This window comes from Polaromonas sp. DSP2-3-2b2, assembly GCF_049895905.1.
Lineage (GTDB): Bacteria > Pseudomonadota > Gammaproteobacteria > Burkholderiales > Burkholderiaceae_C > Polaromonas.
Window position 1 is genome coordinate 1 of the sequence record NZ_JAFCTH010000022.1, and the last position, 57671, is coordinate 57671.

Genomic DNA, 57671 nt, shown 5'->3' on the forward strand with positions numbered 1-57671 from the left:
TGCGTGCCTTTGCCTGCGATGCCCTGCAGCTCGGCTCTTTCTTGCTCTGACAAGGTGACTTTGTAATGTTCCATCCCACATTGTCCACGTCACATAGCTCATGACGCGACACTAGCCGCGTTAACAGCCAGCACCCTTTCAGAACTTCAGAACCCGATTTTTAAACCGCTTCCACCCGGTCCCTGATCTGCTGCAGCGCGGCCGGGTCGTCCATCGTCGTCAAATCGCCCGCATCCCGGCCTTCGCACACCGCCTGAATCGCCCGGCGCAGCAGCTTGCCGCTGCGCGTCTTGGGCAGCACGGTCACGAAGCGCACGCGTGCCGGCCGGGCAACGGCGCCCAGGTCGTTGTCCACGCGCTTCATGATCTCGGCCTCCAGTTTGGCGCAGGCGGCAGTGTCGTTCAGCACGCTCGAATCCTTGAGCACGGCAAACGCCATCGCCACCTGGCCCTTGAGGTTGTCGGCGACGCCGACCACGGCCACTTCAGACACCTGCGAATGGCCGGAAATGCTTTCCTCGATCTCGCGCGTGCCCAGGCGATGCCCGGCGACGTTGATCACGTCGTCGGTGCGGCCCAGGATGAAGAAGTAGCCGTCGGCATCGCGAATGCCCCAGTCGAAGGTGCTGTACACCAGCTTGCCGGGAATGCTCTTCCAGTAGGTGTTGACGAATCGGGCGTCGTCCTGCCAGATGGTCTGCATGAAGCCCGGAGGCGTCGGGCCTTCGATGACGACCACGCCTTTTTCGCCGGGAACCGTCAGTTCCTCGCCGGTCGCTTCGTGCAGCAGCTTGACGTTGTAGCCATACATCGGAATGCCGGGGCTGCCGAACTTGCTGGGCTTTTTCTCGACGCCGTTGGCAATCGTCAAAATCGGCCAGCCGCTTTCGGTCTGCCAGTAGTTGTCGATGATGGGCACTCTCAAGCCTTCGCTGATCCAGCGGGCTGTCGGCTCATCCAGCGGCTCGCCGGCCAAGAACAGCGCGCGCAGGCTCGACAGGTCGTATTTGGTCAAGAGCGCCGGGTCCTGCTTTTTCAGCACGCGAACGGCGGTCGGCGCGCTGAACATGACCGTGACCTTGTATTTTTCAACCAGTTCCCACCAGATGCCGCCGTTGGGCTTCTTGTCCATGCCCTGCGTGGGCAGGCCTTCGTACATGATGGTCGCCATGCCGGCAATCAGCGGGCCATAGACGATGTAGCTGTGGCCGACAACCCAGCCAATGTCGCTGGTCGAGAAGAAGGTTTCGCCGACACGGCCGTCGAAGATGTGCTTCATGCTGGCGGCCAGGGCCACGGTGTAGCCGGCGGTGTCGCGCTGCACGCCCTTGGGCTTGCCGGTGGTGCCGCTGGTGTAGATGGTGTAGCTGATGGCGGTCGAGTCCAGCCATTCGCACGGCACTTGCGCATCGAAGTGCATTTGGCGCAACTCGTTCCAGAGGTGGTCGCGCCCGGCAACCAGCTCCATGGTGGCCAGGCCACGGTCGGCCAGCAGCACGGCGCCCGGCTTGTGACTCGACAGGCGGATGGCCTCGTCAAGCAGCGGTTTGTACGGCAGCGCCTTGCCGCCGCGCGATCCGCCATCGGAACTGACGATGACCTTGGGCGCGGCGTCCTCGATGCGCGACGCTAGAGAGCCGCTGGCAAAGCCGCCGAACACCACGCAATGCACCGCGCCAATGCGCGCGCAGGCCAGCATCGCAAAAGCAGCCTCGGCAATCATCGGCATGTAGATCAAGACGCGGTCGCCCTTTTCGACGCCCAGCGCCAGCAGGCTGGCCGCCATGCGCTGCACTTCGCCGTGCAGGTCCTGAAAGGTGTAGGTTTTCTCGCTGCCGGTTTCGCTGGAGACGGCGATCAAGGCGGCCTGGCCGGCGCGGTCCTTGAGGTGGCGGTCCACGGCGTTGTGACACAGATTGGTCTGTCCGCCTTCGTACCAGTTGACGAAAGGCGGGTTGTCGTAGTTGCAAACGCGGTCAAACGGCTTGTGCCACTCGATCAACCCGGCCTGTTCGGCCCAGAAGGCGTCGGGCTGGTCGATAGACTGGCGGTAGAAGTCTGCATAGCTTGTCATGAATGGTCTCCTGATTGTTGGGATAGCTGTCGAGTTGAAATTTTGACCGCCATGCGGCCGCTGGGTTTGCGCGTCATCAAGGCCTTCGGCTTTACCGAAGCGCAGGACAAGGGATTTCGTTCACATCAGGGTCGGGCTGGAAAAATCCGCATCCGGGATGTCTAAAAATTGAATTCTTAATTATGAACGGCGGTCTTTCTGCAAGCTGACGTCCAACGGCCGATGTACATGGAAGGGCTCTGAATGCTATTAAAAAAATAGCTGCTTATGCACGCCCGCATTGCGCATAAAGCACTTTTAATGCCTAAAACTGAATTTTTACAGTCTTCTGCTGCGGCCTTCGGCTATTTCGGATTAAATCGGCGGCTTACCCACTTATTGCAGAACTTCATGAGCGCACCAGAAGAACCCGGCTTCAATGCCCGCCTCTGGCGGCGCTTTGCAGCGATTGCACGGCCCTACTGGTTTTCAGAGGAACGCTGGCGCGCCCGGGGCCTGCTGCTGCTGCTGGTTTTTCTGCTGCTGGGGCAGACCGCCTTCAACGTGCTGTTCAACCAGGAAACCGGCGAGTTCACCTCTGCGCTGGCCGCGCGCGATGCCAGCCGGTTCTGGGCCTCGATCTGGCGCTACACGGCGATTCTTGTGGCGGCGGTGCCGATCTATGCCCTTTATTACTACGTGCGCGACACGCTCGGGCTGCGCTGGCGCCGCTGGCTGACGGATGCATTCCTGGCGCGCTATTTCGACCAGCGCGCCTATTACCGGCTGAATGCTGCCGCCGGCATCGACAACCCCGACCAGCGCATTGCCGAGGACATCAACACCTTCACCCAGCAGTCGCTGTATTTTTCAATGGTCGTGCTGGGCTCGGTGCTGCAGCTGGCCGCCTTTTCCGCCGTGCTGTGGTCGATCTCGCGGGGGCTGGTGTTGTTCCTGATCGGCTATGCGGTGCTTGCTACCGTGTTCACCGCTTCAGCGTTTGGCAAGCGGCTGATCGGCCTGAACTTTCGCCAGCTGCAGCGCGAGGCGAACTTTCGCTTCGGCCTGGTGCGGGTGCGCGAACACGCCGAGCCGATTGCCTTTCACGACGGCGAGGCGCGCGAAATGACGGCGCTGCAAGCCATCTTTGCCAGGATCTATGCCAACTACCAGCAGGTGCTGCGCTGGCAGTTCGGGCTCAATTTGTTCCAGTACGCGCATGCCTTCCTGACCATCGTGCTGCCGACGGTGATCATTGCCGGCGACGTGCTGTCGGGGCGGCTGGAGGTGGGCCGCGCCATCCAGGCCGCCGGTGCGTTTGCCGCCATCCTGAGCGCGCTGACGGTGATCGTCGAGCATTTTGAAAGCCTCAGCCGTTTTTCCGCCGGCGTCGATCGGCTGCATGCCTTTTCCGAGGCACTACCAGCCAATGCCGGCCGCCCGGACGACGCCGATGACCGCTTGCGGCATATCCAGACGCTGCACGGCTTCGAGCTGGCGCTCAGGCGGGTAACCGTTCTGACGCCCGGCCGCGAGCATCTGCTGCTGCGGGACCTCACGCTGGCCGTCAAGCCCGGCGAGGGGCTGCTGATTGCCGGCCCCAGCGGCACCGGCAAGAGTTCCCTGCTGCGGGTGATTGCCGGACTGTGGACAGAGGGCTCGGGCGAGATCACGCGCCCGGGCGGGTCGGACATGCTGTTCATGCCCCAGCAGCCTTACCTGCTGCTCGGCGACCTGCGCAGCCAGCTGACCTATCCGCACACGGACCGCGACATTTCAGACGCGGAACTGCTGCACTGGCTGGAACGCGTGAACCTGCCGACGCTGGCCGGGCGCTTCGGCGGCCTGGGCGCCGAACTGGACTGGGCCCGGGTGCTGTCAGTCGGCGAGCAGCAGCGGCTGGCCTTTGCCCGGGCGCTGCTGGCCAAGCCGCGCTACCTGCTGCTGGACGAAGCCACCAGCGCCCTGGATGCGGCCAACGAAGAGTTGCTCTACAGCCAACTGGCGGGCCTGTCGATCACGCCGGTCAGCATCAGCCACCACCCGGCGGTCGTGAAATACCATGCGTGGGTGCTGGAACTGCCAGGGGAAGGCCGGTGGACGCTGCAAGGGGCGAGCGGCTACCGTTGACTTCCAAGGCGAACCGGGATTACTTCACCAGCGCGAGCAATTCCCTGAACGCATCATGCTCGCAGGTGCGCGCCCATTCAAAGGCCACCATCTCGGTCGTCACCAGTTCGGCACCGGCCCCAGCCAGCCGGTCAAAGGCGGCGTCGCGGTTGCGCTCGCTGCGCGAGCTGCAGGCGTCGGTCACGACCCACACGTCGAACTCTTCTTCGAGCAATTCCAGCGCGGTCTGCATCAGGCAGACATGCGCTTCGCAGCCGGCCATCACGATCATGCTGCGGCCCTCTTCCTCGGGTTCGGCGGGCTTTTGCAGGTGCTTGGGCAGGCTGCGCGCATTGCCGCCGGTCGGCGCCTTGCGAACCGGCGGACGCAGCCATTCGATCAGGCCGTCGGCGGCGGCGCTGAAATGCATCTTGGCCATGGTCTTGCCGCCGGCCGAATCAATCGCCGCCTGCAACTCGGACAGGTTCTGGCCGAGCTTGTCGGGGTTTTGCGCGGTGCCCCAGACCGGCACCTCCATGATGCGAGCCATGCGGGCCAGGCGCAGGGCATTGGCCACGACGATTTCATTTTCAAAAATCACGGGCATCAGGCGAATCTGGTAATCGACCAGCACGAGTTGGGAGTCATCGGCATCTAGCAGCATGGTTATTCCTTAGGTTTGGCGGCCATTATCCCTGCCCTTGCCGGGGAGACAGCTGCCGCCGTGGCGCGCCAATCCTGCTGTGTTCACGACAGCCCACCGCCAAGCAACAGGCTAGCGCGCGACGTGCGCCCTGTCCACGATGCGGCTGGCCTGGGTCCGGGAAACTGACGAACCCATGGAGCCCATGGTGGAACCCCAGCCCGCCGCCTGGGCATTGAGCCGCGTGCCTATGAAGGCATCGACCACATCGGTGCTTGAGTGGCGCAGCAGTTCCACGCCCTGGACGGCCCGGGCCATGGCTTCGCAGGCCGGCCGGGCCAGGAATTCATCGTCCATGGCTGCCTGGATCAGGGCCGGCAACGCCTGCAGGTAGCCGTCGAAACGGCGGTCCATGCCTTTGACCGCATTCACTTCGGCCATGAAGGCATCGCGCGTCATGGGCTCCTTGAGCAGCGAGCGCCGTACATCCATGCACATCATGTTGGCCGTGCCTTCCCAGACGCTGTTCAGCGGCGCCTCACGGTAGATCCGGGCCATCGGGTTTTCCTCGATGAAGCCGTTGCCGCCATGGCATTGCAGGGCTTCATAGGCAATGGCGGGCGCGCGCGAGCAGTTGAAGAACTTGGCCATCGGGGTGGCCACCCGCGCGAACGCCTTTTCCTGCGCGCTGTCTGCGATGTGGTCGGTGGCCTTGGCAACGCGAAGCGCCAGCAGCGTCGCCGCCTCGACCTCGATGGCCATGTCGGCCAGCACATTGGCCATCATCGGCTGCTCGGCCAGCGTGCGCCCGAAGCCTCGGCGGGTGCCGGCATGGTTGAGCGCCAGCGTCAGCGACTGGCGCATCAGGCCGGCCGATCCGACGGCAAAGTCCAGCCGCGTCAGGTGCGCATGCGACAAAATCTCGCGCAGGCCGCCGCCTTCCGGTCCGACGCGGATCGCCAGCGTGCCGGCATATTCGATTTCGCTGGAGGCATTGGACTTGTTGCCGCACTTGTCCTTCAGGCGCTGGATGAAAAACCGGTTGAAACTGCCGTCAGGCAGGGTGCGCGGCAGGAAAAAGCAGGTCACGCCGCCGTCCACCTTGGCCAGGGTGAAAAAGCCATCGGACTGGGGCACCGAGCAAAACCACTTGTGGCCCGTCAGCTCGTACCAGTGGGCGATGGCGCCGTGGTAGTCGGCGCTGTGCGAAAACCGGGCCGTGGTTTGCGTCTCGCGCAGGTCTGAGCCGCCCTGCTTTTCGGTCATGGCATAGCCAATCACGACCGACGCCTTGTCGGCCACTTCGCGGCGGCTGAATTCATATTGCGTGCCGCGCACCTTGTCGGCCCACAGCTTCAGGCAGGGCTCGGTCTGAAAGCCGGCGAAGGACGCATAGGCCATACCGGTCGGGCAAGCCGTGCCATGTTCGACCTGGTTCCAGAGGTAAGACAGAACGGCCCGGGCATAGTGCGGCTGCGCCTCGCGGGCGGTCCAGGCCAGCGAATGCACCTCGTGCTTCCAGGCCAGCGCCATCAACTGGTGCCAACTGGGGTGGAATTCGACCCAGTCGATGCGGTTGCCGTAGCGGTCATGGGTCTTCAGCTCGGGCAGATGGCGGTTGGCCAGACGGGCCAGTTCCTGAATGTCCTCGTCGCCGACGAGCCGGCCCAGCGCGTGGCAGCGCCCTGTCGCCCACGGCGCTTCGCGCTGCACGGCGGCGGACAGCACGGCGTCATGTTCAAAAGCGTTGAAGCCGGTCAGCGGGCTCGCCTGATTCTTGACAAGATGCGTGGCAAGGAGGCTTGCGCCATCCGTCACGGGCAACAGCTTATGGGCGTCAATGGGTGCGTTCATGGGGTCCTCCGGCGCGGGTTTCAGGTGGCCTTGCCACGGGCCAGACGGCCGGGCAAGTCGTTAAGATAGCGGGCAAACAGGTCGGTCGCCTCTTGGCCAAACATGCGGATACGGCCGGTGTGCTGGAGCAGCAGCAGGCCGACGCCGTGGGCAAACAGCGCGGTGTTCTCGCGCAGTGCCTCGTCAGCCGTCAGGCCCATCGCCTGCAATGCCGCTTCGCAGGGACGCAGCGCGTCGTGCAGGCGGTCGTTGAGCTGAAAATTAAGTTCGGCGTTCAGCCCGCGCGGCTGCATGCCCTGCACCAGGTAAAAGCCCAGGTCCAGGTCGCGCGGATTGGCGGCATAAAAACCGAACCAGGCGCGGGCCTTGGCCTTCAGCATGTCAGCCGCCGAGCCATCAGGCGCATCGGCGGCACCCACCATGTCATTGAGCCGCTCCAGCGATTCAGCCAGCAACGCGCCGTAAATCGCCTCCTTGTTTTCAAAATAGGAATAGATGGCACCGGGCGTGTAGCCGGCCGCCTTGGCGATTTCGCGGATGCTCGCGCCTTCGATGCCGAGCCGCTGGAACACCGAACGAGCGGCGTCCAGCAGCAGCGCACGGCGCGAATCGTTCAGGGCTTGTTGACGTTGAAATTTGGCTTGCATGGCCTGAATATAAGCGCAAACAGGCAGCAGACTGACGTTAAATTAAACACTTGATAATTAAATTAAACAGTGTTTAAATTATTTGTAACCCACAATAGGAGACGTCCAATGAATGCCCCCGTTCCCACCGCTACGCTGATGTCCGGCGCCGACTTTCGCGAATCGCTGCGCCGCTACAAACCGCGCGTTTTCCTCGACGGCCGGCAGATCGACAGCGTGGCCGACGAGCGCGGCTTTGGCCCCGGCATCAATGCGATTGCGCTGACCTACGACTATGCACTGAAAGAAAAATACGCGCCCATCATGACGGCCGTGCAGCACACCAGCGGCAAGCGCGTCAACCGCTTGAGTCACATCAACACCAGCAGCGGCGATCTGCTCAACAAGCTGGAGGCGGTGCGGCTGGTCTGCCAGGAAACTGGCTGCGCCCAGCGCTACCTGACGCACGATGCGCTTAACGCCATTGGCCAGGTGTCGGCCCGCATTGATGACGCGCGCGGCAGCACCGAGCACACTGCCCGCTTCCTGAACTACCTGCACCGCGTGCAGGACCAGGACCTGACGCTGGGCATTGCGATGACCGACGCCAAGGGCGACCGCAGCAAGCGGCCGCACGAGCAGTCGAATGTGGACAGCTACCTGCACATTGTGGAGCGCAACGCCAAAGGCATCGTCATTTCGGGCACCAAGGCCATCGTGACCGGCGCGCCCTATGTGCATGAACTGCTGGTCATGCCCTGCCGCAACATGGGCCGCGAGGATGCGGACTTCGCCGTCTGCTGCGCCGTTCCGGTCGACGCGCCCGGCATCACCATCATTGCGCGCCCGGCCGGACGGCCTGGCGAGAAGGTCGAACATGGCGAGCCGCTGTTTAGCCGCAAGTATGGCCAGAGCACCGGCGTGGTGATGTTCGAGCAGGTGTTCGTGCCGTGGGACAGCGTGTTTTATGCCGGCGAATGGGAGCATTCAGGCCACCTGACCTACAGCTACGCCACACACCACCGCCACACCTGCATCGGCGCGCGCGCCGGGTTTGGGGACCTGTTGATTGGCGCCGGCGCGCTGATGTGCGAGGCTAACGGTTTCGATCCGGGAAAGGAAACGCATTTGCGCGAGCAGATGGTCGAACTCATCACCATCACCGAGAGCTTTTTCGCCTGCGGCGTAGCCGCCAGCGTGTACGGCAAGCTAGATGAACACAGCCAGACCTTCATGCCCGACCCGGTGTTTTCCAACATCGGCAAGCTGCTGCTGGCGACCAAGATCTACGACATGCACCGCATTGCCCACTATGTCAGCGGCGGCCTGATCGTCACCCTGCCCGGCCCGGATGAAGACCACAACCCGGAAACCGGCGCGAAGCTGTCCGAAGTGCTGCGCGCCAATCCTGATGTGCCCTACGAGCAGCGGATTGAAACCGCGCGCTTCATCGAAGACCTGACAGCCGGCTACCAAGGCGGCTGGTACAGCGTCATCAGCCTGCATGGCGGCGGTTCGCCGGCGGCGATGAAGCAGGAAATCTACCGCAACTATCCTGTCGGATCGAAAGTCGAACTGGTCGAGCGCATCCTGGAGCGCGGCATTGCCGCCGACGGCTCGCCGGCCGCCGCGCCGCATGATCCGCAGCGGGCGATCACTAAAAACCGCCAGCCCGGCAAATGCTGCGATACCGGCTGCACCGCACCCGGTCAGCCGGTGATGGTCGATTTGCCCGAAGTACAGGCTAGCTTGCCTTCAAGGCGTGCGGGAACTGCAGGTTGACACTATTTTAGTGATAGCACCAAACTCTTACGGATAAAGCGCAAAACGGCAATTTCTCATCTATTCGTCATGATTTGACGGGCGCTGGCAATTCTGCGAATTTCAGCAGATGCGTCGCCAGCAGGGTTTCGGTTAAAAAGCACACCAGAGCCGACAAGAAGCAGACCACGCCTGCCAGAAAACACACGGTGGCGATCTTGAAGATCGGCAACTCGCTGGTTTCGCCCAGGAACAGCAAGATGATGGTGGTGCCGATCAGAATGGCGCAAAACGTCAGCAAGGCCAGGCAGCCATTGACCAGCCAGCCCCGGTGCCTGAGCCGGCGCAACTCGTCATACATCTTGGCAGCCCGGGCTTGATCGGCAACGCCGTTTTCAAGCCGGCCTTCAAGAAACCGGGCCCGGTCGATGATGCGGGCCAGTCGCCCGGCGACGGCGCTGATCATGCCGGAAACGGCGGTCAGCAGAAACACCGGAGCGACTGCCAGTTGTATGCCGTGGGTCACGGTCGCAAGGTCGGTCGCAAAATTCATCCGGGCTCCGCTGCATGAGTTGATAGGTCGACTATTTTCTCATGCAAAAGCGCCAGGCTCGGGCAACCGTAACGCAGGGAACAACCCGCAGGAACAACGGCCAGTTACTTCCGGGTTTGCCGCAGAAAACAGGCAGCAGGCCGCTGGCTGGAATCTCAGGAATGCAGGGGCTGACCGTCCGGGACGTTGGCCGTCATAGGGAAAAAACTGCTGGCCAGGGGCGGAATGACAGACTGAAGGACTTCCAACGGTGACTTCGCCCCCGCTTGTTTTTCGCGCTCAAGAACGTGGGTCACGCTTTTGATCATGTCTACTTGTGTCTGCATCGCGCTTGCGGCGATTTGCTGCCAATATTTGCCGGCGCTTTGCATCATGAAGCGCAGGAGTTCGGACTGGATGGCCATGAGATCGGCGGGCTGGCAGGATGCAAAAAGCCTCTGTGCCGTTTCTTCATGAAAAACCGAAGCTTCATGCGCTGCATCCTGCTGGATTTTTCGCAAGGCTTCACTGCCGCGGCACAGGGCCGTGGTGCCATCAACCGCCAGGGCAAGCTGGTGCCGGCCCAGTTCGGAAAGAAAATTCGGCGGATCGCTTGCACCACGCCTGGACGTGATGTCTTTTGCTTTCGTGTTCATTGCAATTCCTTATTCAAGAAAAGTATGAAAAGCAGGTAACCAGAAGGTTGCCACGAATGCAAATTTTGAAGGCGTTTTTGCCGGGCACACATGGATGAGACTGTAAAAATCTTAACAAGAGTTGACCGGAGAATTTGCAGTGGCACACTGGCAGGCCTAATTCCTTCCGCTATTTCTACCTTTTAACCAAGGACCATCATGCTGCCCAACAAAGAAGGACAACACGTCCCTCAAGCCACCTTCAAGACCCGCCAGAACGACCATTGGGTTGACGTTTCCAGTGCCGATCTGTTCGATGGAAAAACAGTGGTGGCCTTTTCCTTGCCTGGCGCCTACACGCCGACCTGTTCGTCCACCCATCTGCCGCGCTACAACGAACTGGCCAACACGCTCAAGGCCCATGGCGTGGATGAGGTGGTGTGCATTTCGGTCAACGATGCCTTCGTGATGAACGAATGGGGCCAAGCGCAGGAAGCGGAAAACCTCACGCTGATTCCCGACGGCAATGGCGAATTCACCGAAGGCATGGGCATGCTGGTGGACAAGAGCAGCCTGGGCTTTGGCAAACGCTCATGGCGTTATTCGATGCTGGTCAAAAATGGCATCGTGAAAAAAATGTTCATCGAGCCCGAAAAGGAAGGCGACCCGTTTGAAGTGTCAGACGCTGACACCATGCTCAATTACATCGCCCCCGGCGCCAAGGCGCCCGAGCCGATCACGGTGTTTACCAAGCCCGGCTGCCCGTTTTGCGCCAACACCAAGTCCCTGCTGCAGGAAGCCGGCCTGCGTTTCGAGGAAATCTCGCTGGGCCACGGCATCACGTCGCGCAGCCTGTACGCCGTTTCTGGCGCTGGCACCGCGCCTCAAGTGTTTTGCGGTGGCCAGAAAATCGGCGGCTCTGAAGAACTGGAAGCCTGGCTGGCCAAGCGCGGCCAGTAATCCAGACGTTCAGGCAAATTTTCGCTGCGCATCGAGCGCCAGACCGGCGCCGATGCTGCCGAACAAATCCCCTTCAACGCACCGGGCCTGCGGCGTCAGCGCCAGCACCCGCTCGCGCAGCAAGGGAACGCCGCTGGAGCCGCCGGTGAAAAACACCGTGTCGATGCCTGCGGCGGTGATGCCCGCGTCAACCAGCAGCCGGGCAACCGTCTGTTCGACAGAACTCACGAGTCCGTCAATCGCCTGGTCCAGTTCTGCCCGGTGCAAGGTCACGGTGTCGCCGGCTGAAATTCGCCCGATGTCGATCCGCGCTGCATCGGCATTCGACAGGGCAATCTTGGCATCTTCGACCTGCAGCGCCAGCCAGTGGCCGGCGCGTTCACGGACCAGGTTTTGCAGCCGTTCCATTTTGGGCCGGTCCGCCGCATCGCGGTGCAGTTCGGTGATTTGCGCCAAGGCTTTTTTCGTGTAAGCCAGGTTGATGGTGTGCCAGGTGGCCAGGTTGAAATAATGGCTTGACGGCATTTCGCGCCCGCTTTTGAGTAGGCTGCCCAGCCCCAGCATCGGCATCATGCTGGCCAGGCTCAGGGCCTTGTCGAAATCGGTGCCACCAATGTGCACGCCGCTGGTCGCCAGGATGTCATCGCGCCGTTCGGCACGCTTCGCCCGCTCGGGACCGACGCGGATCAGGGTGAAGTCGGACGTGCCGCCGCCAATGTCCACCACCAGCACCAGTTCCTCACGCGAAATTTGCGACTCGTAGTCAAACGCGGCAGCGATCGGCTCGTACTGAAAAGCAATGTCACGCAGGCCGGCCTGGCGGGCAATGTCTTCCAGCGTGTCCTGGGCGCGCTGGTCGGCCGCCGCGTCATCATCGACAAAAAACACCGGCCGGCCCAGCACCGCACGGGTGAAATCCTGTCCCGCTGCCAGCTCGGCCCGGCGCTTGAGTTCGCCGATGAACTGGGCCAGCAGCGCCCGGAACGGCACGGCGCGGCCCGCCACCTCGGTGTGTTCGTCCATCATCGACGTGCCGAGCAGGCTTTTCAGCGATCGCATCATCCGGCCTTCATGGCCTTCGAGGTAATCGGCCAGCGCAGCGCGGCCATAGCTGACATGGGCGTCCTCGGCATGAAAAAAGATCACCGACGGCAGCGTCAGCTTGCCGTCTTCCAGCGCCAGCAAGGCGCGCTCGCCGGGGCGGCTCCAGCCGGCCGTCGAGTTGGAGGTGCCAAAGTCAATGCCGCAGGCGGCCACGGGCGCCTGCGGCTCAAGCATGGCGCTCATCGCCCGGCCGACTTGATGAAGCCGCCTTCCGCCCAGGCTACCCCACTGGCGCGGTTCAGCTTGAAGGACGGCGCCACGCGCACTTCAGCCAGCAGTTCGCCGGTTTCATCGTGGGCGCTCAAGACCGCGTGCGGATGGTCTTCATCCGGAACGATGTCGAGCGACACGGTGATGCGCCGGGCATTGGCCGTCACCGTGATGCGCTGGTGCAACGTAGCCTGCAGTTGCTGTTCATGGCGCCGCACAAACTCCGACGCGGTCTTGACCAGGGTGTTGAAGGCATTGACATCCAGCGGCTTGGGGTTCTTCTTGTCGCGCCCCATGGTCCAGGGGCCGACCAGCGCGGGTTCAGGCTCGCCGTCCTTGATCATGGCCACGGCCCAGCCGTCGTCGTCCTCGTTCTTGAGGACCCTGGCGGTCCAGCCGTCGCCGCTCCACAGGCGCGGCTCGTGGATCTTGGCAGGGTCGGTTGAAAAAAATTCGTCGTCGGAACCGGGCAGGTTTTGGTGGGGATCAGTCAAGGCGCAGTCACTCAGGTCAAAAATCATGCCGTAGAAGGCATTCACAAAAAGGCTTCGAGATGGGTTGCGGATTTTACTGTTGGCTTCAAATGACTTTACAGAATCCCGAAGGCTGTCTTGAAGCCATGCAATGGATGCAGCGGACAACCAGAGGACTGTCAACCCGTTCCAGCAAAAAAATCTACCCCATCGACGAACAGTTTCGCGGCCAGTCTGGCACTTGAAGAACAGCACGTGCGTGGCTGGCGCTCAAGGCGCTCAACGGATAGTAGCTACTGAATTCATAGCCGTCTGCGCATGCCTGGCGAGCGCCAAAGGCTTATTTGATGCTAAAAATATTGTCAGCCGCGTCAGGGGCCTATTTCGAACTGCGCATCGCCCATGTAGCGGTTCGGCCCCAGGGCGGCGGTCAAGGCGGCAGTTTCGGCCGCCTGCCACTGGCTGAAGATTTCCAGCTCTTCGGGCGACAGGGCATCTGGCGCCGGCTGTTCGCCGTAGGTCGCCACCATCCGGCGATACGCGGCATGCACCGGCGCCACCAGGCTGGCATCGCCCAGCGATGCGTCCAGGGCTTGCCGGAAACGCTGCTCGGCGGCCGCAAGCTGCTGCGGGCTGGCGTCTTCGAAGGCGTAGAGTTTGAGGGTGTAGCTCATTTTTTATATTCCTTCCGAGGTTATTTGGCGGCTGCATCTAGGCCCTGCGCAATGGCCATGCGCCGGCGCAGGCGAGCCGCCTCTTGCGCGTCGCCGCCCTGCTCTGCCCGCTGGAGTTGCACGCCCAGCCAGGCCAGCAGCGGCCGCCGCCAGCCCTGGGCGGAAGCCGTGTCGATCGCCAAGGCGATCACGGCAGGACTGGCGCGGCCGGTCTGCAGCAGCACGCCCGCTGCCAAAAGTTGCGACAGGGGATCGGCAATACCTTGGAGCGCGCCGGCATCACCTGCCGCCGCAGCGCGCTGGGCTGGCGGCAGCAAGGCCATGGTTTCAGCCTGCGCCCGGCCCCCTAGATAGTCGGCATAGGCGCGCTGGGCGGCTGTCGCATCGGCCCGGAGCGGCTCGAAACCCGTGCACGGCTCGAACACCAGGCTGGCCACGCGGCTGGCGCAATGCAGCAGTTCGGCGGTGGCCAGCAGGTCGGGCCGGCCGGTGCGCGACAACTCGCTGCGCGCACGCGCCAGTTCAGCGGCTTCCACGCGGCGGTTGCCTTCCAGGTAGGCGGCAACTGAACGCTCCATGGCGCTTTTCGCTTCCACCTGCCAGTCCGGTGGCCTCGGGCTGCTGCTGCAGGCAGCCAGTCCGCACAAGGCAGCCGCCAGAAAAGCGGGCTTCAGCGACAAAAATAGAAAATTGTTCACGGCAGTTTCATTTCTGCATCACGGGCGAACGGCCATTTGCGGTTGATCTCGTTGACCAGGCCTTCGACTTTGCGCAGGCTGGCTTCCACGTCGCTGCGCAATGCGCCCAGATCGTTGGTGGCGTCCCTGGCATTCGACGTGATGGCCTGGGCATTGACCAAAATGGCGTCGACCTTTTGCAAGCTGGTGCGCGCCTCGCCCAGCATGGCGTTCAGCTGCACAACGGTGGCGCGGGTTTCGGGCAGCACGCCTTTGTCGCCAAACACCTGGGTATCGGTCTTGGCGGCGATGCCGTCAAGTTTGGCCAGCAAGCTGTTGGTGCGGTCCAGCGTGGCGGAAAACTTTTTGGCCTCCGCCTCGCTGCCGAGCAGTACCGTCAGCGCGCCGCCCGGTCCGTTGAGCCGGCCGGTCAGGACCTGCAGGTTGGCCAGGCTGGCACCGACCGAGCCGCTGCTGCCCGTCAGGCTGTTGAGGTTGTCGATCAAATCCTTGGCGGCGGAAATGACCCTTGGGATTTCCGCGCTGGCATCGCCCTGCAAAACGGTTCGCACTGCATCTTCGGGCAGGGGCGGATCGTTCAGCAGGCCGGTGTAGGCGCGGATGTTGGGGCCGCCCACAATGCCCTTGACGAGTGTGAAAACGCTGCTGCTGCGCAGCCAGTGGGCGTCCTTTTGGGCCACATCGACCAGGATGCGCGCCTTGCCGTCTTCGGCCAGTTCGATGCGGCGCACCCGGCCGATCGGAAAGCCGGCAAAGGTCATGTCCATGCCGACCACGACGCCTTCGGAATCCTCGGCCATCAGCACCAGCCGCTGCGTGCTTTCAAACGCGCCGCGTGCGTAAAGCACATACAGCGCCGAGCCGCAGACCAGCAGCAGCATGAACAGCAGCAGCAGCCTAGCCTTGAACTCCAGGCTGGCCGTGTTGTCAGGCGCGCTGCTCTCCGGCAGATGTGCAGGCTGCGCCGTGCCATGGCCAACAGGCGGCAGCAGCGGCGCAGACGAATCGGGGGGTGAACTCATGGAAAGTGTGTCTCAGGGTCAGTAATAGTTGCCAACCAGCGAAGCCACTTCAACCAGCAGCAGCACGGCGAACATGCGAACCAGGCCGCGCATTTCGGCACTGGAGCGGATACTGGCGCCGCGCATGCCGTAGAGGGCAGAAGCCATCGGAATCAGCGACACGGCCAGGCAAAAAAATGCGGTTTTCAGCACAAAGATCAGCGTGACAGCCGGCGTGAACACCTGGCCGAACAGCCGGGTGTAGCCGGCCAGCCCTGACACGGCAAATCCGTACACCGCGACATAGGCCACGACCAGCGCCACCACGCAGCTCAGCGCGGCCAGCGTGATGCCGGCAAACATGCCCGCCACCACGCGCGGCAGCACTTCGCGGCGTATCGGCTCGACGCCCTGCCTGCGCATTGCGTCAAGTTCGCCACTGGCCTGCAGGGCGGTGAGTTCGGCGCCATCGGGAATCGTGCAGCGCAGCGCAACGAACAGCGCGGCGGTCAGGGGAATCAGCTCCAGCACCAGGACACGAATCACCAGTTGCAGCGCATATTGGGACAAGCCATAGCTCAGCGCAGTCACCATCACAATGCGCGTCAGCACCACCGTCACCAGCGCGACCAACAATGAAAATCCCAGCAGCACCGGCGCGGTGCTGGTGTAGACGTGGCGTCCCAGCACCAAACGGTTTTCACGGCTGTAGCTGGAGGGCGAAAGGGCCAGCACCAGGATCACGGCGCCCAGATGCACCAGTTGCCACCATTCAACAAACCACTGTCGGGCAGACCGACCCGTCTGGATCAGGCGGCTGTGCCAGGGCGTGGTTGAGGTCATGCCTGCATGATAACGGGGCGTTTGTACAGGGAGAACGCGAAACGCATCGTGGAGGCATCACCGGCGCGCTGCTGGCAAACGGCCGTGATGCCGCTCGTTCACTTGCTGCCCTGCAGCGGCAGCAGACGGATGAGCTTGCCATTGCTGCTGTCGGTCAGCACATACAGCAGCCCGTCCGGACCCTGCCGCACATCGCGAATGCGCTCGCCGACATCGCTGAGCAGCTTGTGCTCGCGAACCACCTTGCCGCCAAACGGTGCCGAAAGTTCAATCCGGTCCAGGTAAGAAAACTTGAGCGACCCGACAAACAGGTTGCCCTGCCAGGCCTTGCCATAACGCTCGCTGGTCAAAAAGGCCATGCCGGACGGTGCAATCGACGGAACCCAGTAATGCAGCGGCTGCTCCATTCCGGCCTTGCGGCTCAGTCCGTCGCCGATCTTGCCACCGCCGTAGTTCTCGCCATAGGTGATGTCCGGCCAGCCGTAGTTGGCGCCTGGCCGGGGCAGGTTGATTTCGTCGCCGCCCTGCGGCCCGTGCTCATGCATCCAGAATGTGCCATCGGGCGCGAGCAGGGCGCCCTGGGCATTGCGGTGGCCATAGCTCCAGATTTCAGGCAATGCGCCTGCCATGCCGGCAAAGGGATTGTCGGCAGGCACCGAGCCATCCTTGTTGATGCGCACGATCTTGCCGTGGTGGTTGTCGAGTTTTTGCGCATCCTCCTTGCGTGAAAAACGCTCCCCCAGCGTCAGGAACAGCTTGCCGTCAGGCCGGCCATTGGCGCCAGGCGCGCGGCTTTCAACAATGCGGCAACCAAAGTGGGCCGAACTGGCAACTTTCGGTTTCTGGCTGAAAAGCACCTTGAGATTTTCCAGCCTCTCCCCGTCAGCGCTGAGGCTGGCGCTGGCCAGGGCCGTGCTGTTGGCCCGGCCGGTGGCGGCAGGCTCCGAATAGCAGAAATACAGCGTGCGGTTGCGGGCAAAGTCACTGTCCGTCACCACGTCGAGCAGGCCGCCCTGCCCGCCTGCCGCAATCTCGGGAAGACCGGCCACGGTTGCTGACGCACTGCCATCGGCAGCCAGCAAACGCAAGCGCCCAGCACGCTCGGTGACCAAAAACCGCCCGTCAGGCAGAAAGGCAAGCGCCCATGGGTTTTGCAGCCCAGACGCCACGATGTCGGCGCGCACTTCCTGTGCCTGCGCCCAAGGCGCCAGCAGGCTTGAGGCAATGGTCAAAACCGCAGGAAACAACCGCCAGTTCAGGGCTGAAAGCATGTTTTGGTTCCTTGAATTGATTTGGGTGGCTTTGTGATATTGCCAGAAGGGAATAGTTCAAAGCACGGCAGGCTGAAACCTGGACCTACCCAAGGACGTAGTCGATGCTGCAGAATGCCTTTGCCATGCGGCTGTTTTCAAAAAACAACCCTTCACAAAAGCAGAAACGACTTTTTCAATCAAATACAAGAAAATTTAACTAATAGAAAAGAAAATAGGATAGCGTTTTTGTTGACGCAGGAGCAATCCGTCAAGTATGCTCGGCGCCATGCGAATGATTCCACCTGTACTTGTCCTGGCCATTGCTGCACTTTGCACCTTTAGCGTCCATGCATCACCCGACCGCTCCAGCGACGAGATCGACAGGTTGCTCGCAGACCGGGGCCTTCTGACAAAAATTGACCATGTTCGCCAAAACGTCAGCCAGAAAGCGTCCGAGCTGGTCGTCAATGCCATGGGCTTTCTGGGGGTTCCCTATAAATGGGGAGGCACCGATGCCAACACCGGATTTGACTGCAGTGGCTTTGTAGTTTCCGTCTACCAGCAAAGCATTGGACTGCTGTTGCCGCGCAAGGCCGAACAACAGGCGGCAGCCACCCAGAAGATAGACCAGACCGATCTGCAACCCGGCGACCTGGTGTTTTTCAACACCATGCGGCGCGCCTTCAGCCACGTCGGCATCTATGTCGGCAACGGCAAGTTCATTCACGCCCCCAGAGCAGGTGCCGAAGTCAGGGTGGAAAGCATGAGCGGCAGCTACTGGCAGAACCGCTTCAACGGCGCACGGCGCGTGATCAGCAATGCGGCCGAGTCGGTCAATCCGGTGCCGGTCGCCGCTTCATACGGCGACGCTGCCTCGATTCGCTGAATCGCATGGCCTGCGCCCATCGGCGGGCAATTCATTTTTGATAGCTGCCTGTGCATACGCCGTATGCGCAAGGCGGCTTTTTCGTTTGTATCCGACTGAAATTCCAGCAGTAAGCAAAGCCAAGCGCCCCGTGCCCGTTTGACGGAGCACCAGACGCTTGGCTTTTTTGCAAGGCATTCAAGCAGGCATGACGCCGGCAATGCCTATTTCCGCGCGGGCGGCAAGTCGGTGCAGCTGCCGTGCGCCACTTCCGCGGCCATGCCGATGCTCTCGCCCAGTGTGGGGTGCGGGTGAATCGTCTTGCCGATATCCACCGCATCGGCGCCCATTTCAATCGCCAGCGCAATCTCGCCAATCATGTCGCCGGCGTGCGTGCCGACCATGCCGCCGCCCAGAATCTTGCCGTGGCCGTGGGCTTCAGGTGAATCGTCAAACAGCAGCTTGGTGAAGCCTTCGTCGCGGCCGTTGGCAATCGCGCGGCCTGAAGCGCTCCACGGGAACAGGCCTTTTTTGACCTTGAGGCCCTGCGCCTTGGCCTGGTCTTCGGTCAGGCCGACCCATGCCACTTCGGGGTCGGTGTAGGCCACGCTTGGAATCACCCGGGCATTGAAGGCGGCGCTGGCCAGTTCCTTGTTGCCCTGCAGTTCGCCGGCAACTACCTCGGCAGCCACATGCGCTTCGTGCACCGCCTTGTGCGCCAGCATCGGCTGGCCGACGATGTCGCCGATAGCGAAAATGTGCCGCACGTTGGTGCGCATCTGGATGTCCACCGGAATGAAACCCCGGTCGGTCACGCTGACGCCGGCTTTGTCAGCAGCAATCTTTTTGCCGTTGGGGCTGCGGCCCACGGCCTGCAGCACCAGATCGTAGGTTTGCGGCGCAGGCGCGGTGCCGCCCGGCTCTGCGCTTTCGAACGTCACCTCAATGCCTTCGGGGGTAGCCTTGGCGCCCACGGTCTTGGTCTTGAGCATGATGTTGTCAAAGCGCGGCGCGTTCATCTTTTGCCAGACCTTGACCAGGTCGCGGTCGGCGCCCTGCATCAAGCCGTCGAGCATTTCCACCACGTCCAGGCGGGCGCCCAGCGTGCTGTAGACCGTTCCCATTTCCAGGCCGATGATGCCGCCGCCCAGGATCAGCATGCGCTTGGGGACTTCCTTCAGCCCCAGCCCGCCGGTGCTGTCCACCACGCGCGGGTCTTCGGGCATGAAGGGCAGGCGCATGGCCTGGGAGCCAGCGGCGATGATGCAGGTCTTGAAGCCGATGGTCTGCTTCTTGCCGGTCTTTTCCTGCGACGTGCCGCTGGTTTCCTCGACTTCGAGGTGGTTGGCGCCGACAAAAGCGCCGTAGCCGCGCACCACGGTGACCTTGCGCATCTTGGCCATCGCGGCCAGCCCGCCGGTCAGTTTGTTCACGACCTTTTCCTTGTGGCCGCGCAGCATGTCGATGTTGACGGTGGGCGCGCCGAAGTCAACGCCCAGCGCGGCCATGTGGCTGACTTCGTCCATTACGCTAGCGACATGCAGCAGCGCCTTGGACGGAATGCAGCCGACGTTCAGGCAGACGCCGCCCAGCGCGGCGTAGCGCTCGACCAGCACGACCTTGAGGCCCAGGTCGGCCGCGCGAAAAGCGGCGGAATAGCCGCCGGGGCCGGCGCCCAGCACCAGCAGGTCGCAGTCTAGGTCGGCCGTGCCACCGAAGCTGGCGGCGGCGGGTGTAGGCGCTGCAGAAGCAGGTGCTATCTTTTCAGGAGCTGCCGGCGCAGGCACAGATTGCGCAGGAGCCTGTTTTGGTGCTTCAACCGGAGCGGCGGCCGCGCCTGCGGCGCCGGCGACTTCCAGCGTCAGCACGACCGTGCCCTGCTTGACCATGTCGCCGAGCTTGACCAGGATGTCCTTGACCACGCCGCCCTGCGACGACGGGATTTCCATGGAAGCCTTGTCGCTTTCCACGGTGATCAGGCTTTGCTCGGGCTTGATGGTGTCGCCGGGCTTGACCAGCACTTCGATGACGGAGACTTCGTCAAAGTCGCCAATGTCGGGCACCTTGATGTCGATGAGGTTTGCAGAGGCACTCATGAGGAGGCTTTCAGTTTGAGGGTGAATACGTCAATCGGTCCGCCGGAATTCTTGTCGAACTCGCAACCGGCGTTCATTCCGGCCATGGCCACCTCGCGGGCGGTCCTGGCCTTGGCCCAGCTGGCGTGCATCGCGCCCAGCGCAAAGCTGCGGCCCGAGCCCACACCCCAGAATTCCTTGAATTCAAAGACTTCGCGGTAGCTGTAGAGGCCATAAATACCGGTAGCGTTGGCAATGAGCACGGTGAACTGGCTGGACTCGTAGGGGTCGTTGTCGTCTTCCTTGCTCTGCAGGAAAAACGATTCCTTGAGCAGGGAATGCAATTTTAGGAAGGTGTCGAACACCTCCTCGCGGCTGTTCAGCCGCAGTTCCTCGGGGGGCAGCGTGGACATGGCCTTGCGCAGCACGGGAAAGTGCGCCACAGTGCCGGCCATGCCGATGTAGCTGACGCCCTGCGGCGTCTCGACCATGAAAATTTTGCTGTTGGCTTCAAAGCGGTGGCTCAGGCGGGTATCGCCAAAGGTCACAAGCGTGTCGGCGGCCATCACCACCTGACCCGCTTTTTTGACCACCACCAGCGTTGTCACAGGAAGATTCGGCGGAAGTCCGCCAGAACCTGGCCGAAGTACGCATTGAAACGCGCCGCTGCTGCGCCGTCGATCACGCGGTGGTCCCAGCTGAGCGACAGCGGCTGCATCAGGCGCGGCTGGAAGGCCTTGCCGTCCCAGACGGGCTCAATCCGGCTCTTGCACACGCCCATGATCGCCACCTCGGGCGCATTGATGATGGGCGTGAAGTAGCGCCCGCCAATGCCGCCCAGCGACGAGATCGTGAAGCACGCGCCCTGCATGTCGGCCGGGCCGAGCTTGCCATCGCGCGCCTTCTTGGCCAGTTCGCCCATTTCCTGCGAAATCTGGATGATGCCTTTCTTGTCGGCATCCTTGATCACCGGAACCACCAGGCCGTTGGGCGTGTCGGCGGCAAAGGCAATATTGAAATATTGCTTGAGCACCAGCTGGTCGCCGTCGAGCGAGGCATTGAACTGCGGGAACTTCTTGAGCGCCGCCACCGAGGCCTTGACCAGGAAGGCCAGCATCGTGATCTTGACCCCGGATTTTTCGTTTTCCTTGTTCATCTGCACGCGGAAGGCTTCAAGCTCGGTGATGTCGGCATCGTCGTGGTTGCAGACGTGCGGAATCATCACCCAGTTGCGGTGCAGATTGGCGCCGCTGATCTTCTTGATGCGCGACAGCGGCTGGCGCTCGACCGGACCGAACTTGGTGAAATCGACCTTTGGCCACGGCATCAGGTCCAGCCCCGCGCCGGTTCCGCCACTGGCTACAGCGGCGGGCGCGGGCACCTTGGCCACCTGCGCCTGGGTGCGCGTGTCGCCGGCCATCACGGCCTTGGTGAAGCCCTGCACATCGTCCTGCGTGATGCGGCCTTTGGGGCCGGAGCCTTTGAGCTCGGCCAGCGGCACGCCCAGTTCGCGGGCGAACTTGCGGACCGATGGTGAGGCATGCGGCAGGCCGGTGGTCAGCGCTGCCGTTGGTTCATGCGCGGGCTGCGCCTGGGCGGCTGCAGCGCTGGGCGCGGGCGTGGCGGGCACCGACGCAGTGGCGGCAGCGGGTACGGACGCCGCCGGGGCTGCGGCTGGAACCAGTGCAGGCGCAATGGCCGCCGGAGCAGCCGAGCCTTCCAGAATCGCCAGCAGGTCGCCGATATTGACGGTGTCGCCCAGCTTGACCTTGAGTTCCTTGATCACGCCGGCAGCAGACGATGGAATCTCCATCGACGCCTTGTCGGATTCCACGGTGATGAGCGATTGCTCGACCTTCACGGTGTCGCCCGTCTTGACCAGCACCTCAATCACGACCACATCCTTGAAGTCGCCAATGTCCGGAACCCGCACTTCGACCGGTCCAGCCGCCGCCGGGGTGGCGGCTGGCGCTGGCGCGGCAGGTGCCGGTGCAGCGGGCGCTTCTGTTTTAATAGCTGCTTGCACAGGCGCCGCCTGCGCAGGAGCCTGTTTTGGCTCTGATTCCGCGGCGCCGGCCACTTCCAGCGTCAGCACGACCGAGCCCTGCTTGACCTTGTCGTCGAGCTTGACCTTGACCTCCTTGACCACGCCGGCGTGGCTGGACGGGATTTCCATCGAGGCCTTGTCGGACTCGACCGTGATCAGCGACTGCTCGGCCGTCACGGTGTCACCGGGCTTGACCAGCAGTTCGATGACGGTGACTTCGTCGAAGTCGCCGATGTCAGGGACTTGTATATCTACCAATGCCATGCTTTTGTCTCCGTTTGCTTGCGTCTTGGACTGAATTTTTTACGTCAAGCGTAAAGCGGATTGATCTTGTCGGCATTGATGCCGTACTTCTGGATGGCTTCAGCCACCTTGGCGACCGGCACCGTGCCTTCTTCGCTGAGCGCCTTCAGGGCCGCCACGACGATGTAGTGCCGGTTGATCTCGAAGTGCTCGCGCAGCTTGCTGCGGAAATCGCTGCGGCCAAAACCGTCGGTGCCCAGCACCTTGTAGGTGCGGCCCCTGGGAATGTAGGAGCGGATCTGCTCGGCATAGGCCTTCATGTAGTCGGTGGAAGCGACCACCGGACCGGCATGGGCTTCGAGTTGTTCGGACACAAAGGAAACACGCGGTGCCTCCAGCGGATGCAGCAGGTTCCAGCGCTCGGTGCTCTGGCCGTCGCGCGCCAGCTCGTTAAAACTTGGGCAGCTCCAGACGTTGGCCGAAACGCCCCACTCTTTTTCCAGCAGCTCCTGCGCCGCGATCGATTCGCGCAGGATGGTGCCCGAACCAAGCAACTGCACGGTTGGCGCCAGCTTCGGGCCTTCGCTGCACAAATACATGCCCTTGATGATCTGCTCTTCGGTGCCGGGCTTGAGGCCGGGCATCGCGTAGTTTTCGTTCAGCAGCGTGATGTAGAAGTACACGTTTTCCTGCCGTTCGACCATGCGCTTGAGGCCGTGGTGCAGGATGACGCCGACTTCATGCGCGTAGGTCGGGTCATAGCTGATGCAGTTCGGAATCGTGCCGGCCAAGATGTGGCTGTGGCCGTCTTCATGCTGCAGCCCTTCGCCGTTCAGCGTGGTGCGACCCGAAGTGCCGCCGAGCAGAAAGCCGCGTGCCTGCATGTCGCCCGCCGCCCAGGCCAGGTCGCCGATGCGCTGGAAACCGAACATCGAGTAGTACACATAGAACGGCACCATGATGCGGTTGTTGGTGCTGTAGGAGGTGGCCGCCGCAATCCAGCTGCTCATGCCGCCGGCTTCGTTGATGCCTTCCTGCAGGATCTGGCCCTTTTTGTCTTCCTTGTAATACATCACCTGGTCTTTGTCGACCGGGGTGTATTGCTGGCCTGCCGGGTTGTAGATGCCGATCTGGCGGAACAGCCCTTCCATGCCGAAGGTGCGGGCTTCGTCCACCAGGATGGGCACGACGCGCGGACCGAGCGCCTGGTCGCGCAGCAACTGCGTCAGGAAACGCACATAGGCCTGCGTGGTCGAGATTTCACGGCCCTCTGCGGTCGGCTCCATCACCGCCTTGAAGGTTTCGATGGCCGGCACGGTGAAGTTCTCGTCGGCCTTGGCGCGGCGGTGCGGCAGGTAGCCGCCCAACGCCTTGCGGCGCTCGTGCAAATACTGCATTTCGGGCGTGTCGTCGGCGGGCTTGTAAAACGGCAGCTCGGCCAGCTGGCTGTCGGGAATCGGAATATTGAAACGGTCGCGGAAGGTCTTGATGTCCTCGTCGCCCAGCTTTTTGGTCTGGTGGACATTGTTCTTGCCTTCGCCAATCTTGCCCATGCCAAAACCCTTGACGGTCTTGATCAAGAGCACGCTTGGCTGGCCGGTGTGGTTCACCGCTGAATGGAACGCGGCATAGACCTTTTGCGAATCGTGGCCGCCACGGGTGAGCTTCCAGATGTCGTCGTCGCTCATCTTGGCGACCATTTCCAGCGTGCGCGGGTCGCGGCCGAAGAAATGCTTGCGCACATAGGCGCCGTCGTTGGCCTTGAACGACTGGTAATCGCCGTCGTTGCATTCCATCATGATCTTGCGCAGCGCGCCTTCGGTGTCGCGGGCCAGCAGCGGGTCCCAGCCAGAGCCCCAGATCAGCTTGATGACGTTCCAGCCGGCGCCGCGGAATTCGCCTTCAAGTTCCTGGATGATCTTGCTGTTGCCGCGCACCGGGCCGTCGAGCCGCTGCAGGTTGCAGTTGATGACGAACACCAGGTTGTCGAGCTTTTCACGCGCGGCCAGGCCGATGGCGCCCAGTGATTCGACCTCGTCCATTTCGCCGTCGCCGCAAAACACCCAGACCTTGCGGTTTTCAGTGTTGGCAATGCCGCGTGCATGCAGGTATTTGAGGAAACGCGCCTGGTAAATCGCCATCAGCGGACCGAGGCCCATCGACACCGTGGGGAACTGCCAGAAATTGGGCATCAGCTTGGGATGCGGATAGCTCGACAAGCCTTTGCCATCGACTTCCTGGCGGAAATTGAGCAGTTGCTCTTCGCTCAGCCGGCCTTCCAGGAAGGCGCGGGCATACACGCCGGGCGACACGTGGCCCTGAATATAGAGGCAGTCGCCGCCGTGGTTTTCACTCTCGGCATGCCAGAAATGGTTGAAGCCGGCGCCAAACAGGCTGGCGAGCGAGGCAAACGAGCCGATGTGGCCACCCAGGTCGCCACCATCAGCCGGGTGCAGGCGGTTGGCCTTGACGACCATGATCATGGCGTTCCAGCGCATGTAGGCGCGCAGCCGCTGCTCGATCAGCAGGTTGCCGGGCGAACGCTCTTCCTGGTCAGTCTCGATGGTGTTGACATAACCGGTGGTGGCCGAGAACGGCATGTCGATGCTGTTCTGGCGGGCGTGCTCCAACAGTTGCTCAAGCAGGAAGTGAGCGCGCTCGGGGCCATCGTTTTCAATGACGGCAGACAGCGCATCCATCCATTCGCGGGTCTCCTGCGTGTCTTTGTCCTGCATGGGGTCAAGGGAAGCACCCGCTGGGGAAATTCCGGATTGCTGGGTTTCGTCTGGGTTGGCGGCCATTTTGTCTCCTGAATAAATTTTTTAGCTTGTTACTTTGAACCGATGCAAGGCGCCATTGGGCCTGCCTGGGTCGCGTCTAGGACGCGTTTTTAAACCGAATTTAGGTTTAAGTCGCTAGTTTCTCACAATTAATTTTTAATTTCAAATAGTGCTTATTCATTTTGTATTATGAAATTTTATTGAATCTAAAAGATATGCATGCCCGCCTTACATTGAACTTATGAATTCGCATCCGACTCTGTCATGTAGCGCTTCTTCATCTAAGATCGTCAGCTTTTCCTATGTCCCAGACTCCGTTTTCCCCCACCACTGACGTAACCGCCAGTCCTGCGTCCATGGCGCTGTGGCGGCGCTGGTGGCGCAAACAGTCCCCGTCCCGCCAAGACCGGTTCATTGCACTGGGACCGCTGTTCGCCGTCATTCTTTTTCTGGCGGCCGTGATCGCCGCCTTTGCCTACCTGCGCATGGAAGAGATAGACCGCGAACAGCAGGCCGTCACCCGTGATGTCGAATATGCCCAGCAACGCCTTAGGCTGCGGCTGCTGGAACGGCAGGAGCAACTGATGCGAATCGGCCGCGACGTCTCCAATAACGAGATCAACGCCGAAGAATTCGTGATTCAGGCCGAATCGCTGGTCAACCAGAATCCGGAGCTGATGGCCATCAGCTGGATCGACAACCGGCGGCGCATCAAGGCTTCGTATGTTTCTCCGAGCGCGAACGTTATCGGGTCGCGCACTGTCGGCGAACAACTCAAGCTCGGTGAAACCGACGGCACGTTCGAACTGGCACGCGACCTGCGCCAGCCGGTGTACTCTCGGCCGCTGTTCGTGCAGGACGCGCGGCGCTCCAATGCCGCGAGCCTGCAGCTTCAGGTTCCACTGGATGAACAGGGACGGTTTGCCGGCGTGATCATGGGCGAGTATTCGGTGGACGGGCTGCTGCGCTTTGGCATTCCGACCGAAATCACGGCCAAATATGCCGTTGCCCTGGTCGACGACAAGGAAACGGTGCTGGCCGGCAACCTGCCGCCGGCCCGCGATGACGCGGCGCGGCTCCTGCCCTGGACCGAAGACGCGGCCAAATACGAAATTCCGGTGTCGCCCGTGGGCAATGGCCTCTTGATCCGCGCTGAAGGCTATCGCGCCTCACAGGGCGTGGTCGGCAGCGGCTTTTTCTGGCTGGTCAGCGCGCTCAGCGCCCTGACCGTGTGGATGCTGCTGGGCAACTGGCGCCATACCCGGCGCCGGGTGCAGGCGCAAGAAGCGCTGCAGACCGAAACCCATTTCCGGCGCGCCATGGAAAACTCGATGCTGACCGGCATGCGCGCGCTCGACCTGCAGGGCCGCATCACGTATGTCAACCCGGCTTTTTGCCAGATGACCGGACTGAACGAGGACGAACTCGTCGGCTGCACCGCGCCATTCCCGCACTGGCCCGAGTCGGAAATCGACACCCTGATGGGCCGGCTTGACGACGAACTGCACGGTCGGACGCCGGTGGGTGGATTTGAAGTCCGTGTCAAGCGCAAGAACGGCAACACTTTTGATGCACGTCTTTATGTGTCGCCGCTGATCGATCCGCACGGCCAGCAGACCGGCTGGATGACGTCAATGACCGACATCACCGAGCCCAAGCGCATCCGCGAGGAACTCACCGCTTCTTATGAACGATTTACCACGGTGCTTGAGGGACTGGATGCTGCCGTTTCCGTGGCGCCGATGGGCAGCAGCGAACTGCTGTTTGCCAACCGGCTGTACCGCTCCTGGTTTGGCGGCCAGGCTTCGGGCCATGTGAACCTGGTGGCGCAGGTGGGCGTGCCCACTTTCGCACCGTCTGGCGATGCCCTTGATGCGGTGGACGGCATGGCCGGTTTTCCGACCGATTCCCTGACCGATGCGCAGACCGCCAATGCCGAGATCTTTGTTCCCGAACTGGGTAAATGGCTGGAAGTGCGTTCGCGTTACCTGACCTGGGTCGATGGCCGCCTGGCCCAGATGGTGATTGCCACCGACATCACGCCGCGCCGCCATGCCGAAGAGCAGGCCGCCCAGCAAAACGAACGCGCCCAAAATGCCAGCCGCCTGATCACCATGGGCGAAATGGCGTCGAGCGTGGCCCACGAACTCAACCAGCCGCTGACCGCCATCAACAACTACTGCAACGGCATGGTGTCGCGCATCAAGGCCAACCAGATCAGCAACGACGACCTGCTGGCGGCGCTGGAAAAAACCGCCAAGCAGGCCTGGCGCGCCGGGCAGATCATCCAGCGCATTCGCGCTTTTGTTAAACGCAGCGAACCCAATCGCACCTCGGCGGAGGTGGCCACGCTGGTCAGCAATGCCATGGAACTGGCGGAAATCGAACTGCGCCGCCACCATGTGCGGCTGACCCATCACATTGCCGCCCGCCTGCCCGACCTGATGGTGGACCGGATTTTGATCGAGCAGGTGCTGATCAACCTGATGAAAAATGCGGCCGAGTCGATTGCCCAGTCGCACCGCCCCACAGCCCGGCGCAATGTGGAACTGCAGGTTATCCCGAAGCAGATCGACGGCCAGAGCGTGGTGGAGTTCTCGGTGCTCGATTCCGGTCAGGGCCTGTCGCCCGAGGTCATGGAACGCCTGTTCGAAGCCTTCTATTCGACCAAGGCCGAAGGCATGGGCATTGGCCTGAAACTGTGCCGCAGCATCGTCGAGTCTCACCAAGGCAGGCTGGAAGCGGTCAACCTCTACAATGGCGACGATGTCGTGGGCTGCCGGTTCACCTTCTGGATTCCGGTAATACCCCTGACATCACCGGCAGCGTCTGCCACCGATAGCATTGCCGCCTGAACTGCAGGCATTTCCTGGAAAAAACTCCACCATTTCCATTCAAGTTTACGAAGAAAGCAAGGCATGAGTTTGATACCCAAAAGAGGCACGGTCTATGTCGTGGATGACGACGAAGGTGTTCGTGACTCGCTGCAATGGCTGCTTGAAGGCAAGGACTACCGGGTGCGCTGCTTCGACTCGGCCGAGACATTCCTGAGCCGCTACGATGCGCGCGAAGTGGCCTGCCTGATCGTGGACATTCGCATGGGCGGCATGACCGGGCTGGAGCTGCAGGACCGCCTGATCGAGCGCAAGTCGCCGCTGCCCATCGTCTTCATTACCGGCCACGGCGACGTGCCAATGGCGGTGGACACGATGAAAAAAGGCGCGATGGATTTCATCCAGAAGCCCTTTCAGGAAGCCGCGCTGGTCGACCTGGTCGAGCGCATGCTGGCGCAGGCCAAGGATGCCTTCAACGACCACCAGCAGTCGGCCAGCCGCGACGCGCTGCTGGCCAAGCTGACCTCGCGCGAGGCGCAGGTGCTGGACCGCATCGTCGCCGGCCGCCTGAACAAGCAGATTGCCGACGACCTGGGCATCAGCATCAAGACGGTCGAGGCGCACCGTGCCAACATCATGGAAAAGCTCAATGCCAACACCGTCGCGGACCTGCTCAAGATTGCACTGGGCTCCACCACGCCCAAGGCTTGAGCCCCACCAGATACCTCGTTTTTAATAGCACCTCACGCCCGTGGCATATGCGCTGACGGACATTTTTACTTGAAACTCAAGAACATGACCGCCCAACTCATCGATGGCAACGCCCTTTCACGCCAACTGCGCACCGAAGTCGCCCAGCGCGTCGCGCTTCTGCGCGCCCGCGGCATCACGCCGGGACTGGCCGTGGTGCTGGTCGGCGACAGCCCGGCCAGCCAGGTGTATGTGCGCAACAAGGTCAAGGCGTGCGAAGACAACGGCCTGCATTCGGTGCTGGAGCGCTACCCGGCCGACATGCTGGAAGCCGACTTGCTGGCGCGCGTCGAGGCGCTGAACAACGACCCGGCGATTCACGGCATCCTGGTGCAGTTGCCGCTGCCAGCGCATATCGACGCGCAAAAGGTCATCGAGGCGATCTCGCCGGCCAAGGATGTGGACGGTTTTCACATCGGCAGCGCCGGCGCGCTGATGGTCGGCCAGCCGGGCTTCTGGCCCTGCACGCCCTACGGCTGCATGAAGATGCTGGAAAGCATTGGCTACGACCTGCGCGGCAAGCATGCGGTAGTGATTGGGCGCAGCAACATCGTCGGCAAGCCGATGGCGCTGATGCTGCTGCAGAAAAATGCCACCGTCACCATCTGCCACAGCGCCACGAAAGACCTCAAGGCGATGACACTGCAGGCCGACGTGATCGTGGCCGCCGTCGGCAAGCGCAACGTGCTGACCGCCGACATGGTGAAACCCGGCGCGGTGGTGATCGACGTCGGCATGAACCGCAACGAAGAAGGCAAGCTTTGCGGTGACGTGGATTTTGAAGGCGTGAAGGAAGTCGCCGGCTACATCACGCCGGTTCCTGGCGGCGTCGGCCCGATGACCATCACCATGCTGTTGGTCAATACGCTGGAAGCGGCCGAACGCAGCTGACTGAAGCATGGGTCTGCGCTGGCGCCTACCGCGTCGGCCGGGCACTCAGGCGCCACAGCGTCAACCCGGCGCACAGCCACTGGCCCAGAAGCATCGCGCTGCCCAGTCCATGCCAGAACCGCAGGTTGCCGCCGTCAGCGCGGGCGCTGACAATGCGCGGCGCAACGCCAAATTCGACCAGCAAGGCCAGCAACATTCCGGCCACTACGAATTTCATAGCTGTCTGTGCAGGCGCAGCTTGCGCAAGGGCACCTTTTTGATTGAAAACGATGAGCATCAGCAAGGCGCAGCCCGAACTGATCCAGGTTTGCGCGCCAAAGAGCCGGGCGGCCATCGCGCCGGCCGCTGCAGGACTGCCCAGGTGCACGAACAGCATCGGCACCACGACAAAAGCCAGAGCCGTCAAGCTGCCCCACCACAGGGCCGCCGCCAGCAGCCCGATCCGCTGACGCACCGGCGCACGCATCAAAGGTAGCTGACGGTCACGATCTCGTAGCGGCGGATGCCGCCGGGTGCCTGCACTTCGGCGCTGTCGCCCTCGTCCTTGCCGATCAGTGCCCTGGCAATCGGCGAGCCAATGTTGACCAGCCCGAGCTTGATGTCGGCTTCGTCCTCGCCGACGATCTGGTAGGTCACGCTTTCGCCGGTGGTTTCATCTTCCAGCTTCACGGTCGAGCCAAACACCACGCGGGTTCCCGGCTCGAAGGTGGTCGGATCGATGATCTGGGCAGCAGACAGTTTGCCTTCGACTTCCTGAATGCGTCCTTCGATGAAGCCCTGGCGGTCCTTGGCCACTTCGTATTCGGCGTTTTCGCTCAGGTCGCCCTGCGCCCGGGCCTCGGAAATCGCATTGATGACCCAGGGGCGCTGAACCGTCTTGAGGTTGTGCAATTCGGCTTTCAGCTTTTCCGCGCCGCGCTTGGTAATGGGTAAGGTGGTCATGTTCTGGTCCTGCAAAATGCGAAACCGCCACCAGTCACCTGGCAGCGGCATGTTTAATCGTCTTGACGTTTTAGTTTAATGCATGTTCGACAAGGTCAACCGGGTGTTTCACCTGATCGATCAAGCCGCCTGCGCGGCGAGCTGGGCATGCAGTTCCTGAATCGAATGCACGCTCAGGTTGTCCAGGTACTTCATGCCTTCAACCGCCGCTTCGGCGCCGGCGATGGTCGTGTAGGTCGTCACCCGGGCCAGCAAGGCCGAGGTGCGGATCTGCCGCGAGTCGGCGATCGCATTGCGGCGCTCTTCCACGGTGTTGATGACCAGCGCAATGACATTGTTCTTGATCATGTCCACCACATGCGGCCGGCCTTCGGTGACCTTGTTGACCACCTTGCAGGCAATGCCCGCCGCCGTGATGGCCGCCGCCGTGCCCTTGGTGGCCAGCAGTTCGAACTTGAGTTCGACCAGCGCCCGTGCCACCTCGACCGCGCGCGCCTTGTCGTTGTTCTTGACCGTCAGGAAGACTTTGCCAGAGGTCGGCAGCTTGGTGCCGGCGCCGATCTGCGACTTCACGAACGCCTCGCCAAAGGTCTTGCCCACGCCCATCACCTCGCCGGTGGACTTCATCTCGGGGCCGAGAATCGTATCCACGCCGGGGAACTTGACGAAGGGAAACACCGCTTCCTTGACGCTGAAATAAGGCGGCGTGACTTCATGCACCACGCCCTGCGACGCCAGCGACTGGCCGACCATGCAGCGCGCCGCGACCTTGGCCAGTTGGACGCCGGTCGCCTTGCTCACGAAAGGCACGGTGCGCGATGCGCGTGGATTGACTTCCAATACGTAGATGACATCCAGGCCGTCGATATGCTGAATGGCGAACTGCACATTCATCAGCCCGACCACGTTCAAAGCCTCGGCCATGGCGGCGGTCTGGCGCTTGATCTCCACAATGGTTTCGGCACTCAGCGAATACGGCGGCAACGAGCAAGCCGAGTCGCCGCTGTGCACGCCGGCCTGCTCGATGTGCTCCATCACGCCGCCGATGAAGGTCTTGCCTTCGGCGTCACGGATGCAGTCCACATCGCATTCGATGGCGTCGTTCAGGAAGCGGTCCAGCAGCACCGGCGAGTCATGGCTGACCTTGACGGCTTCGCGCATGTAGCGCTCCAGGTCGCGCTGCTCGTGCACGATTTCCATGGCGCGGCCGCCCAGCACGTAGCTCGGGCGCACCACCAGCGGGTAACCGAGCGCGGCGGCCTTTTCCAGCGCTTCGGGCTCGGTGCGGGCCGTGGCATTGGGCGGCTGACGCAATTCGAGCGCGTGCAGCAGTTTCTGGAAGCGCTCGCGGTCTTCGGCCGCGTCGATCATGTCGGGCGAGGTGCCGATGATGGGAACGCCGTTGGCCTCTAAATCCAGCGCCAGCTTCAAAGGCGTCTGGCCGCCATACTGGACGATCACGCCAAACGGCTTTTCCTTGTCGACGATTTCCAGCACGTCCTCCAACGTCAGCGGCTCGAAATACAGGCGGTCGCTGGTGTCGTAGTCGGTCGAAACCGTCTCGGGATTGCAGTTGACCATGATGGTTTCGTAGCCGTCCTCGCGCATCGCCATGGCGGCGTGCACGCAGCAGTAGTCGAACTCGATGCCCTGGCCGATGCGGTTGGGTCCGCCGCCCAGCACCATGATCTTTTTCTTGTCAGTAGGCGCCGCCTCGCACTCGCTTCCTTCGGCCTCATAGGTCGAATACAGGTAGGCCGTATTGGTTTCAAACTCGGCGGCGCAGGTGTCCACGCGCTTGTACACCGGGCGCACATTCAGTTCGATGCGCTTCTGGCGAATGGCCGTGTCGGTGGTCTTGAGCTGGCGCGCCAAGCGGCGGTCCGAAAACCCCTTTTGCTTGAGCGCGCGCAAGGTGACGGCGTCGATCTTGTCGAGCGTCGTGGTTTCCAGTTCCAGTTCGATCTTGACGATCTGCTCGATCTGCACCAGAAACCAGCGGTCGATTTTCGTCAGTTCAAAGACTTCATCGACGGAAAGGCCCATGGCAAACGCATCGCCCACATACCAGATGCGGTCTGGTCCGGGCGCGCCGAGTTCCTTTTCCAGCACTTCGCGGTCCTGGGTTTTCTCGTTCATGCCGTCAACGCCGACTTCCAGCCCGCGCAGGGCTTTCTGGAACGATTCCTGGAAGGTCCGGCCCATGGCCATGACTTCGCCGACCGACTTCATCTGCGTCGTCAGGCGCGCGTCGGCGGTCGGAAATTTCTCGAATGCGAAACGCGGAATCTTGGTGACGACGTAATCGATGCTGGGCTCGAAGCTCGCTGGCGTCGCGCCGCCAGTGATCTCGTTGCGCAGCTCGTCGAGCGTGTAGCCCACGGCCAGCTTGGCGGCGACCTTGGCAATCGGGAAACCGGTTGCCTTGGAGGCCAGCGCCGACGAACGCGAGACGCGCGGGTTCATCTCGATGACGACCATGCGGCCGTCGTCGGGGTTGATGGAAAACTGCACATTCGAGCCGCCGGTATCGACGCCGATTTCGCGCAGCACCGCCAGCGACGCATTGCGCAGGATCTGGTATTCCTTGTCGCTCAGGGTCTGGGCCGGCGCCACGGTGATCGAATCGCCGGTGTGCACGCCCATTGGGTCCAAATTTTCAATCGAGCACACGATGATGCAGTTGTCGGCCGTGTCGCGAACCACTTCCATCTCGTACTCTTTCCAGCCAAGCAGCGATTCCTCGATCAGCAGCTCGTTGGTTGGCGAGGCTTCCAGGCCGCGCTTGCAGATTTCCTCGAATTCTTCGGGGTTGTAGGCAATGCCGCCACCGGTGCCGCCCAGCGTGAAGCTGGGGCGGATCACGGTCGGGAAACCCAGCGTCTTCTGCACGGTCCAGGCTTCGTCCATGGTGTGCGCGATTCCGGAGCGGGCGGAACCCAGACCGATCTTGGTCATCGCGTCCTTGAATTTCAGGCGGTCCTCGGCCTTGTCGATGGCTTCGGGCTTGGCGCCGATCAGTTCGACATCGTACTTTTCTAGCACACCATTGCGCCACAGATCGAGCGCGCAATTGAGCGCCGTCTGGCCGCCCATGGTCGGCAGGATCGCGTCGGGCCGCTCCTTGGCGATGATTTTTTCCACCGTCTGCCAGGTGATCGGCTCGATGTAGGTGACGTCGGCCGTCGCCGGGTCGGTCATGATCGTCGCCGGGTTGCTGTTGATCAGGATGACCTTGTAGCCTTCCTCGCGCAATGCCTTGCAGGCCTGCACGCCGGAATAGTCGAACTCGCAGGCCTGGCCGATGATGATCGGGCCGGCGCCGATGATGAGGACGGACTTAATGTCTGTGCGCTTAGGCATTCTTCTTCTCCTGGCTTTGCGCCATCAGCGCCGTGAAGCGGTCGAACAGGTATGAAATATCGTGGGGTCCGGGCGAGGCTTCCGGGTGGCCCTGGAAGCAGAACGCCGGCTTGTCGGTGCGGGCCAGTCCCTGCAGCGTGCCGTCGAACAGGCTGATGTGCGTCGGGCGCAGGTTGGCTGGCAAGGTTTTTTCATCGACCGCAAAGCCATGGTTCTGGCTGGTGATGCTGACGCGGCCGGTGTCCAGGTCTTTCACCGGATGGTTCGCACCGTGGTGGCCGAACTTCATCTTGAAGGTCTTGGCGCCACCGGCCAGGGCCATGATCTGGTGGCCAAGGCAGATGCCAAAGGTCGGGATGCCAGTTTCGATCAGTTCGCGAACCGCTTCAATCGCATAGTCGCAGGCCTGCGGGTCACCCGGGCCGTTGGCCAGGAAAATGCCGTCGGGATTGAGTTTGAGCACGTCGGCTGCAGAGGTCTGCGCCGGCACTACCGTGATGCGCGCGCCGCGCTCGGCAACCATGCGCAGGATGTTTTTCTTCACGCCGAAGTCGAACGCGACCACATGAAAGCGGGGCGTGATCTGCATGCCATAGCCCGAGCCGAGCTTCCACTCGGTCTGGGTCCATTCGTAGGTGTACTTGCTCGACACGACCTTGGCCAGATCGAGGCCGTCCATGCTGGGCGCGGCCTTGGCCATGGCAACCGCCTTGTCGATGGCCGGCTGGCTGATGGCTTCGCCAAGCGCCAGCGCCAGGATGCAGCCGTTTTGCGCACCGTGCATACGCAGGTGGCGCGTCAATTGCCTGGTATCGATCCCGGCAATCGCCACGATGTTTTCACGGACCAAATATTCGGCCAGGGTCATGGTCGAGCGAAAGTTCGAAGCAATCAACGGCAGGTCCTTGATGATCAGGCCGGCGGCATGCACCTTGCTGGACTCAACATCCTCGGCATTGATGCCGTAGTTGCCGATATGCGGATAAGTGAGGGTGACGATCTGCTGGCAATAGCTCGGGTCCGTGAGGATTTCCTGATAGCCGGTCATGGCAGTGTTGAACACCACCTCGCCGATCGTGGAGCACGCAGCTCCAATCGAATTGCCAATAAAGACCGTGCCGTCTGCGAGCGCCAAAATGGCGGGCGGGGTATTTCCCTGAAGAGACAAAAGCACTGGGTTCTCCGGTTGTACGGTTCGCCCAAGCGTGCGCCAGAAACGTCGGGTCAGACGCTTGCGGGCTGCTTTTGTGGATGGGTTTTGCTTTGTATGCGCTTGGGCGAAGCTGGGATTTGAAAAGCCCACGATTATATAACGCCCCCACGGTCGCTCACTTCGTGTAGCTTCCTGCCCCCCGAGGGGGCCGTTGCGCCTGCGGCCCGGCGGAGTCGGTTCCGCGGCCCCTGCTGGGCTGCGAAGGGAGAGCGCCCGCTGCCTTTTACTGCTTCAGTTCAGCTGCAATGCAAAGTCAGCGAACTAGCGTACAGGCAAATCGCGGCGGCGGCGGCCACATTGAGCGATTCCTCGCCTCCGGGCTGGTCGATGCGGACCTTCAGGCGGGCCCTGTCCATCAACTCGTCGCTGACGCCCTGCCCTTCGTGGCCCATGGCCCAGGCGCACGGCATCGGCAAGGCTTGCTGGTGCAGAAAACTGCCGTGGTGCGAACTGGTGACCACGATCGGGACGGTCAGCGCAGCCAAGGCATCGGGCTCTACGCCTTCGACCAGGCGCAGGGAAAAATGCGCGCCCATGCCGGCGCGCAGCACTTTTGGCGACCACAGCGCCGCCGTTCCCTTGAGCGCGATGATCTGACCAAAGCCGAAGGCTGCCGCGCTGCGCAGGATGGAGCCGACATTGCCGGCATCCTGCACGCGGTCCAGGATGACCGACGCCGCGCCGGGCTGGAGTTCGGGCGCGACGGGCAATTCGAGCACGAAGCCCATGTGTGCTGGCGATTCGAGTCCGCTGATCTCGGGCAGCAAGGCATCAGCGATCACTATGTTTTTAATAGCTGCCTGCGAATACTGGGCTTGCGCTAGAGGCCAAAAAGACTCTGAAAACACGGCTAGGGCAGGTTTCAGGCCGCGCGCCAGCGCGGCGCGGCACAAATGGTCGCCCTCCAGCCAGACGCGGCCCTGTTTGCGGTAGGCGGTGTTGTCGTGCGACAGGCGGTGCAGCTCCTTGATCAGGACGTTGTCGCGCGACGAAACATGCGTGACAGAAACGGAAAAGCCGCCGCTCATTGCAATACTCCGGCAACCGGCGCAAACGAGCGCCGGTGCTGCGGGCAGGCGCCGTGCTGGCGCAAGGCGGCCAAGTGCGCGGCCGTGCCATAGCCCTTGTGGCCGGCAAACCCATATTGCGGGTATTGAAGGTCATAGTCGCTGCACCAGCGGTCGCGGTAGACCTTGGCCAGAATCGAGGCCGCCGAAATCGCCGGCACCAGCGCATCACCCTTGACAATCGCCTCGGCCAAAATCAGCAGCAGGGGCAGCTGGTTGCCATCGACCAGCACCTTGGCCGGCTTGAGCCGCAGGCTTTCGACCGCCCGCTTCATGGCCAGCAGGGTCGCCTGCAGGATGTTCAGGCGGTCAATTTCTTCCACGGTCGCCATTGCAATCGAGCAGCACAGCGCCTTGGCCTGGATCTCGTCATACAGCTTCTCGCGCCGCAGGGGCGTGAGTTTTTTCGAATCCGCCAGGCCCGTGATGGGATTGAACGGGTCCAAAATGACGGCCGCCGCGACGACCGGCCCGGCCAGCGGCCCGCGTCCGGCCTCGTCGACGCCCGCCATCAGGCCGGGCGCGTCCCACGAAAAAACAGTCTGCTCAGGTTTCAAGAATTTTCTGGATTGCATCGGTGGCCAGTTGGGAAGTGTCTCGCTGCAGTTCGGCATGCAGCTGGGTGAATCGTTGTTCGACAGCCCTTATTTTTTCCGGAGCCGACGATTTTGCACCAACCCATTCGAGCAGCGCCTGCGCCAGCGCCTCGGGCGAGGCCTGGTCCTGCAGCAGTTCAGGCACGACAAAATCACGGCACAAGATATTGGGCAGGCCGACCCAGGGCTGCAGCTGCTTGCGCCGCATGATCTGCCACGACAGCCAGTTCATGTTGTAGGCAATCACCATCGGCCGCTTGAACAGCGCGGCTTCCAGCGTGGCGGTGCCGCTGGCGATCAAGGTGACATCGCAGGCCGCCAGCACGGCGTGGGACTGGCCCACGACAATCTGCACATCGGCACGAATACCGGCAACATCTGCCAGCTGCTCAATCCGGCTTTTCAGCGCGGGAATCGCGGGGACTATGAATTTGATAGCTGGTTGTGCATGCCTTACAAGCGCTGCAGCCCGAAAGAATCGCAAAGCCAGGTACTCTATTTCCGACTTGCGGCTGCCCGGCAAAATGGCGACCACCGTATCCTGGTCACGCAAGCCCAGCGCCTGCCGGGCCGCCTGGCGGTCAGGCTGCATCGGAATCACGGCCGCCAGCGGATGGCCGACATAGGTCGCGGCAATCCCGTGCGCGGCCAGCAAGGCCGGCTCGAAAGGAAAGATGCACAGCACATGGTCCACGCTGCGCCTGATTTTTTCAACCCGGTCGGCCCGCCAAGCCCAGATGGACGGGCAGACAAACTGCACCGTCTTGACGCCTTCAGCCTTCAGCGCCGCTTCCAGACCCAGGTTGAAATCAGGCGCGTCGATGCCGATGAAGAGATCGGGACGCCGGTCCGGGCCCGTCAACAAACGGTTTTTCAGCTGCTCGCGGATGCCGGCGATTTCGCGGTAGTGACGCAGCACCTCGACATAACCGCGCACGGCCAGTTTTTCGCTTGGCCACCAGATCTCAAAACCCTGTCCTGCCATGCGCGGACCGCCGATGCCACCCGTTTTCAGCGCAGGCCAGCGGGCCCTCAGGCCGGACAGCAGCAGGCCGGCCAGCAAGTCGCCAGACGTTTCGCCCGCCACCATGGCAATGTGGGGCGCCGCCCCTTCGCGGTGCGGCAAAGGAGATGGCGCCACCGGCATCATCGCCCTAGCGAACGATGCCACGCCGGGGCGATGTCTGCTCCAGAAACGAGAGCATCATCTGCACGTCCGTCCGGGACTCCGGGTACTTTTCTGTCAGTGTGGCAATGCCGTCTTTGGCCTGCTCCAGTGTCAGCCCGTCGCGGTACAACACCTTGTGCATGGCCTTGACGGCCGAAATGCGGTCCGCCGAAAATCCCCGGCGGCGCAGGCCTTCGAAGTTCATCGAGCGCGCTTTGGCCGGCTGGCCCTGGCACATCACAAACGGCGGCAAATCGGCCAGCAGCACCGAAGAAACGGCGGTAAAACTGTGCGCACCGAGCCGCACAAACTGGTGCACCCCGGTAAAGCCGCCCAGGATCACCCAGTCGCCAATCTGCACATGGCCGCCCAGCGTGGTGTTGTTGGCAAAGATCGTGTGGTTGCCCACCACACAGTCATGCGCCACATGCACATAAGCCATGATCCAGTTGTCATCGCCCAGGCGCGTCACGCCGCTGTCGCCAGGCGAGCCGATGTTGAAGGTGCAGAACTCCCGGATCGTGTTGCGGTCGCCAATCACCAGTTCGCAGGGCTCGCCCGCGTATTTCTTGTCCTGCGGCACACCGCCCAGCGAGTTGAACTGGAAAATCCGGTTGTCGCGGCCGATGCTTGTGTGGCCTTCAATCACGCAATGCGCGCCGACCGTCGTGCCCGCGCCAATCCTGACATGGGGGCCGATGATTGTGTAAGGCCCGACACTGACCGAGCTGTCGAGCTGGGCCAGGGGATCGACAAGGGCGGTGACATGGATGCCGGACGCGGCTGGCAAGGTCATGTTCAGGCTCGCCTCAAGCAACAGTGCGCATGGTACACATCAGTTCGGCTTCGCAGGCCAGAGTTCCGTCCACGCGGCACACGCCCTTGAACTTGAAGATGCCGGCTTTCATGCGCAGCAATTCGACGTCCATGATCAGCTGGTCGCCAGGCCCCACCGGGCGCTTGAAGCGTGCCCCGTCAATGCCCGCAAAGTAATAAACCGTCTTGTCGTCTGGCGTGACACCCAGCGTGGAAAACGACAGCAGCGCCGCCGCCTGCGCCATGGCCTCGATCATCAGCACGCCGGGCATGACCGGATGCTTGGGAAAATGGCCCATGAAAAAAGGCTCGTTGATGGTGACGTTCTTCAGCGCCTTGATACTTTTACCGGTTTCAATCTCCAGCACCCGGTCGACCAACAAAATAGGATAGCGGTGCGGCAATAACTTGAGAATCTGGTGAATATCCATCATGATTTTTCTTCTTTGAATCGAGCCTGCAGTTGCCGCAGGGTTTTTTCTGTTTGTTTCAGCCGTTCACGCAGCGTATAGAGCTGCTTGAGCGAGGCGGCATTTTTTTCCCAGGCGGCATTGTCGTCGATGGGAAAAAGGCCGGTGTAGTGGCCAGGCTTCGACAGTGACCGGGTCACAGTCGTGGCGGCCGACACATGCACGCCGTCGGCCAGGTGCAAATGGCCCAGCACGATCGCCCCGCCGCCCACGGTGCAATGCGCGCCAATCGTCGCGCTGCCGGCGACGCCGGCACAGCCCGCCATCGCGGAATGCTGGCCTACCCGCACGTTGTGGCCGATCTGCACCAGGTTGTCGAGCTTGACGCCATCCTCCAGCACTGTGTCCTGCAAGGCGCCCCGGTCAATGCAGGTATTGGCACCGATTTCCACGTCATTGCCGATGCGTACCGCGCCCAGTTGCTCGATCTTGACCCACTGGCCGCCGTGCGGCGCAAAGCCGAATCCGTCCGCACCAATCACGGCGCCGGGATGGATGATGCAGCGCTCTCCGATGCTGCAGCCGTCAGCGACTGTCACGCGCGCCGAAAGCCGGCTGCGGGCGCCAATGGAGGCATTCGCACCAATGACGCAATGCGCGCCGACTCGCGCACCTTCGCCAATCGCCGCACCGGCATCAATGCAGGCGAATGCGCCTATCGACACATTCGGGCCGATGCGGGCGGTTGGGTCAATGATGGCACTCGAATGGATGGCCGGCGCGGCATCCGGCGCATGCAGCCGTTTCCAGAGCTGGGTGACCAGTGCAAAGTAATGGTAGGGATCGTCCACCACGATGCACGGACCGCGCTTCAACGCGACATCGCGGACTGAAGGCGCGACGATCACGCAGCCCGCCGCGGATTGCGCAAGCTGGCCGAGGTACTTTGGATTGCTGAGAAAGGTCAGTTCGTTTGGTCCCGACGCTTCCAGGGTGGACAGCCGGTCAATCAGCACTTCCGGGTTGCCCACCAACTCGGCCGGCGCCTGATCGGCCAGCAGCCGGGTGATGTCAGCAAGTCTGAGCGTCATGCGGCACCCGCCCTTTCCACGCTCATGCGTACGCGCGCCACCGGAAATTACTTGGAAGCGTTGAGCGCTTTGATCACCTTGTCAGTGATGTCATGCTTGGGATTCACGTACACCGATTCCTGCAGGATCAGGTCGTATTTTTCGGTTTCCGCCAGGGTTTTGACGACCTTGTTGGCGCGCTCGATGACCAGTTGTAGTTCTTCGTTCTTGCGGGCGCTCAGGTCTTCCTGGAATTCACGGCGTTTTGTCTGGAAGGTGCGGTCCTGATCGACCAGTTGACGCTGGCGCAGCGTGCGCTGGCTTTCCGCCAGCGTCGGCGCTTCGCGCTCGAATTTGTCCGACTGGGTCTTGAGTTGGGCCGCGAGGTCGGTCAGCTCTTTTTCACGCTTGCTGAATTCCTGCTCCAGCTTGGTCTGTGCCGCCTTGGCCGAATTGGCTTCGCGGAAAATGCGGTCCAGGTTGACGACGCCCACCTTGAATTCCTGCGCGCTGGCCGAAAAGCCGGCGACCGCAATCACCAAGCCGAGGAGAATTTTGCTGGAAAAATTTTTCATTAGAAAGAGGTACCAATTTGGAATTGCAAACGTTCGATTTTATCGCTGGCCTGTTTACGCAGCGGAACGGCATAGGCAATGCGCAGCGGGCCGATGGGGGAAATCCAGCTGATGCCCAGGCCGGTAGACGCCCTGAGGCCATCGGGTCCGCTGAGTTTATAGCTGTCCTTGAACACGTTGCCGGCATCGACAAAGCCGTACATGCGCAAGGTTCGGTCGTTTCCGGCGCCCGGAAACGGTGCGATCAGTTCAGCATTGAGCGTCAGCTTTTTCGGTGCGCCGACGGCAAGGCCGGAGCTGTCGCGAGGCCCCAGCGATCCCTGCTCAAAACCGCGAACAGAGCCCAAACCGCCTGAATAATAATTCTTGAACAGCGGGTAAGGCTGGCCGTTCAGCCCCTTGCCCCAGCCCAGTTCGCCGTTCAGGGCCAGCGTGAATTGCTTGTTCAGCGCAATGTATTGCTGGATCTGGTAATTGGCGCGAACAAAGCGGATGTCTCCTGCAATACCCCAGTCGCCATAGACACGCTGGAAACGTCCTGCTGTCGGCACCAGGGCGCTGTCGCGGCTGTCGCGGGACCAGCCGACCGTCAGGGGAATCGAGTTGCTCTTGAAGCCGAACTGGTTGGCGTAATCCTGGTAGCTGACCGGCAGGTTGGAGCCAGGAACGATCGTCAGCGACTCGTAGCCGGAGCCAAAGTAAACCGTGTCGGTTTCGGTGAACGGAACACCGAAACGGATGCTCGCGCCGCGCGTCTTCAATTTATAGTCGCCGCCCTGCCCTGACAGCGGCTGCGAGGTCCGGTCGTAGACGTCGATGGAGCGCGAAATGCCATCTGCGGTGAAGTACGGGTCGATCGTGCTCAGCACCAGTTGCCGATTCGACTTGCTGGTGTTGACTTCAATGCCCAGGTAGTTGCCCGAGCCAAAGACGTTTTCCTGCTTGATGCCGAACATCAGCGAAACGCTGTCGGCACTGGAGTAACCGGCGCCGAGCTGCAGGTTGCCGGTGGGCTTTTCAGCCACGTTGACCGTGATGTCCACCTGGTCGGGCGTGCCGCTCACTTCCTGCGTTTCCACATTCACTTCGGTGAAAAATCCCAGGCGGTCGACGCGGTCGCGGGAAAGCTTGATCTTGTCGCCGTCGTACCAGGACGATTCGAACTGGCGGAATTCGCGGCGCACGACTTCGTCGCGGGTGCGGCTGTTGCCCGACACATTGATGCGCCGCACGTAGGCCCGGCGCGAAGGCTCGGCCTGCAGCACAAAAGCGACGCGGTTGTTTGCACGGTCGATTTCGGGAACCGCCTCGACCCGGGCAAAGGCGAAGCCGAAAACGCCGAAATAGTCGGTGAAGGCCTTGGTGGTTTCGGCCACGGCATCGGCGTTGTAGGGCTCGCCGGGCTTGATGGTGACCAGCGATTTGAATTCTTCTTCCTTGCCCAGGAAGTTGCCTTCGAGCTTGACGCCGGACACCACGAAACGCTCGCCTTCGGTCACGTTCAGGGTGATGGCAATGCTCTGCTTGTCGGGAGAAATCGCCACCTGCGTGGTATCAACCTTGAACTCCAGGTAGCCGCGCGACAGGTAATAGGAACGCAGCGATTCAATGTCCGCATTGAGCTTGGCGCGCGAATAGCGGTCGGACTTGGTGTACCAGCTCAGCCAGCCGCCGGTGTCCAGGTCGAACAGGCCGAGCAGCGTCGATTCGCTGAACGCCTTGTTGCCCGTGATGCGGATTTCCCTGATCTTTGCTACGTCGCCCTCGACCACATTGAAGGTCAGGTTAACGCGGTTGCGCTCGATGGGCGTGACGGTGGTAATCACCTCGACGCCGTACAGGCTCTTGTTGATGTACTGGCGCTTGAGTTCCTGCTCGGCCTTGTCGGCCAGCGCCTTGTCGAACGGCTGGCCGTCGGCAATGCCGGCATCGCGCAGCGCTTTTTTCAGCACTTCCTTGTCAAACTCCTTGGTGCCGACAAAGTCCACGTCGGCCACGGTGGGGCGCTCCTCGACGATCACCACCAGCACATCGCCGTTGACTTCGAGCCGGACATCCTTGAAAAGGCCCAAGCCGAACAGGGCGCGAATGGCGCTGGAGCCCTTTTCGTCGTTGTAGGTTTCACCGGCCCGGAAAGGCAGCGAGGCAAAAATGGTGCCGGGCTCGACGCGCTGCAGTCCTTCCACCCGGATGTCCCGGACGGTAAAGGGATCGACGGCCCAAGCCGCATTCGCGAACAACATGCTGGCGGCAATGGCGCAGACGGCACGAACTTTGAAATGATTGAATTGCTTTTGCATGAATTGGTAGAAGTTAGCCGACAAGCCGGGCGACGTCGTTGAAAAGGGCGATGCTCATCATGCCCAGGAGAATCGCAACGCCACCGCGCTGCAGACGGTCCATCCAGGCGTCTGACACGCCCCGACCGGTGATCCATTCCCAAAGATAATACATCAGGTGCCCACCGTCCAGAACCGGCAGCGGCAGCAGGTTGAGCACGCCCAGGCTGACGCTGACCAGGGCCAGAAATACCAGATAGGACGTCCATCCCAGGGTGGCGGACTTGCCGGCGTAGTCGGCAATGGTGAGCGGGCCGCTCAGGTTCTTCAGCGATGCTTCGCCAATGACCATCCTGCCCATCATCTTGAGCGTCAGCGCGGACACTTCCCAGGTACGGACAGCGCCTTGCCACAAGCCATCGATCGGTCCGTAACGCACCGTGACAAATTCAGGCGGCGCGCCAACAAAAGCGCCAATGCGGGCCACCGCGACATTGTTCTCCCGGCTGATTTCGGGCATGACCTGCAGGGCCATTGGCTGGCCTGCGCGCAGGATCTGCCAGCGTTGCGGCATCACGGCGCCCTGATCCGCGCCTGGCGACTGGGCGTGAGCGCGGATGGTTTCGCGCAGCTGCTGGCCGTCGACGATCGAGATGTCGCCGATGCGCTGGACCACGTCGCCCGCCTTCAGGCCGGATTTTTCAGCGGCGCTGGCCGCCATGACCTCGCCGATCACCGGCGCGGTCCACGGCCCGACAATGCCGATTTTCCGGAACAGCTGGGCATCGGCATCAGCGGCATCGAGCCGGCTGAGCGGCAACATAACCGTTCGTGTCGATGCGCCGGCCTCGTCGCCGAGCACCAGCTGCAAATCTTGTCCGTCGAGCGCGCCTTGCGTCAGGCGCCAGCGCAGGTCTTCAAACGAGCGAAGCGTTTCCAGTTCATCGCCTTCAAAAGCCGCCTTCTGGACGATCTCGCCGCCGGTCAGCCCAGCCTGCTGCGCCAATGAACCGGCCACCGGGCTGGCCAGAACCGCCCTGGGTTCCTGCACACCGCTCCAGTTCACCACGGCATACAGCAACACGGCCAGCAGCAGATTAGCCAGCGGCCCGGCCACCACAACCGCTGCGCGCGACTTGAGCGGCTGGGTGTTGAACGCCAGGTGGCGCTCGGCCGGATCGACCGGCGCCTCCCGTTCGTCGAGCATCTTCACATAGCCGCCGAGCGGCAGCATGCCGATGGAAAAATCGGTGTCCTTGCCCTTGAGGCGCCAAGTGAAGAGCGGCTTGCCAAAACCGATGGAAAACTTCAGCACCTTGATGCCGCAGGCCACGGCCACCCGGTAGTGGCCGTACTCATGCACGGCAATCAGGATGCCAAGCGTTACCAGAAAGGAAAGCAGTGTGAGCATGTCAGGACTCCAGACCTTGGGCGATTTGACCCGCTACGCGGCGCGACTCGGCGTCCAGCGCGAGCAGGCCTTCAATATCGTGAATGCCGGAGACGCCAACCGCCTCCAGGGTGGCATGGTTGACCTGGTGAATATGGTCAAAGCGGATTCGCCCGTCCAGGAAGGCGGCCACCGCGATTTCATTGGCGGCATTCAAGACAGCGGCGCTGCCAACGGGCGCCCTGAGCACCTCCCAGGCCAGCGGCAAGCCCGGAAAGCGCGCATCGTCAGGGACTTCGAACGTCATGCTCGCCAGGTTTCTGAAGTCCAGCGTTTTTGCCCCGGAGCTGATGCGCTCGGGCCAGGCCAGGCCATAGGCGATCGGCACCCGCATGTCGGGCGTTCCCAGCTGTGCCACCACCGAGCTGTCGTGGTACTGCACCATGGAATGGATGATGCTTTGCGGATGGATCACCACTTCAATTTGGCTAGGTGCCATACCGAACAGATATTTGGCCTCGATGACTTCGAGCGCCTTGTTCATCATGGTGGCCGAATCGACCGAAATCTTGCGCCCCATCACCCAGTTCGGATGCGCGCAGGCCTGCTCGGGCGTCACCTCGCGCAAGCTGGCGGGCGCGTGGGTGCGAAACGGTCCGCCCGACGCGGTCAGGATGATTTTTTCAACCCGGTGCGGCCAGCTGGACGCGTCATCGGGCAGTGACTGAAAGATGGCCGAATGCTCACTGTCAATCGGCAGCAGCCTGGCGCCCCCGGCTTCAACGGCCCGCATGAACACATCGCCACCGACCACCAGCGCCTCCTTGTTGGCCAGCAGCAGGCGCTTTCCGGCGCGGGCGGCAGCCATGCAGGACGGTAATCCGGCAGCGCCGACGATCGCCGCCATCACCGCATCGACCTGATCATGCGACGCTATTATTTCAAGAGCATCTTGCGTATACAGGACTTGCGTAGGCAGCCTATTTGCCTTAATTTTTTCAGCCAGCAGCCGCGCATGCGGCTGGCTGACCATCACCGCATACTGCGGCTTGAACTGCGCGCACTGGACCAGCATGAGATCGACCCGGGTGGCGGCACTCAGCGCAAACACCTCGAAACGCTCAGGGTGCCGTGCAATCACCTCCAACGTGCTGACACCAACGGAGCCGGTCGAACCCAGAACGGTGATGCGCTGCTTTTCGAAGGTCATGTGGAAGAGATTTCGGCCAGGAAGGGTTACAGGGTGACGAGCATCATGGCCAGCGGCAAGGCAGGCAAGAGCGCATCGACGCGGTCCAGCACGCCGCCATGGCCGGGCAGCAGCCCGCTGGAATCCTTGACACCAGCGCTGCGCTTGACCAGCGACTCGACCAGATCGCCGACCACGCTCATGGCTGCCAGAAAAATCACGGCCAGCAGCATCAGGGCAATGCCGTGGCGCTGCGCCAGCTGGCCGTAGAGCGTGTTGCCGCCCCAGAAAGACCAGACCAGCGAAAGCGCGACCACACCGGCCATGCCGCCCCAGACGCCTTCCCAGCTTTTTCCGGGACTGATCGACGGCGCCAGCTTGCCCTTGCTGAAGCGCCCGCCCAAGGCGCGGCCAGCGAAATAGGCAAAGATGTCGGCGACCCAGACCAGCACCAGCACGGACAGCAGGAATTCAATGCCCATGACACGCGCTTGCGCAATCGCCAGCCACGCCAGCCATAGCGCGACCAGGCCGCCGGAAAGACGCAACGCCCTTGGAATTCTGGGCCAGCCAGCAACGCCGGCGCGCAACAGCCAGGCGCCTGCCAGCACCCAGGCCGCACCGGCAGCAGCCCACAGAAGGGGCAGTGGCCGGTCAAGCAGGCCGCCGTACCACGACAAGCCGCATGCCAGCACGCACAGCGCTGCCAGCCCGAAAGAGCCAGCCTGACCAAAGGCATTGAGACTACCCCATTCCCAGGCACCTGCGGCAATCATCAGCAAGGCCAGGGCGCAAAAAGGAGCCGGCGTTTTGTAGAAAAGCGCAGGAAGCAAAATCGCCAGCAGGACGATGGCGGTGATGACACGCTGTTTAAGCATCAGGCAGCATTTTCGTTGGAAACCTTTAGCTGGGTGCCCAGCTGGGCCGATGTCTGGCCAAAGCGGCGCTCGCGGGCGCTGTAGGCGGCAATCGCTTCGTCGAGTGTCGCCTCATCGAATTCAGGCCAGAGCTTGGCTGAAAAATACAGTTCTGAATAGGCCGCCTGCCAGAGCATGAAATTACTGATGCGCAATTCCCCACCGGTGCGGATCAAGAGATCAGGATCTGGCACATGCGCCAGCGCCATCGCTTGGTCCAGCGACCGCTCGGTGATGGCTTCGCCCCGGCTGGCCAGTTTCTGGGCCGCCTGGGCAATGTCCCAGCGTCCGCCATAGTTGAAACACACGTTGAAGACCAGGCGCTGGTTTGCCGCCGTGTTGAATTCAGCCTCCAGCAGCCCGGCCTGGACCCTCCTGGAAAGCCGCTGGCGGTCGCCGATGAAGTGAAGCCGCACGCCGTTGTCGTTCAGGCGCGGCACCTGCTTGGCCAGCGCCAGCACCAGCAGATCCATCAATCCGGAAACTTCGTCCGACGGCCGGTTCCAGTTCTCGGAGGAAAACGCAAACACCGTCAGCACGCGGACACCGCGCACAAGGCAGGCCTTCACGCAGTCACTGAGCGCGTCGACGCCCTGCTTGTGACCCGCGATGCGTGGCAAAAAGCGTTTCTTGGCCCATCGGCCATTGCCATCCATGACGATGGCGATGTGATGCGGAACAGTCAAGGCTGAAGTGGCCATGGGCTGGTTCAGGCCAGGTCGGGCGACGTCAAACCGCCATCAGGTCTTGTTCCTTGCCGGCGACCATCTTGTCCACGTCGGCAATGAAACGGTCGGTGAACTTCTGGATTTCATCCTGCGAACGGCGTTCGTCGTCCTCGGAGGCCAGCTTGTCCTTGACCAGTTTCTTGACGCCGTCATTGGCATCGCGGCGCAGGTTGCGGATCGCCACCTTGGCATGCTCGCCCTCGGCGCGAACGACCTTGGTGAGTTCCTTGCGGCGCTCTTCGGTCATGGCTGGCATCGGAACGCGGATCAGGTCGCCCTGCGACGCCGGATTCAGACCCAGGTCGGAATCGCGAATAGCTTTTTCGATCTTGGCGCCCATGCCCTTCTCCCACGGCGAGACGCTGATGGTGCGGGCATCGAGCAGCGCCACGTTGGCCACCTGGCTGATGGGCACCATGGAGCCGTAATAGTCCACATGCACGCTGTCGAGCAGGCCAGGGTTGGCGCGGCCGGTGCGGATTTTGGTCAGGTTGTGCTGGAACGATTCCAGGGACTGCTGCATTTTTTGCGTTGCCTGCTGCTTGATCTCAACAATGCTCATTATCGAATCTCCTGATGACTGAATTCAAAAAAATGCAAAAACGGCGCTAGCGACAGGCCGGCTCAAACGTGAACCAGGGTTCCTTCATCTTCGCCCATGACCACGCGCTTGAGCGCACCCAGCTTAAATATGCTGAAGATTTTGATCGGCAGCTTCTGGTCGCGGCACAGGGCGAACGCCGTCGCGTCCATCACTTCGAGATTCTTGCCGATGGCTTCGTCAAAAGTGATGCTGGTGTAACGCGTGGCCAGCGGGTCTTTCTTGGGATCTGCAGAATAAACGCCATCGACCTTGGTGGCTTTCAACACAATTTCAGCACCGATTTCAGCGCCACGCAAGGCAGCTGCGGTATCGGTGGTGAAGAAAGGGTTGCCCGTGCCTGCCGCGAAGACAACCACCTTGCCCTCTTCCAGGTATTGCAGCGCCTTGGGCCGGACATAGGGCTCGACCACGCGCTCGATGCCAATCGCAGACATCACCCGGGCAATCAGACCAGCCTTGTCCATCGTGTCGCCCAGCGCGAGTGCGTTCATGACAGTGGCCAGCATACCCATGTAGTCGGCCGTTGCGCGGTCCATGCCGACCGAGCCACCGGCCACGCCGCGAAAGATGTTGCCGCCGCCAATGACCACGGCCACCTGCACGCCCATGCGCGTGACCTCGGCAATTTCCTCCACCATGCGAACGATGGTCGCGCGGTTGATGCCGAAGGCATCATCGCCCATCAGGGCCTCTCCTGACAGTTTTAACAAGATGCGCTTGTAGGCTGGCATGAAGAAGCTTTCGTGATGGGGTGAATGAATAAAAAAAACGACCTTCCGGGTGAACGCAAAAGCTCAGGCGCCCTTGGCGGCAGCCACCTGGGCGGCGACTTCGGCAGCGAAATCGTCAACCTTCTTTTCGATGCCTTCGCCGACAACATACAGCGTGAAGGATTTGACGCTGGTCGCCTTTTCCTTGAGCATCTGCTCGACGGTCTGCTTGTCGTTCTTGACGAAGGTCTGGTTGTTCAGGCTGACTTCCTTCAGGTATTTCTGAACTCCGCCCTCGATACGCTTGGCCACGATTTCAGCGGACTGGACCGGCTTGCCAGCGGCTTGTGCGACGGAAGCGTCTTCCGCAGCTTTTGCGGCGGCAACCGAACGCTCTTTGGCCACCAGATCGGCGGGCACATCGGCGCTGGACAGGGCCACTGGCTTCATGGCCGCCACATGCATGGCCACGTCCTTGGCGGCGGCTTCGTCGCCCTCAAACTCCACGACCACGCCAATGCGCGTGCCGTGCAGGTAGGCCGCCGACTTGCCATCGGCAAAACGCTTGAAGCGGCGCACCGTCATGTTTTCGCCGATCTTGCCAATCAGGCCCCTGCGCACATCTTCGACGGTAGGACCGAAGCTGTCCATGGACAGCGGCATCGCAGCCAGGGCGTCAAGGTCCGCAGGATTGTTCTTGACAACGCCTTCGGCAACCGCATTGGCAAAGGCCAGGAAGCTGTCGTTCTTGGTCACGAAATCGGTTTCGCAGTTGATTTCCACCAGCGCGGCATGGTCGCCTTCGCGGGCCATGGTCACGACGCCTTCGGCCGTGACGCGGGACGCTGCCTTGCCAGCTTTGCTGCCGAGCTTGACGCGCAGCAGTTCTTCCGCTTTGTCAAAGTCGCCTTCGGCCTCGGTCAGCGCTTTTTTGCATTCCATCATGGGTGCGTCGGTCTTGGCGCGCAGTTCAGCGACCATCTTTGCAGTAATTGCCATTGCCATCTTTAATTCTCCGTAATTTCGTTTTGACCTGGAGGTGCGCTTCAACAGCGCCCTTCATCTTGTTAACGTGTGAAAAAGGGGCTACGCGAGCCCCTTTTTCACGTTTGGCGCAAGGCCAATGCCCATCAGGCGGCGGCGTTTTCCACTTCGACGAATTCATCCGAACCTTCGTCCTGCACGCCATGGACTACCTTTTCCAGAGCGCTGGCGCGGCCCTCGATGACGGCGTCCGCGATGCCACGGGCATACAGCGCCACAGCCTTGGAGGAGTCATCGTTACCGGGAATCACATAGTCGATGCCCAGTGGCGAATGGTTGGTATCCACCACGCCAATCAGCGGGATGCCGAGCTTTTTGGCTTCCAGAATCGCGATCTTGTGGAAGCCGACGTCGATCACGAAGATGGCGTCCGGCAAAGCGGTCATATCCTGAATACCACCGATGTCTTTTTCAAGCTTTTCGATTTCGCGCTTGAAGGTCAGCTGTTCTTTCTTGCTGATCGTGTCCAAGCCTGCTTCCTGCTGGGCCTTCATTTCCTTGAGGCGCTTGATCGAGGTCTTGACCGTCTTGAAGTTGGTCAGCATGCCGCCCAGCCAGCGCTGGTCAACGTAGGGAATGCCGGCGCGCTGCGCTTCGGCGGCAACGGTTTCGCGGGCGGTGCGCTTGGTGCCGACCATCAGGATGGTGCCGTTGTTGGCGCTCAGCTGCTTGGCGAATTTCATCGCCTCCTGGAACATCGGCAGCGATTTTTCCAGGTTGATGATGTGGATACGGTTGCGATGGCCAAAAATAAAGGGGGCCATTTTTGGGTCCCAGAAGCGGGTTTGGTGACCAAAGTGGACGCCGGCTTCCAGCATTTCGCGCATGTTCGTAGACATAATTCATAACTCCAAAGGTTGTTTCTAAAACCAGCGCTTATTGCCGGAAGGATTTCCGGACAACACCTTGTGTGGCTGATTTGCGATTTGCCCTGCAAGCGAGACCGTCGCCATTAGCAGAGCCCGCTGAGTATAACATTCCCACCCCATGAACCCGTACACACCCTTATCCCTGACCGACCTTCACGCGGCGCGGCAATCCGTGCAGGACGGCCAGACCAGCAGCGAAGAAATCCTTGCGCAGGCAGCGGCCATTGCTTTGGGAAACGCGTGCCGCTATGCCTTTATGCCCGCCCAAGCCCACAGCGAGCCCAGCGCATCGTCCCAGGGTGCCAGCGGCGATCCGGCCTCTTTGCTGGCCGGGATTCCGGTTTCGGTCAAGGACCTTTTCGATGTGGCGGGCCAGGTCACGATGGCCGGATCGACCGTGCTGGCCGCAGCACCGCCCGCCTTGGCCGATGCCATCGCCGTGGCGCGATTGCGCGCGGCGGGCGCGGTACTGGTGGGCCGCACCAACATGGTCGAGTTTGCTTTTTCAGGTGTCGGCCTCAATCCGCACTACGGCACACCGGTGAACCCGTCGGATACCGAGACCGAGCGCATACCGGGCGGCTCGTCGTCAGGTGCGGCCGTCTCTGTCGCCACGGGAGCGGCGCTGGTGGGGCTGGGCTCCGACACCGGCGGCTCGCTGCGGATTCCGGCAGCGCTGTGCGGCATCGTCGGCTTCAAGAGCACCGCGCGCCTGGTCCCGCTGGCCGGCGCGGTGCCGCTTTCGACCAGCCTCGACACGGTAGGCGCGCTGACCCGCTCGGTGCGCGATGCGGTGACGGTGCATGAAATCCTGTCGGCGCGAACCGTCCTGCTGGCCGGCAAGCCGCTGTCATCGTGCCGGCTGGCGGTCGCGCGCACCATGATGCAGGACGGGCTGAGCAGCACGGTCGCCACGGCATTCGAAAAAAGCCTGCGGTTATTGCGCCAGGCTGGCGCCCGGATTGAAGAGATAGCGCTGGAGGAACTCGCCGAACTGGCCGCCATCAACGCTACGGGCGGGCTGTCAGCGGCGCAAAGCCACGCCTGGCACCGCAAGCTGCTGGCCGAGTACGAAGCGCAATACGACCCGCGCGTTGCGCTTCGCATCCTGCGCGGCGCCCGCATGAGCGCCGCCGACTACATCGACCTGCTGGCAGCGCGCCAGGACTGGATTGCGCGCATCGAGGCGCGGCTGCATGACTTTGATGCCGTGCTGTCGCCAACCGTGCCCATCGTCGCGCCGTCGATTGCCAGCGTGCTGCACAACGATGATGAATTCTTCCGCATCAATTCGATCCTGCTGCGCAACACCTCGGTGGTCAACATGCTCGACGGCTGCGCCATTTCCATTCCCTGCCACACGCCGGGCCAGTTGCCGGTCGGCCTGATGCTGTGGCATGCGGCGCTGCATGACGATGGCGTGCTGGACCTGGCGCTTCAGGTCGAGACAGCGCTCGCTCCCGAAATATAAAACTGATAGCAGTTGGAGTCCGCCAGTAAAGCGGAAAACGGCTTTTTTAGCAAAAAAAACAGCCCGCGGGTTCAATCGGGTTTACCTTTGTCCGACATAAAAACCCGACGGCAATGCGGACTTGTCCTACAGATTCTGCAACAGAGATGTTGCGGTTCAGGCGGGATAAGGCTTTACAGTGATTCCAGCCCGGGCATGTCGCACCGGGCGACTTATTTTGATTGGAGAACCCATGGGCATGTTCAGTTTTATCAAGGAAGCCGGCGAGAAGTTGTTGGGTCGCGGCGAAGCCAAGGCGGCTCAGGAAGCCGCAGCAGCAAAACCCACGCCCGAAAACGTGGCTGCGCTGAGCAAGACCGCAGGCGATGCGATTTCCGCCTACATCAACAGCCAGGGCCTGAAGGTCGAAGGCCTGCAGGTCAGCTTTGATGCGCCCAGCAGTACGGTGACGGTTTCCGGCGTGGCGCCCGACCAGGCTACGAAGGAAAAAGTGCTGCTGTGCTGCGGCAACGTGGAAAAGGTGGCTGCGGTCAAGGACATGATGACCGTCGCCAGCAGTTCGCCAGAATCGCAGATGTATGTGGTTGAGAGCGGCGACAACCTGTCCAAGATCAGCAAGCAGTTCTACGGCACGCCCAACAAATACACCCAGATTTTCGAGGCCAACAAGCCCATGCTGAGCGATCCGGACAAGATTTATCCGGGCCAGGTTCTCAGGATTCCGCCCGACGCCTGAAGCGCTTGCGCAGCAGTCCCTATTTTGATGAAGCCCGGTCCGCCGGGCTTTTTTTATGCCTTTTCGGCAGGGCGACCGCTGCGGGAATGCCCAAAATACCGGCAAACCCGCACAATGCCGGGATGCAGAAAATCTCCAGCCTTTCAAGCCATGCGTTGCACGACGTAGCCGGTACCCGCCTGATCGAGCAGCAGATGGCCGGCGAGCTTGCCCCGCACACGCTCATGCAGCGTGCCGGACTATCGGTTGCGCGTCTGGCGCTGGCACTGGCTCCGCATGCCCGATGCATCTGGATCGCGTGCGGTCCGGGCAACAACGGTGGCGATGGCTTTGAGGCGGCGCTGCACCTGCACCAGTGGGGAAAGAATGTCGTCGTGACCTGGACCGGTTTGCCGTCCGGAAAGGCTGAATTGCCACCGGATGCCCAGGCATCGCGCCAGCGGGCACTGGCTGCAGGCGTTGCCATGGCCAGCGAGCCGCCGCCAGGCTTCGATGTGTGCATTGATGCGCTGCTCGGCATAGGCGCTGCACTTGATCCGGCCCGGCCCGGAAGCGCGCTGATGCAGCAGTGGCTGGAAACCATGGAATGCAGTCCGGCGCTGCGGCTGTCGGTCGATGTTCCGACCGGGCTGAATGCTGATACCGGCGCAGCAAGCTTCAAATCAACTATTAAAAACATAGCTGCTAACGCTTATACAGCAAGCGCAAACCGTATTTTTACCTTGAGTTTATTAACTTTGAAACCGGGATTGTTCACCGCCAGCGGACGGGACTGCGCAGGCGAGATCTGGTTTGATGATCTCGGGATCAGCGCCGCCAGCCTTCCCGGCCATGCATTCCCTGCTAAGCCCTGCGCCTGGCTGCTCGGGGCCGACCGCGCCAGCCAGACTTTGCGGGCGCAGGCAGCGCATGCCAGCCACAAAGGCAGCTTTGGCGATGTTGCGGTGATCGGAGGCGAATCGACCGTCTCCACGCACATGACCGGGGCAGCATTGCTGGCCGCCAGCGCTGCCCTGCATGCGGGCGCCGGCCGGGTGTTCGTGAGCCTGCTGGGCGATGCGCCCGGCCTGAGCGTTGACACGGGGCAGCCTGAATTCATGTTCCGTTCGCCAGACGCGCTGGACATGGTCAATCAGGTCGTGGTGTGCGGCTGCGGCGGCGGCCGTTCGGTCGCGTCCGTTCTTGCAAAAGTGCTGTCAACAACCAGGCGGCTGGTGCTGGACGCCGATGCACTCAATGCGATGGCCACCGACCCGCAACTGCAAACCCAGCTCAAGGCCCGGCATGGCCGCGGCTACAGCACGGTGCTCACGCCCCACCCGCTCGAAGCGGCCCGCCTGATTGGCAGCAGCGCTGCGGCAGTGCAGGCAGACCGGCTGGACGCCGCCCATCAGCTTGCCGAACGGTTCAGCTGCGTGGTGGTGCTCAAGGGTTCGGGGACCATCATTGCCGCGCCGGGACAACCTGCCTGGGTCAACTCCACCGGCAATGCGTTGCTGGCGACAGCGGGCACTGGAGATGTACTGGCAGGATTGATCGGCGCTTTCCTGGCCCGCGGCCAGAGCAGTCAGAATGCGGCCAAAAACGCCGTGTTCGAGCATGGCCACAGGGCTGACACCTGGGCCGCAATCCGGCCAGGCATGGCCTTGAGCGCGTCAAGGCTTGCCCGATGGCAGGCGGCCTAAACCAGGACCATCATGCCGATCTGGAGCACGACCAGCAGGACCAGCGCCGACAGGTCAACGCCACCGATGGCGGGAATCACCCGCCGGAACGGTGCCAGCAGTGGCTCGGTCAGCCGGGCCAGCAGGCCATATACCGACGATCCGGGCTGGACCCAGGACAAGATGGCATAGCCCAGCACCAGCATGAACAGCGTCTGCAGCGCGACCCGAAGCAGCATCTTGACGGCAATCACGGGCAGCATGAGAAGAACACCCGGCGCCCAATCCAGCCCGTCTTCGCCCATATTGCTAAGGGCGCCAAACAGCAAGCCCACCAGCGCCGCATAGGCCAGCGCCATCAATATCGCCGCCAGCACGCTGGCCCAATCCACGCGCGATTGGGTCCACGCCTTGGGTAGGGAGCGACGCAGCGGCTTGACCAGCCAGTCGCTCAAGGCCATCACGAAGCTGCCAGGCTGGCCGGTCATGCTGACACGCAGCCAGTTCATCCAGGCGCGCAGGAGCGCTGCGGCAATCAGTACGAAAAAGGCAGTTTCCAGCAGGAAAGACAGGATTCGGATCAGCATAGATGCCCGCCGGGTTGGTGCATGCAAGATTTCATGGTGTCCTAGCGACGAGGCTTTTTGCCCTGTTTCGGTCCCGCGCCGACAGCTGGTTTTTTCGCCGCTGACTTACGCGCCCGGGACTGCGAAGGCGCTGCCCTGTCAGACGAAGCCTGGCGGCTATTGCTTTCCGCGTCACGCCCGCCGCGCCGCGAGCTGGCGCCGCGATCCTGCAAGAGCAATTCGCCCGCAGCACCGCCACCGGCCTTGTCTTTCATGGCCCGGCTCACCAGCCCAGCTTTGTCCTCGCCTTCGTGCACCAGGCGGAAATCGATTTTCCGACCATCGAGATCGACGCGGCTGACTTGCACGCGCAGCCGGGTGCCCAGCGCGTAGCGCATGCCACTGCGCTCGCCGCGCAATTCCTGACGCGCCTCGTCAAAGCGATAGTATTCGCCGCCCAGTTCAGTGATGTGCACCAGGCCTTCGACGTACATGGCGTCAAGCGTCACGAAAACCCCGAAACTGGTGGCCGCCGTGACCACCCCGCTAAACTCCTCGCCCAGATGCTCGCGCATGTACTTGCACTTGAGCCAGGCTTCCACGTCACGGCTGGCTTCGTCAGCACGGCGTTCGTTGGCGCTGCAATGCAAGCCGGCTGCCTGCCAAGCCAGCTGGTCGGCACTGGCTTTCTTCGGCTTTTCGGTCGGCTCCTTGACACGCGCAGCCAGCCGTTTGGACAGCTTGGCTTGCGCCTCGCCCGGCGTGGGCAATACCGGCAGCTGGTATTTCGTCTTTTTCAGGATCGCCTTGATCACCCGGTGCACCAACAGGTCGGGATAGCGGCGGATCGGGCTGGTGAAGTGGGTGTAGGCCTCGTAGGCCAAGCCGAAGTGCCCTGCGTTCATCGGCGTGTAAATCGCCTGCTGCATGGAACGAAGCAACATCGAGTGGATCTGCTGCGCGTCCGGCCGGTCTTTGGTCGCCATGGCGATCTGCTGGAACTCGCCTGGCGCCGGGTCGTCGCTGACCGCCATGCCGATGCCAACAGCCTTGAGATAGTTGCGCAACAGCTCGACTTTCTCGGGCGTCGGGCTTTCATGGACGCGGAACAGCGCCGTGTGCTTGCTTTGCGCAATAAAGTCGGCAGAGCAGACATTGGCCGCCAGCATCGACTCTTCAATCACCCGGTGCGCCACATTGCGCGTGCGCGGAATGATTTTCTCGATCCGGCCGACTTCGTCGCAGACGATCTGGGTTTCAGTCGTTTCAAAATCGACCGCACCGCGCATGCCCCGCTCCTTGAGCAAGGCCTGGTACACCTCATGCAGATGCAGCAGGTGCGGCACGATGGCCTTGCGCTGCTGCGCTTCCGGCCCACGCGTATTACCCAGGATCGCCGCCACTTCGTTGTAAGTCAGGCGCGCCTGGCTGAGCATCACGGCCGGGTAGAACTGGTAGGCGTGAACTTCACCCTTGGCATTGACCAGCATGTCGCAGACCATGCACAGCCGCTCGACATGCGGGTTGAGCGAGCACAAGCCGTTGGACAGCTTTTCGGGCAGCATGGGAATCACGCGGCGTGGAAAATACACGCTGGTGGCGCGGTCATAGGCATCAATGTCAATTGCGCTGCCGGTCTCGACGTAATGGCTGACATCGGCAATCGCCACCAGCAGGCGCCAGCCCTTGCCGCGCCCCACCTTCACGGGCTCGCAGTACACCGCGTCGTCAAAGTCGCGCGCATCCTCACCGTCGATCGTCACCAGCGGAATATCGGTCAGGTCAACGCGATGCTGTTTGTCGACAGGGCGGACCGCATCAGGCAAGGCGCGAGCGAGTCCCAGCGCGTTGTCACTGAATATGTGCGGCACGCCGTATTTACGCACGGCTATTTCGATTTCCATGCCCGGGTCGTCGATTTCACCCAGCACTTCGGTGACACGTCCCACCGGTTGCCCGAACAGGGCTGGTGGCTCGGTCAGCTGCACGACCACGATCTGGCCAGTCTTGGCGGTACCGGTTGCGCCTTTGGGAATCAACACATCCTGGCCGTAACGCTTGTCCTCTGGCGCCACGAGCCAGACGCCGCTTTCCTGCAGCAGGCGGCCAATGATCGGGTTGGGTGAGCGCTCGATGATTTCGGTGACGCGGCCCTCAGGCCGGTTTTTGCGGTCATGCCGCACGATGCGCGCCTTAACACGGTCGTTGTGCAACACGGCTCGCATTTCGTTGGGCGGCAGGTAGATGTCCGCCTCGCCGTCGCTTCGCTGGACGAATCCATGGCCCTCGCGATGACCAGACACAATGCCCTCGAATTCAGCGAGGAGTCCAGCGGTGGCGCCAGAATTGGGAAGATTTGTTTTGATAAAA

At 61.9% G+C, this 57671-nt stretch carries 49 protein-coding genes; 10 read left to right on the plus strand and 39 right to left on the minus strand.

Annotation, left to right across the window (positions count from 1 at the left end; translation table 11 throughout):
* Positions 1-160: 160 nt before the first annotated feature.
* Positions 161-2074: a propionate--CoA ligase gene (locus ACP7AD_RS15355; protein ID WP_426148675.1), complete on the minus strand. Its 1914-nt coding sequence runs from the start codon at positions 2072-2074 to the stop codon at positions 161-163.
* A 390-nt stretch (positions 2075-2464) separates the two neighbouring features.
* Here ACP7AD_RS15355 and ACP7AD_RS15360 point away from each other — a divergent pair, with 390 nt between their 5' ends.
* Positions 2465-4183 (plus strand): ABC transporter ATP-binding protein/permease, encoded by a 1719-nt coding sequence (locus ACP7AD_RS15360; protein WP_426148674.1) that lies wholly within the window; start codon positions 2465-2467, stop codon positions 4181-4183.
* Positions 4184-4202: 19 nt separating this feature from the next.
* Here ACP7AD_RS15360 and ACP7AD_RS15365 read toward each other — a convergent pair whose 3' ends face one another.
* The 3 genes from ACP7AD_RS15365 to ACP7AD_RS15375 form a co-directional block, all read right to left on the minus strand.
* Entirely contained in the window at positions 4203-4826 is a 624-nt protein-coding gene (locus ACP7AD_RS15365; RefSeq protein ID WP_426148673.1) for an isochorismatase family protein, read from the minus strand.
* A gap of 111 nt (positions 4827-4937) precedes the next feature.
* On the minus strand, positions 4938-6659 hold the full coding sequence (locus tag ACP7AD_RS15370; RefSeq protein WP_426148672.1) for an acyl-CoA dehydrogenase family protein: 1722 nt from the start codon (positions 6657-6659) through the stop codon (positions 4938-4940).
* 20 nt (positions 6660-6679) lie between these two features.
* Positions 6680-7306: a TetR/AcrR family transcriptional regulator gene (locus tag ACP7AD_RS15375; RefSeq protein WP_426148671.1), complete on the minus strand. Its 627-nt coding sequence runs from the start codon at positions 7304-7306 to the stop codon at positions 6680-6682.
* Between the two features lie 108 nt (positions 7307-7414).
* On the opposite strand from ACP7AD_RS15375, the gene ACP7AD_RS15380 reads away from it, so the two are divergent.
* Entirely contained in the window at positions 7415-9067 is a 1653-nt protein-coding gene (locus tag ACP7AD_RS15380) for a 4-hydroxyphenylacetate 3-hydroxylase family protein (protein ID WP_426148670.1), read from the plus strand.
* Positions 9068-9134: 67 nt separating this feature from the next.
* Here the strand turns inward: ACP7AD_RS15380 and ACP7AD_RS15385 are convergent, their stop codons facing one another.
* A complete protein-coding gene (locus ACP7AD_RS15385; RefSeq protein ID WP_426148669.1) occupies positions 9135-9599 on the minus strand; it encodes a DUF2721 domain-containing protein in 465 nt (154 codons plus the stop codon).
* Between the two features lie 155 nt (positions 9600-9754).
* Positions 9755-10234 carry a phasin family protein gene (locus ACP7AD_RS15390; protein WP_426148668.1) on the minus strand — a complete coding sequence of 160 codons (480 nt, stop codon included), beginning with the start codon at positions 10232-10234 and terminating at the stop codon, positions 9755-9757.
* 198 nt (positions 10235-10432) lie between these two features.
* Here ACP7AD_RS15390 and ACP7AD_RS15395 point away from each other — a divergent pair, with 198 nt between their 5' ends.
* Positions 10433-11173 carry a glutathione peroxidase gene (locus ACP7AD_RS15395; RefSeq protein ID WP_426148667.1) on the plus strand — a complete coding sequence of 247 codons (741 nt, stop codon included), beginning with the start codon at positions 10433-10435 and terminating at the stop codon, positions 11171-11173.
* A gap of 9 nt (positions 11174-11182) precedes the next feature.
* Here ACP7AD_RS15395 and ACP7AD_RS15400 read toward each other — a convergent pair whose 3' ends face one another.
* The 7 genes from ACP7AD_RS15400 to ACP7AD_RS15430 all read right to left on the minus strand — a co-directional run bounded on the left by ACP7AD_RS15400 (position 11183) and on the right by ACP7AD_RS15430 (position 17447).
* On the minus strand, positions 11183-12460 hold the full coding sequence (locus ACP7AD_RS15400) for an Hsp70 family protein (protein WP_426148666.1): 1278 nt from the start codon (positions 12458-12460) through the stop codon (positions 11183-11185).
* Positions 12457-12996: a hypothetical protein gene (locus tag ACP7AD_RS15405; protein ID WP_426166210.1), complete on the minus strand. Its 540-nt coding sequence runs from the start codon at positions 12994-12996 to the stop codon at positions 12457-12459. Before ACP7AD_RS15405 ends, ACP7AD_RS15400 begins: the two co-directional genes overlap by 4 nt.
* Positions 12997-13331: 335 nt before the next feature.
* Entirely contained in the window at positions 13332-13634 is a 303-nt protein-coding gene (locus ACP7AD_RS15410; RefSeq protein WP_426148664.1) for a hypothetical protein, read from the minus strand.
* A 20-nt stretch (positions 13635-13654) separates the two neighbouring features.
* Positions 13655-14332: a hypothetical protein gene (locus ACP7AD_RS15415; protein ID WP_426148663.1), complete on the minus strand. Its 678-nt coding sequence runs from the start codon at positions 14330-14332 to the stop codon at positions 13655-13657.
* A complete protein-coding gene (locus ACP7AD_RS15420) occupies positions 14329-15354 on the minus strand; it encodes an MlaD family protein (protein ID WP_426148662.1) in 1026 nt (341 codons plus the stop codon). Before ACP7AD_RS15420 ends, ACP7AD_RS15415 begins: the two co-directional genes overlap by 4 nt.
* Positions 15355-15372: 18 nt before the next feature.
* Positions 15373-16176, minus strand: a complete 804-nt coding sequence (locus ACP7AD_RS15425; protein WP_426148661.1) for an MlaE family ABC transporter permease — start codon at positions 16174-16176, stop codon at positions 15373-15375.
* Positions 16177-16274: 98 nt separating this feature from the next.
* Positions 16275-17447: a PQQ-dependent sugar dehydrogenase gene (locus tag ACP7AD_RS15430; protein WP_426148660.1), complete on the minus strand. Its 1173-nt coding sequence runs from the start codon at positions 17445-17447 to the stop codon at positions 16275-16277.
* Between the two features lie 268 nt (positions 17448-17715).
* Between ACP7AD_RS15430 and ACP7AD_RS15435 the strand changes: the two genes are divergently transcribed.
* Entirely contained in the window at positions 17716-18315 is a 600-nt protein-coding gene (locus ACP7AD_RS15435) for a C40 family peptidase (protein ID WP_426148659.1), read from the plus strand.
* Positions 18316-18518: 203 nt separating this feature from the next.
* On the opposite strand, the gene lpdA is transcribed toward ACP7AD_RS15435, so the two are convergent.
* From lpdA to aceE, 4 genes are read right to left on the minus strand one after another with little or no spacing between them, the layout of a single operon-like run.
* Complete coding sequence (lpdA, locus tag ACP7AD_RS15440; protein WP_426148658.1) at positions 18519-20390, minus strand: dihydrolipoyl dehydrogenase; 1872 nt, start codon at positions 20388-20390, stop codon at positions 18519-18521.
* On the minus strand, positions 20387-20977 hold the full coding sequence (locus ACP7AD_RS15445) for an MFS transporter (RefSeq protein WP_426148657.1): 591 nt from the start codon (positions 20975-20977) through the stop codon (positions 20387-20389). The genes lpdA and ACP7AD_RS15445 overlap by 4 nt, the downstream gene beginning before the upstream one ends.
* Entirely contained in the window at positions 20974-22680 is a 1707-nt protein-coding gene (gene aceF, locus ACP7AD_RS15450) for a dihydrolipoyllysine-residue acetyltransferase (protein WP_426148656.1), read from the minus strand. Before aceF ends, ACP7AD_RS15445 begins: the two co-directional genes overlap by 4 nt.
* Positions 22681-22724: 44 nt before the next feature.
* Positions 22725-25460 carry a pyruvate dehydrogenase (acetyl-transferring), homodimeric type gene (aceE, locus tag ACP7AD_RS15455; protein WP_426148655.1) on the minus strand — a complete coding sequence of 912 codons (2736 nt, stop codon included), beginning with the start codon at positions 25458-25460 and terminating at the stop codon, positions 22725-22727.
* Between the two features lie 281 nt (positions 25461-25741).
* Between aceE and ACP7AD_RS15460 the strand changes: the two genes are divergently transcribed.
* From ACP7AD_RS15460 to folD, 3 genes are all read left to right on the plus strand, one after another.
* Positions 25742-28294, plus strand: a complete 2553-nt coding sequence (locus tag ACP7AD_RS15460; RefSeq protein WP_426148654.1) for a PAS domain S-box protein — start codon at positions 25742-25744, stop codon at positions 28292-28294.
* Between the two features lie 63 nt (positions 28295-28357).
* Complete coding sequence (locus ACP7AD_RS15465) at positions 28358-28984, plus strand: response regulator transcription factor (RefSeq protein WP_426148653.1); 627 nt, start codon at positions 28358-28360, stop codon at positions 28982-28984.
* 84 nt (positions 28985-29068) lie between these two features.
* Complete coding sequence (folD, locus tag ACP7AD_RS15470) at positions 29069-29914, plus strand: bifunctional methylenetetrahydrofolate dehydrogenase/methenyltetrahydrofolate cyclohydrolase FolD (protein ID WP_426148652.1); 846 nt, start codon at positions 29069-29071, stop codon at positions 29912-29914.
* 25 nt (positions 29915-29939) lie between these two features.
* Here the strand turns inward: folD and ACP7AD_RS15475 are convergent, their stop codons facing one another.
* The 20 genes from ACP7AD_RS15475 to rpsB form a co-directional block, all read right to left on the minus strand.
* Positions 29940-30380: a DUF4149 domain-containing protein gene (locus ACP7AD_RS15475; RefSeq protein ID WP_426148651.1), complete on the minus strand. Its 441-nt coding sequence runs from the start codon at positions 30378-30380 to the stop codon at positions 29940-29942.
* On the minus strand, positions 30380-30856 hold the full coding sequence (gene greA, locus ACP7AD_RS15480; protein WP_029525109.1) for a transcription elongation factor GreA: 477 nt from the start codon (positions 30854-30856) through the stop codon (positions 30380-30382). The genes ACP7AD_RS15475 and greA overlap by 1 nt, the downstream gene beginning before the upstream one ends.
* Before the next feature lie 120 nt (positions 30857-30976).
* Positions 30977-34219 (minus strand): carbamoyl-phosphate synthase large subunit, encoded by a 3243-nt coding sequence (gene carB / locus ACP7AD_RS15485; protein ID WP_426148650.1) that lies wholly within the window; start codon positions 34217-34219, stop codon positions 30977-30979.
* A complete protein-coding gene (carA, locus tag ACP7AD_RS15490) occupies positions 34212-35393 on the minus strand; it encodes a glutamine-hydrolyzing carbamoyl-phosphate synthase small subunit (RefSeq protein WP_426148649.1) in 1182 nt (393 codons plus the stop codon). The genes carB and carA overlap by 8 nt, the downstream gene beginning before the upstream one ends.
* A gap of 275 nt (positions 35394-35668) precedes the next feature.
* The gene (locus ACP7AD_RS15495) at positions 35669-36460 is read right to left on the minus strand and encodes a TrmH family RNA methyltransferase (RefSeq protein ID WP_426148648.1); all 792 of its coding nucleotides are present in this window, start codon (positions 36458-36460) and stop codon (positions 35669-35671) included.
* Positions 36457-37074: a ribonuclease HII gene (gene rnhB, locus ACP7AD_RS15500; protein ID WP_426148647.1), complete on the minus strand. Its 618-nt coding sequence runs from the start codon at positions 37072-37074 to the stop codon at positions 36457-36459. Before rnhB ends, ACP7AD_RS15495 begins: the two co-directional genes overlap by 4 nt.
* On the minus strand, positions 37046-38185 hold the full coding sequence (gene lpxB, locus ACP7AD_RS15505; RefSeq protein WP_426148677.1) for a lipid-A-disaccharide synthase: 1140 nt from the start codon (positions 38183-38185) through the stop codon (positions 37046-37048). The genes rnhB and lpxB overlap by 29 nt, the downstream gene beginning before the upstream one ends.
* Before the next feature lie 64 nt (positions 38186-38249).
* The gene (gene lpxA / locus ACP7AD_RS15510) at positions 38250-39059 is read right to left on the minus strand and encodes an acyl-ACP--UDP-N-acetylglucosamine O-acyltransferase (RefSeq protein WP_426148646.1); all 810 of its coding nucleotides are present in this window, start codon (positions 39057-39059) and stop codon (positions 38250-38252) included.
* Between the two features lie 13 nt (positions 39060-39072).
* Positions 39073-39513, minus strand: a complete 441-nt coding sequence (gene fabZ, locus ACP7AD_RS15515; protein WP_426148645.1) for a 3-hydroxyacyl-ACP dehydratase FabZ — start codon at positions 39511-39513, stop codon at positions 39073-39075.
* Positions 39510-40580 (minus strand): UDP-3-O-(3-hydroxymyristoyl)glucosamine N-acyltransferase, encoded by a 1071-nt coding sequence (gene lpxD / locus ACP7AD_RS15520; RefSeq protein WP_426148644.1) that lies wholly within the window; start codon positions 40578-40580, stop codon positions 39510-39512. The genes fabZ and lpxD overlap by 4 nt, the downstream gene beginning before the upstream one ends.
* A 47-nt stretch (positions 40581-40627) precedes the next feature.
* Positions 40628-41134, minus strand: coding sequence for an OmpH family outer membrane protein (locus ACP7AD_RS15525; protein ID WP_426148643.1), 507 nt, complete (start codon positions 41132-41134; stop codon positions 40628-40630).
* Positions 41134-43434, minus strand: coding sequence for an outer membrane protein assembly factor BamA (gene bamA / locus ACP7AD_RS15530; RefSeq protein ID WP_426148642.1), 2301 nt, complete (start codon positions 43432-43434; stop codon positions 41134-41136). Before bamA ends, ACP7AD_RS15525 begins: the two co-directional genes overlap by 1 nt.
* Before the next feature lie 13 nt (positions 43435-43447).
* On the minus strand, positions 43448-44824 hold the full coding sequence (rseP, locus tag ACP7AD_RS15535) for an RIP metalloprotease RseP (RefSeq protein ID WP_426148641.1): 1377 nt from the start codon (positions 44822-44824) through the stop codon (positions 43448-43450).
* Position 44825: 1 nt separating this feature from the next.
* Positions 44826-46013 (minus strand): 1-deoxy-D-xylulose-5-phosphate reductoisomerase, encoded by a 1188-nt coding sequence (gene ispC, locus ACP7AD_RS15540; protein ID WP_426148640.1) that lies wholly within the window; start codon positions 46011-46013, stop codon positions 44826-44828.
* A gap of 26 nt (positions 46014-46039) precedes the next feature.
* Positions 46040-46870: a phosphatidate cytidylyltransferase gene (locus tag ACP7AD_RS15545; RefSeq protein WP_426148639.1), complete on the minus strand. Its 831-nt coding sequence runs from the start codon at positions 46868-46870 to the stop codon at positions 46040-46042.
* Positions 46870-47610 (minus strand): polyprenyl diphosphate synthase, encoded by a 741-nt coding sequence (gene uppS, locus ACP7AD_RS15550; RefSeq protein ID WP_426148638.1) that lies wholly within the window; start codon positions 47608-47610, stop codon positions 46870-46872. Before uppS ends, ACP7AD_RS15545 begins: the two co-directional genes overlap by 1 nt.
* 28 nt (positions 47611-47638) lie before the next feature.
* Positions 47639-48199 carry a ribosome recycling factor gene (frr, locus tag ACP7AD_RS15555; protein WP_029525124.1) on the minus strand — a complete coding sequence of 187 codons (561 nt, stop codon included), beginning with the start codon at positions 48197-48199 and terminating at the stop codon, positions 47639-47641.
* A 62-nt stretch (positions 48200-48261) separates the two neighbouring features.
* A complete protein-coding gene (pyrH, locus tag ACP7AD_RS15560; RefSeq protein ID WP_426148637.1) occupies positions 48262-48972 on the minus strand; it encodes a UMP kinase in 711 nt (236 codons plus the stop codon).
* Positions 48973-49035: 63 nt separating this feature from the next.
* The gene (tsf, locus tag ACP7AD_RS15565; protein WP_426148636.1) at positions 49036-49950 is read right to left on the minus strand and encodes a translation elongation factor Ts; all 915 of its coding nucleotides are present in this window, start codon (positions 49948-49950) and stop codon (positions 49036-49038) included.
* 131 nt (positions 49951-50081) lie between these two features.
* Positions 50082-50834: a 30S ribosomal protein S2 gene (gene rpsB / locus ACP7AD_RS15570; protein WP_426148635.1), complete on the minus strand. Its 753-nt coding sequence runs from the start codon at positions 50832-50834 to the stop codon at positions 50082-50084.
* Positions 50835-50982: 148 nt separating this feature from the next.
* On the opposite strand from rpsB, the gene ACP7AD_RS15575 reads away from it, so the two are divergent.
* From ACP7AD_RS15575 to ACP7AD_RS15585, 3 genes are all read left to right on the plus strand, one after another.
* Positions 50983-52335, plus strand: coding sequence for an amidase (locus ACP7AD_RS15575; protein ID WP_426148634.1), 1353 nt, complete (start codon positions 50983-50985; stop codon positions 52333-52335).
* Positions 52336-52567: 232 nt separating this feature from the next.
* A complete protein-coding gene (lysM, locus tag ACP7AD_RS15580) occupies positions 52568-53071 on the plus strand; it encodes a peptidoglycan-binding protein LysM (RefSeq protein ID WP_426148633.1) in 504 nt (167 codons plus the stop codon).
* A gap of 122 nt (positions 53072-53193) precedes the next feature.
* On the plus strand, positions 53194-54756 hold the full coding sequence (locus tag ACP7AD_RS15585; protein ID WP_426148632.1) for an NAD(P)H-hydrate dehydratase: 1563 nt from the start codon (positions 53194-53196) through the stop codon (positions 54754-54756).
* Here the strand turns inward: ACP7AD_RS15585 and ACP7AD_RS15590 are convergent.
* Positions 54753-55322: a YggT family protein gene (locus ACP7AD_RS15590; protein ID WP_426148631.1), complete on the minus strand. Its 570-nt coding sequence runs from the start codon at positions 55320-55322 to the stop codon at positions 54753-54755. The two genes, ACP7AD_RS15585 and ACP7AD_RS15590, sit on opposite strands and share 4 nt — an antisense overlap.
* 41 nt (positions 55323-55363) lie before the next feature.
* Entirely contained in the window at positions 55364-57604 is a 2241-nt protein-coding gene (gene rnr / locus ACP7AD_RS15595; RefSeq protein ID WP_426148630.1) for a ribonuclease R, read from the minus strand.
* Between the last annotated feature and the right edge of the window lie 67 nt (positions 57605-57671).

Bases quoted from the DNA above. Each gene is read 5' to 3' on its own strand.
- rseP (WP_426148641.1), bottom strand. From the start codon at position 44,824: ATGCTCACACTGCTTTCCTTTCTGGTAACGCTTGGCATCCTGATTGCC.
- rpsB (WP_426148635.1), bottom strand. From the start codon at position 50,834: ATGTCTACGAACATGCGCGAAATGCTGGAAGCCGGCGTCCACTTTGGT.
- tsf (WP_426148636.1), bottom strand. From the start codon at position 49,950: ATGGCAATTACTGCAAAGATGGTCGCTGAACTGCGCGCCAAGACCGAC.
- ACP7AD_RS15370 (WP_426148672.1), bottom strand. From the start codon at position 6,659: ATGAACGCACCCATTGACGCCCATAAGCTGTTGCCCGTGACGGATGGC.
- ACP7AD_RS15475 (WP_426148651.1), bottom strand. From the start codon at position 30,380: ATGCGTGCGCCGGTGCGTCAGCGGATCGGGCTGCTGGCGGCGGCCCTG.
- ACP7AD_RS15375 (WP_426148671.1), bottom strand. From the start codon at position 7,306: ATGCAAGCCAAATTTCAACGTCAACAAGCCCTGAACGATTCGCGCCGT.
- ispC (WP_426148640.1), bottom strand. From the start codon at position 46,013: ATGACCTTCGAAAAGCAGCGCATCACCGTTCTGGGTTCGACCGGCTCC.
- ACP7AD_RS15395 (WP_426148667.1), top strand. From the start codon at position 10,433: ATGCTGCCCAACAAAGAAGGACAACACGTCCCTCAAGCCACCTTCAAG.
- ACP7AD_RS15420 (WP_426148662.1), bottom strand. From the start codon at position 15,354: ATGAGTTCACCCCCCGATTCGTCTGCGCCGCTGCTGCCGCCTGTTGGC.
- ACP7AD_RS15360 (WP_426148674.1), top strand. From the start codon at position 2,465: ATGAGCGCACCAGAAGAACCCGGCTTCAATGCCCGCCTCTGGCGGCGC.
- ACP7AD_RS15435 (WP_426148659.1), top strand. From the start codon at position 17,716: ATGCGAATGATTCCACCTGTACTTGTCCTGGCCATTGCTGCACTTTGC.
- rnhB (WP_426148647.1), bottom strand. From the start codon at position 37,074: ATGCAATCCAGAAAATTCTTGAAACCTGAGCAGACTGTTTTTTCGTGG.
- uppS (WP_426148638.1), bottom strand. From the start codon at position 47,610: ATGGCCACTTCAGCCTTGACTGTTCCGCATCACATCGCCATCGTCATG.
- fabZ (WP_426148645.1), bottom strand. From the start codon at position 39,513: ATGATGGATATTCACCAGATTCTCAAGTTATTGCCGCACCGCTATCCT.
- aceF (WP_426148656.1), bottom strand. From the start codon at position 22,680: ATGGCATTGGTAGATATACAAGTCCCTGACATCGGCGACTTCGACGAA.
- ACP7AD_RS15425 (WP_426148661.1), bottom strand. From the start codon at position 16,176: ATGACCTCAACCACGCCCTGGCACAGCCGCCTGATCCAGACGGGTCGG.
- aceE (WP_426148655.1), bottom strand. From the start codon at position 25,460: ATGGCCGCCAACCCAGACGAAACCCAGCAATCCGGAATTTCCCCAGCG.
- ACP7AD_RS15380 (WP_426148670.1), top strand. From the start codon at position 7,415: ATGAATGCCCCCGTTCCCACCGCTACGCTGATGTCCGGCGCCGACTTT.
- lysM (WP_426148633.1), top strand. From the start codon at position 52,568: ATGGGCATGTTCAGTTTTATCAAGGAAGCCGGCGAGAAGTTGTTGGGT.
- ACP7AD_RS15365 (WP_426148673.1), bottom strand. From the start codon at position 4,826: ATGCTGCTAGATGCCGATGACTCCCAACTCGTGCTGGTCGATTACCAG.
- pyrH (WP_426148637.1), bottom strand. From the start codon at position 48,972: ATGCCAGCCTACAAGCGCATCTTGTTAAAACTGTCAGGAGAGGCCCTG.
- bamA (WP_426148642.1), bottom strand. From the start codon at position 43,434: ATGCAAAAGCAATTCAATCATTTCAAAGTTCGTGCCGTCTGCGCCATT.
- ACP7AD_RS15400 (WP_426148666.1), bottom strand. From the start codon at position 12,460: ATGAGCGCCATGCTTGAGCCGCAGGCGCCCGTGGCCGCCTGCGGCATT.
- ACP7AD_RS15585 (WP_426148632.1), top strand. From the start codon at position 53,194: ATGCAGAAAATCTCCAGCCTTTCAAGCCATGCGTTGCACGACGTAGCC.
- ACP7AD_RS15465 (WP_426148653.1), top strand. From the start codon at position 28,358: ATGAGTTTGATACCCAAAAGAGGCACGGTCTATGTCGTGGATGACGAC.
- lpxB (WP_426148677.1), bottom strand. From the start codon at position 38,185: ATGGTGGCGGGCGAAACGTCTGGCGACTTGCTGGCCGGCCTGCTGCTG.
- frr (WP_029525124.1), bottom strand. From the start codon at position 48,199: ATGAGCATTGTTGAGATCAAGCAGCAGGCAACGCAAAAAATGCAGCAG.
- ACP7AD_RS15430 (WP_426148660.1), bottom strand. From the start codon at position 17,447: ATGCTTTCAGCCCTGAACTGGCGGTTGTTTCCTGCGGTTTTGACCATT.
- ACP7AD_RS15575 (WP_426148634.1), top strand. From the start codon at position 50,983: ATGAACCCGTACACACCCTTATCCCTGACCGACCTTCACGCGGCGCGG.
- folD (WP_426148652.1), top strand. From the start codon at position 29,069: ATGACCGCCCAACTCATCGATGGCAACGCCCTTTCACGCCAACTGCGC.
- ACP7AD_RS15390 (WP_426148668.1), bottom strand. From the start codon at position 10,234: ATGAACACGAAAGCAAAAGACATCACGTCCAGGCGTGGTGCAAGCGAT.
- ACP7AD_RS15590 (WP_426148631.1), bottom strand. From the start codon at position 55,322: ATGCTGATCCGAATCCTGTCTTTCCTGCTGGAAACTGCCTTTTTCGTA.
- ACP7AD_RS15355 (WP_426148675.1), bottom strand. From the start codon at position 2,074: ATGACAAGCTATGCAGACTTCTACCGCCAGTCTATCGACCAGCCCGAC.
- ACP7AD_RS15385 (WP_426148669.1), bottom strand. From the start codon at position 9,599: ATGAATTTTGCGACCGACCTTGCGACCGTGACCCACGGCATACAACTG.
- lpxD (WP_426148644.1), bottom strand. From the start codon at position 40,580: ATGACGCTCAGACTTGCTGACATCACCCGGCTGCTGGCCGATCAGGCG.
- lpxA (WP_426148646.1), bottom strand. From the start codon at position 39,059: ATGACCTTGCCAGCCGCGTCCGGCATCCATGTCACCGCCCTTGTCGAT.
- ACP7AD_RS15525 (WP_426148643.1), bottom strand. From the start codon at position 41,134: ATGAAAAATTTTTCCAGCAAAATTCTCCTCGGCTTGGTGATTGCGGTC.
- ACP7AD_RS15545 (WP_426148639.1), bottom strand. From the start codon at position 46,870: ATGCTTAAACAGCGTGTCATCACCGCCATCGTCCTGCTGGCGATTTTG.
- carB (WP_426148650.1), bottom strand. From the start codon at position 34,219: ATGCCTAAGCGCACAGACATTAAGTCCGTCCTCATCATCGGCGCCGGC.
- ACP7AD_RS15460 (WP_426148654.1), top strand. From the start codon at position 25,742: ATGTCCCAGACTCCGTTTTCCCCCACCACTGACGTAACCGCCAGTCCT.
- ACP7AD_RS15495 (WP_426148648.1), bottom strand. From the start codon at position 36,460: ATGAGCGGCGGCTTTTCCGTTTCTGTCACGCATGTTTCGTCGCGCGAC.
- greA (WP_029525109.1), bottom strand. From the start codon at position 30,856: ATGACCACCTTACCCATTACCAAGCGCGGCGCGGAAAAGCTGAAAGCC.
- ACP7AD_RS15410 (WP_426148664.1), bottom strand. From the start codon at position 13,634: ATGAGCTACACCCTCAAACTCTACGCCTTCGAAGACGCCAGCCCGCAG.
- lpdA (WP_426148658.1), bottom strand. From the start codon at position 20,390: ATGAGTGCCTCTGCAAACCTCATCGACATCAAGGTGCCCGACATTGGC.